Origin of the sequence: Gordonia sp. (in: high G+C Gram-positive bacteria) (assembly GCF_020438995.1) — a bacterium.
GTDB lineage: Bacteria > Actinomycetota > Actinomycetes > Mycobacteriales > Mycobacteriaceae > Gordonia.
Genome location: NZ_JAGQTN010000275.1, coordinates 1 through 57,671, shown reverse-complemented (window position 1 = coordinate 57,671; position 57,671 = coordinate 1). Strand labels below are relative to the sequence as shown.

Genomic DNA, 57,671 nt, shown 5'->3' with positions numbered 1-57,671 from the left:
AGCTCGCCTGGCCCGTACCGGCCGACGTCCGGATCTGGTTCAGGATGCCTTTCATCTCGCCGACGATGGTGCCGATGGAATCAGCCGACGACTGGCTGGCGGCCAGGTCGATGGAAACTCCGTTGGATGAACCGAACTGCATTGTTTCCTCCTCTTGTGTCATAACCGACCTGTTTGCCGATTATGTTGTGCTGTTGGTGAAGTGATGATCGGTCGGCAAGCGTGACCGCTACGCGCCGGCGGAAGGCGACAGGTTCAGCCGGAGGGCGATATCGGGCGCCGCTTGTTGTGCGGCACTGTGCTGTGCGGCACTGCCGGGGTCGTCGTCCGCACCGAAAACGGCCGGAGCGGTCGATCCGGCCTCACCGACGACACGACGCCCGTTGTCCTCACTGACCAGGTAGGCGGCGCCGCCCTGCGTCCCCTCACCCCCACCGCGGCCGGCAGCCCCGGCAGGTGCAGCGACCATCGGCGCGCCGGCACCGTACCCGTTGCCGCCGGCCGGGTTCCGGGCCACCGGCGTGGCGGTCGCCGAGGGTTCGGCGGCGGTGGGCACGGCCGGCCGGTAGGTTCCGGCCGGGGTCTGCGGCGAGGGCGATCCCGTCGGGGTGGCTCCGGCATTGCCGTACGGACCCGCCGACGGAACCCTGTCCGCCGAGGCCGTCCGCACCGCGGGATCGATCTTCTGCGCCGGCACCGGCCGCTCGTTGATGGTCGTGGGCACCGTGGCCACCGGCACACGTGTTGCGGTGGGAACCGTATTCGTGGCTGTCGGGGTGACCGGTGGCGCCAGTTGGGTCGGCAGTTGCCTCACCGCCCCAACGACCGGCGTGACTGTGTCGACCACGGATCCGGCCACCGAGAACGGGTTGATGCCCTTGATACCCGGCACATTGGTCACCTTGATCTTGACGCCGTTGGTGGTCATGTGGGTGGTGGGCCCGAGCAGTTGGGCACGGGTTGCGGTGACCACGGCGATCGCCTGCGAGAGCCCTTCGGCCGCGAAGCCGAGCGCGAGGCCCTGCCCGGCGGGCGTCACGATGATCGGCAGTGTCGCACCGATCTTGCTCACCGTCGCCGCGATGATCCCCTGGATCTGGCTGAGCCCGGTTCCGACGATGGCCGCCGCGGTCTGGATGTCGATCGACATCGTCGTGCCTTGGCGTGACACGGCCGTGGTGTCGGCGGTGACCTTGACGTTCTTGACGACGGCGGCTTCGGAGGCCTGACCGTCCCACACCTGCGCGGCCACCTTCAATGCACCCGACGATGTCGATACCGCGGTGTCGAGCACCCCCGACAACGCTGTGAACAGCTTCGACGGGTCGATGGCGGCGGTCGCCAGGTTGCCGGTGCCGAAGCCGCCGAGCAGGTCGGTGAGCGGTTTGAGCAGCGCGGTCAGGTCGAGCATGGGCAGGTTCGGCAGTCCCGGCAGAGGCGGCACCTCGGGCACCTGGGGCAGAGCGGGCAGCTTCAGGCTGGCCAAGACGTCACCGACCGGCCGATCCAGGATCGGACCGAGTGGTGTCGCGGCGATCATGTCGTTAACCGATACCTCCGAGACCGATCGGTTCACGGCGCCCGTGGCGCCGGACTCCGAACTGAAAGTCACTGCCTGGACGGATGATTCGCTTCCATTACCCGTCCCCGCCCCTGCCGATGACGCGGATGCCGGCGCCGATGTCGCGCGAGGTGCGCCGGCCGTGCTCATACCCGCATCCCGACGGTCCGGGTGATGCCGCTCGCACCGTCGGTGTCCGTGTTCTCGAAGTCCGCGGCCCCACCGATGGCGGCAGCGGCCGTCCCCAGGTGCACCGCGGCCACTTCGCTCACCGATGCCAGGTGGTTGGTCTGCGCACCGATGAACGAGGCCAGGAACTCCTGGCCGATGAGGCCGAACACCGGGATGAGTGCCAGCGTGTTTGCCCCGGCGTTGATGGCGCCGGCACCCGCTATGGCGACTCCCGTGGACGCCGCGCTCGCTCCGTAACCGCGCACCGCATCAGGAATGACAACAGTCGTGCTCACAGATTCCCCCTTCCTACGAACCCGGGTCCACCGCTCGGCACACCCGACGTCGCTCTATTTCCAATTTCATTGATCCACAAGGGAATCCGATCGATGCAGGCGATAGCCACGACACACCCGGCACCCGGATTCACACAGGATGAATCAGCATGTTCCGACAGGAGTACGAACCAACGCCGGATCAGGCGTGATTCGACCAGGACGTCGCGACGCGGTCAGCGAGGACGGCTGCCGAGAAGTTCGGCGAACGACTCGGCGAACTCCTCGGTGACCCGGGCGCGCTGCGCGAACGCCCGCTGAGCCGCCAAAGCCGCTGTGGCAACTACTGTTTCGCCGAGCCGCGCCGCACCGAGACGATCAGCACGCGGCGACAACACGATCTCCCGCACCCCGCCGACACCGTCGACCTCGATGGATACCAGACCATCCGGGGATGTCTCCCGAACCGTGATCGCCCCGAGTCGGTCCGAGAAGTCCTGCATCCGGCTCAGTTGCGCGCGCGCCCGAGCCTCCAATTCGTCCATCCCCCAAGTCATGTGAACGAGTCACCGGCCCGTCGGACGCACAGCGAAGTCGTCATGCTCGCCACGACGTTCGAAGTCGGCGAGCTCGTCGGCCGTCGGCAGCCCCATGGCGCCGATGATGCCGGCATCCACGCCGTCGTCGAGAAGTCTTGCGCGGAGACGGATTCCGGATACCATCGCGGCGCCGCGGCACAGCGCTGTCAATTCTGCGGCCAGGCCGGTCATGTCGCGCCGCATTTCACCCTCGGCGATCTTGACGGACACCGGCAAGCCCTGATGTGTGGCGGTCACGGTGACCGCCCCGCTGCGGGAGCGGACCGTCGTCAATGCGTCGGCGAATCCGCTGGAACAATCGCTCTGCGCCCTGGCCGACCATCTGTCGGTGAATGTTGTGCTTTCCACTCCGAATACCCCCGTATCGTTGCGATGCGCGCCTGGCGGCACCGTCTCAAACATTCGCAGAACTACATCAAATGCGCCGTACTGCAATGATCTTGACTACCGAGCCGACAAAACCGCCGAATGATGATTGTCCGGTTTGTCGTTGCGATGTGCAGATAGTGCCACATCCGTCGAGTGCTGACCATAGGCCCACCTCGGTCCTGTGGATAACCCCGGCGCACTTCCGTCGGCAATTTTGTCAGCATTGCTAACAATCGAAGTTGCCATTCAGGCATTGGTAACAAACGCATAACGGACTGGATGCGGAGTTGTGATCACGGTCGCAGCCCGGCTAGTCTTCAGGCGAAACTCCGGGAAGAAGGCCGGGAGTTCGGCTCGCATGATTGAAAAGAGATTCTCGATGCACAAGACCCGTGGTGGCGGAAGCGACCCCCTCGCTCAGATCCTCAACGTCCTGAACGGCAACGGAACCAACACCGGCTCTTCGGCGGGGCAGACGTCCACCGGCTCGTCCGCCTAGAACACGCACCGGACAAACCGTCTCGCGCGCAGCCGCGGGGCGGTTTTCTGCTGTCCGGAAGGCTTCACGGTACCGATCGACTACGGCGCCGGCTCCCATTCCAGGACCCACACCGTAGGACCATCAGTGAGCGTGTAGCTGCCCACTTCCACAGCACCGAACTTGCGAATATAGGCGTCGGCCAGGTCGCGATCACCGGCCCGGACGACGGCCGACAAGCCACGCCTGCGGCCTTCGGCGATCAGTGGCTGCAGCGCCACCCACAGCACGCCGGAGCGGCGATAGTCCGGTGCCACGGCCGCGAGAACCACACTGGCCACATCCGCGCCGGGTACGGATGCCTGTTCGGCATCGCTGTTCTCCTTGAACCGGGCCATGAACGCATCGTTGCCACCGACAAGTTCACGCCCCTCCTCGACGTGTTCGGGCAGCGGCGGCACTTTCACATGGTCGGGAGCCGTCCACACCACGACCCCGCACAGTTCGCCCGACCCGGTGAACGCGCCGTTCACCCCCGACGTCCGCTTGGGGTTGAGCTCGATCTCGGCAAACCAGCGCGCGAGCCGCGGCGACATGAGATCACCGAACAACCAGTTCAGATGCGGGATATCGGGGATACCCCGCGCCACGATCTCCACCGCCCGCGCCCGCTCCGCGGGATCATCGAGCCTGACGGGGCGCGCCACCATCTCACTGACCGATACAGACATTCAGACCTCCGAAAATCCTTGTGCGGCAGCGATAACGAGCCGTCTCCGGTGACCGCCGCTAAGCAGCCCGCCCACCGCCGGGCGGAACCTCGAGGACCCATACCGTCGACCCGTCACTGAGCTTATAGTTGCCAAGTTCGACCGCGGAGAACAGCCTGACGTACGCGTCGGCGAGGTCTCTGGTGCCGGTCCTGAGCACACCGGGCACATCGCGCCGCAGGCTTTCGGCGATCACCGGTTCGACTGCGGCGCGCAGCACGCCGCGGCGGCGATATTCGGGGGCCACCGTCGCCACCGACACCGAGAGCGCCCCGGGCACCGACCAGGTGCCCACATCGGGTTCCTGACTCTGCCGGTACCTCTCCATGAAGCCGACATCGTGGCCGAAAAGTTCGACCCCCCTCGCAACCAGATCCGGGTCGGGCGCGCACGCCGTGTGGTCCGACGCGGACCACACCACCACCGCGCAGAGTTCGCCCGAGTCGGTAAAGGTGCCGTGCACCCCGTCGGTCCGGGCGGGCGACAACGTGACCTCGGCCAGCCATCGGACGAGCTGTGTGGACATCAGCTCGCCCATCAGCCACTTGAAGTGCGGTATGTCCGCGATGCCCTGGGCAAGGAGTTCGACCGCGCGCGCACGCTCCTGCGGGTCATCGAGCCTGATAGCGCGAGTGGTCAAGTTTTCCGAGGGCCGCACACCGCCTCCATGTCGTCGTCGAACGTGATCTTTGTCTCATCCGGGGTCCCACTGCGCGAGACCCGAATCCATCACAGCAGTTCAGCGGGCCGACGGCACATGTCAGCAACCGTGCTCCAGGAAACCCGACCTGCGATCTTTACTATGCCGTGACTATCTCTTTACCAGTAGATAGCTGGTCATGTTAGGTTAGCCTAGCGCAACCTAAAGTTCGGGTTGCATACGATTCCCACCACCCAGATCGGAGTACAGACATGGGCTACACCGTGGACGAGGTTCTGAACGCCACCATGACCGACGTCGTGCAGGCCGTCGGAGGCAATCTGAGTTCGCAGGGCAGCGGCCAGGGCAGCACCGGATCCTGAGCCGGCAGCTCACTCACACCAATCGGGTCAGCGCCGGACCACCCGGCCTCCCAATTCCCATCCGGATACCCGACGCTCGGGACACCGCACACAATCCAAGGAGAACCACCATGGCAGGCATCGGAGCCGACACCACCGTCAGGGACGTCATCCAGCTGGTCGGCAACAGTATCTTCACCGGACTCGGCAGCACCGACTCCGGCAATACCGGCGGCGGCAACGGCAGCAGCACCGGCTCCTGAGCCCCACAGCCCGGCCCTGTTCGAGCCGTCCCGTACAACACACGGGACGGCTCGTTCGTTGTGTTCGGGGGCTTCGTATTGTTAGAGGGCTATGACAGATTCCGGTCGCGCCACGGCGCACTCCTCGCCCGACGGCACAGCGTCGACACCGCGCCGGCCGCTGTCGACGCTCTTCACCGAGGCGCTCGTTCCTCGGTGGCGGCTCGTCGCCGTGTTCGCGCTGTGCCAACTCGCTGCCACGTTCACCGCACTGGCGCAGCCCGCACTCAACGCCCGCATCGTCGACCACGGGATCATGGCCGGTGATACCGGCCAGATCTACCGCGTCGGCGGCTACATGCTGATCGTCGCGGTGGTCAACCTCGCAGTCTCCCTCGCCGCGGTCTACCTTTCCGCCCACATCTCGGCCTCGATGGCTCGGGACCTGCGGATATCCGTTCGTGATCGGGTCGCCCTGCTCTCGGACGCCGAGGCCTCCCGGTTCGGCATTCCCAGCCTGCTCACCCGCGCCACCGGCGACGTCGTCAATGTCCAGGTGTTGCTGTTCGCAGTGTTGGCGATAGCCGTCACCGCGCCGTTCATGCTGGTGGGTGCCACCGTCCTCTCGTTGATCCAGGGTTGGCGGCTGTCCCCGGTCATCGTCGTCGCCGGCACCATCCTGTCGGTGGGGATCGGCGTGTTCATCCGGCAGCTGATCCCCGCGGCCACACTCATCCAGAAGCGCATCGACAACCTGAATCGGATCGTCCGCGAACAGCTGTCGGGTCAGCGGGTGATCCGGGCATTCAGCCAGGAGCGGACCGAGCTCCGGCGTTACGACGAGGCCAACACCGACCTGTTCACCGTTGCCTTACATATGGGTCGTTGGCAGACCGCGCTGCTGCCCACTGTCACCGTCGTGGCCGGCCTCGCCTCGGTGACGGTGTCCGGGCTGGGCGCCATCTTTGTCGACCGCGGCTGGATGAAGATCGGGCAATTGATGGCCACCAGCGGTTACTTGATGCAGATCCTGATCGCGGTCTCCATGCTTTCTGTAGTTGCAGGAGTGATACCGCGTGCCAGTGCGAGCGCCGCACGCATCATCGAGATCCGCGACACCCAGCCGTCGATCGACCCCGACGGCGGACAGCTCGACGCCGATGGTCTGGCGGCCCTCGGCGTCACCGACCGCGCCCCGCTGATCGAGTTCGACGGTGTCGGCTTCCGGTACGCCGGAGCCGAAGCACCGGCACTCGACGCGATCTCGCTGTCCTTCCGGCCCCAATCGACCACCGGCATCATCGGCGGTACCGCGAGCGGCAAGTCGACGCTGCTGTCGCTGCTGCCCCGGCTCATCGATCCCACCTCGGGCGCCGTTCGCTGGAATGGTGCCGATGCCGCCGATGTCGCACCCGCCGTGCTGCGGTCCCGCATCGCCTACATCTCATCCGGGACGTCGCTGATCACCGGCACCATCGCCGACAATCTGCGCATCGGCAGGGCCGACGCCACCGACGATGAACTGTGGCAGGCACTCGACCTGGCCTCGGCCGGGTTCGTCCGTGAGCGAGACGGCGGCCTGGACGCCAAGGTCAACCCAGGCGGCAGAAACTTCTCCGGCGGTCAGCGCCAGCGGCTCGCGCTCGCCCGGGCGTTGCTGCGCCGCCCCGATGTCTTCGTTCTCGATGAGCCGTTCAGCGCCCTCGACACCGACACCGAGCAGGCGATCATCGGCGCCATCCGCTCGGCCTGCCCCACGTCGTCGATCATCATCGGCACGCAACGGGTCTCGTCGATCCGGCACGCCGACCAGATCGCGGTCATCGACGCGGGCCGGATCGTCGCGGTCGGCACCCATCGCTCGCTGCTGGCCGACTCGACCGTCTACCGCGAACTCGCCGACGCCCAGGCGGTGGCCGGTGTCTGAGAAGACCTCGCCGGACAACTCGACCGGCCTGAGAACCCTCATCTGGCTGCTGGCGCAGATCCGGGTAAGCCGCCCACGCATGGCGGCCGTGTCGGTACTCGCGATTGCGTCCACGATCTGCACCCTGGCCGCCCCTATGGTGCTGGGCCGGGTGACCAACGTCATCGTCGACGGCTCCACCGGGCTGGGCGGCGCGGGCTCGGGGGTGATGGACTGGGATCTGCTGTGGACCCTCGTCGCCGTGGCCGCATCGGTGTACCTGGTCGGCTACGCGTGCTCCCTGTCGCAGGGACTGCTGCTGACGACCACGGTCCAGCAATCGATCGCCCGCCTGCGCGCCAAGGTGTCGGAGCTGATTCCGCGGGTCCCGATCGGTTTCACCGAATCCACCCGGCGCGGCGAGCTGATGGCCAAGGCCACCACTCACATCGACAACGCCACCACGGTACTCGGTCCGGTGTTCGTATCCCTGCCGACCAACCTGCTGACTGCGGTCGTCACCGCTGTCGTGTTGTTCTGGATCTCGCCGCTGCTGGCGGTCATCGTCCTGATTTCCGCTCCGCTCTCGGGTGTCGTCGCGGCGTTCGTGGCCGCCCGGGCCAAGCCGCATCTGCTGAGCCAGTGGAAGGCCACGGCCGCCCTGTCGGGAAGTTTCGAGGAGGAACTGTCCGCGCGGCAGATGATCAGGGCCTACGACGCCGACGACCTGACCCGCGGCCGGTTCACCGCACTCAACGACACACTGTTCGGGTCGATCCGGTCGGCGCAATGGGCGGCCGGCACCCTCTCGCCCGTGTTGATGTTCCTGAACGCGATCGTGTTCCTTCTTCTCGCGGTGGTCGGCGGCATCCAGGTCATCAACGGCCATCTCAGTCTCGGCGCCGCGCAGATCGTGATCGTCTTCGCCACGCAGCTCGCCGGGGCGGTCAAGGAACTGGCGAGCTTCCTGCCTCGCATCCAGTCCGGTGCGGTCTCGGCCGCGCAGGTCCGTGACCTGTTGCTGACGCCCACCGAGACCGACCCTGCCGTCGACGCCACTGAACGCCCGGCCCTGCCCGCCGGTCCGCCGCGGATCGACTTCGACGGCGTCGAGTTCGGCTACGAACCAGGCACGCCGGTCCTACACGAGGTGACCTTCTCCATGCGGCCGGGCACCACCACCGCCATCGTCGGCACCACCGGCTCGGGGAAGACGACGCTCACCAGTCTGTTGCAGTGCTTCTACACACCCGGGTCCGGCAGCATCCGCATCAATGACACCGACGTCACCGAGCTGGGCCGGGCCGGGGTGCGCTCGATGATCGCGGCCGTGGCCCAGGAACCGTGGCTGTTCACCGGCAGCGTCGCCGACAACGTGGCCTACGGTCTCCGGGAAACCGACGGGCAGGACGATGAACGCGAGCTCCGGCTGGCCGAGGCCATCGTCGACAGCCACGTGGGGCAGATCGTGTCGGTGCTTCCCGACGGTCTGGACACCGTGGTCGGGCATGACGGCGGCAATCTGAGCGCCGGTGAACTGCAGCTGGTGACGGTCGCCAGGGCGATCGCGGCCCAACCTCGGATCCTGGTGCTCGATGAGGCGACCAGTTCCGCCGACCCGCGCACCGAGTTGCTGATTCAGCGAGCTTTGCTGAAACTGCGGAGCACGACCACGACGCTGCTGATCACCCACCGCCTCGCCACGGCGGCGCTCGCCGACCAGATTGTTGTCCTGGAGGATGGTCGCGTGGTCGAATGTGGTAGCCATCAGGAGCTGATGGCGGCAGGGGGCAGCTACGCTGAACGTTGCGCACGAGACAGCCAGGCAGATGTCTCGGACGCCGTTTCGCGCCTGCGTGGGCCTCGCCGGGCCAGTTACGACGAAACACCGACACAGGTATTGGGCCGTATCACCACGACGGCCACTTGGGAATAGATGGAGGACTTGTGTTCAACAGGCACATTCGGGGCGGGCGCATCCGGGCCGGGCTGATCGCCTCGGCGGTCACCGCGCTCACTGTGATCGCCTCGTCGGCGACCGGTGTCGCACACGCGGACCCGTCGTCACTGCTGGTCGACGCCGGCTCCAAAACGGACCGGATCACCGACATCATCGTGTACTCCCCCGCGATGAAATCGGATGTTCCGCTCACTGTCATCAAGCCCAAGGACCCGTCCAAGCCGCGCGGTGTGCTCTATCTCCTCAACGGTGCGGGCGGCGGCGAAGATACCGCCAACTGGTTGAACAAGACCGACATCGAAGAGTTCACGGCCAATAAGAACGTGTATGTGGTGGTCCCCAACCGGGGTGCGTTCAGCTACTACACCGACTGGCAGAAGCCCGACCCGCACCTCGGGCTGTACAAGTGGTCGACCTTCCTGGGCAAGGAATTACCCCCGGTCATCGATGCCACTTACAACACCAACGGACGTAACGCGATCGGCGGCATCTCGTCCTCGGCCACCTCGGTGCTCAACCTGTCGATGGAACACAAGGGCCTGTACAAGGCCGTCGGCGCCTACAGCGGATGCGCGCAGACCTCGGACCCCGTCGGGCAGCGGAGTGCGCGGCTGGTGGTGGAAACGCGTGGCAAGGGCGATGCGACCAACATGTGGGGTCCGTACAACGGTCCGGGATGGAAGGCCAACGACCCCGTCCTGCACGCGGCCGGACTCCGGGGCATGCCGCTGTACATCTCCAGCGGTGGTGGAATCCCCGGCAAGTACGACAACCCGCACTACGTCACCAAGACCAAGACACTGGCCGACCAGATCGTGATCGGCGGGGTCCTGGAAGGTGGCTCGATGTACTGCACCCAGAACCTGCTCCGCAGGCTCAAAGAGCTGCGGATCCCCGCGACGGTCGACCTACAGCCGACCGGATCGCATTCCTGGCGCTACTGGCAGGACCAGCTCCACCGCTCGTGGTCGTTCTACGAGCGCCATCTGCGCTGAATCCCCTGCACCGGAGCTCCTCGCCGACACCGTCCGACGAGGGGCTCCGGTCATTTTGCCTGTACACCCGCCGCACCGTGTTGGGCGGTTCGGCACGCTACACCGTGGAAGTCCGTGCCCGGAGTCGTGCTATCGCCGCGGGCATATCGGCCACCTCTTGGCCCAACACCCAAGTGGTCGCGCCACTCGCATCGACATAGCTCCCGGTATCCACACACAGCAATTTCTCGCGATACGCGACAGCCAACTCAGGAACATTCGTCCTGAGCGTCAAGGGGTGGCCGCGCTCCATAGCAACCTCGTACGCGGCGATGGCAAGTGTTCGCAAGATGCCTGAATTGCGTAAGCGCGGTTCGACCACCGCATGGGCGACGTCGATCGCATCAGGGCGGACCGGATGTTGCTCCGCCGTCTTGCGCAGCATCTGGAACCGCCGCGCGATATCAAGGTTCGCTTTCACAAGTTCGGTCAGGAACGACAACTGATCGTCAGTCGTGGTCGGCGCCGGCTGTCCGGGATGATTGAGCACCAACAATCCCACCAGTCGGCCGTCGGTGTCGAATGCCCCTATGCTGCCGCCCTGCCGCACGCATCCGCACTTGCGCTCGGCCGCCCAGCGCAATGCCTCGTCCGACATGGCGTCACCGAAGAGCCAACGGTAGAACGACAGTTCCGCGACCGCGACCGTCACCAGTTCAACGGCCTCCGCAAACTCATCCGGAACCAGCAGACGACAGCGTACGCCGGCGCCGTCCGATCCTGCAATCGCAGACCCGTCTTGCCCGTCGTCAGCTGTCACGATAGCGATGCCTCCATCTCATCTTCAATTGCGCCTTGACCGGTCCTCAGTATTCCACCTCGATCAGCGCCGTAGGCGTGGCAATCGTCCAATCGGTAGTCGTGACCAACCACGTATCCGTGACGGTAAGCGCACGATCAGCTTCGCTAGATGCTGCCTTGATATTCAGTACAGCAATGTGTATCTTCGACACGTGGCTGCCCTGCCGCATCAACCTACTATCACAACGGAGTCATAATATGCCTCAGCGAGATACAGACGCCCTCATCGACGCCGCCGTCGGCCGGGTTATCGACGGAGTCGTCGACGGCCTCATCGGTGCAGTCACCGAGGCCGCCGGAAGCTGACCTTAGCGTCGCTAAATATATACAGCAGACCGGCTTTGGCAGATGCCAGAGCCGGTCTGCTGTTCGTCTTACCCCGCCAGGACAATTGGGCTTTACCACTCAGCCCCCGGAATGTCACCGATTCTGGCTACATTGCGCAATGAATCGGTCCCTAAGAATATACGCGTTTCGCACAGCAGGCGGACCATAACACTTACATAGCTTTGCGTACGAATATCTTCGAGGCCTTGTTTGTTGCTATAGCAGGTACACGAGTTGTTTTGATCGTGCTCCCGATACTCGCCCGCTTTCCTCGGTCCGCGTAGGACGTTGGCTCCACCGCCCGGTTAACGCTGTGCAACATGGCGAGCACATCCGGTGGACATACTGTTGACTGTTCAGTGGACTCCGAACCGTCGCAGCCGGTGTCCGAGCGATAGCAGCCCCGCGACACCTCGCCCGAGCGGCGAGCGGGCTGAACACTCACCGAGGAGTCCCCGTGCCCGGTCCCGACCAGCCCACCACCGTCCTGCCGGCGAAACGACCCAGCGCCCCGGCCCTGCATTCGGTCTCCGACACCCGCATGCGTATCGAGTACCGGACGGTGCACGGCTACCGGCGCGCATTCCGGATCGCCGGCAGCGGGCCTGCTCTGCTGTTGATCCACGGTATCGGCGACAATTCCTCCACCTGGGACGACGTCATCCCGACGCTCGCCCAGCACTACACGGTCATCGCGCCCGACCTGCTGGGGCACGGACTGTCCGACAAGCCGCGCGCCGACTACTCGGTGGCCGCGTTCGCCAACGGCATGCGCGATCTGCTGGTGGTCCTGGGCATTCCCAAGGTCACTGTGGTCGGTCACTCCCTCGGCGGCGGTGTGGCCATGCAGTTCTGCTACCAGTTCCCCCGCTTCGTCGAACGCCTGGTGCTGGTCGCCGCCGGTGGCGTCATGCGCGAGGTCAACCCCGTCCTGCGCCTGGTGACACTGCCCGGAGCCGGTGAGGTGCTCGCGATGCTCCGCATCCCCGGCGTATTGCCCGCGCTGCGATGGGGCATCGACACCCTGGCCGACGTCCCGGGCCTGCCCGGCGTCCCCGCCAACTGGTCGCCGCGCCGGCTCCTGCGAGACCACGACGATCTTCTGCGGGTGGTCGGCGGGCTCGCCGACCCGCACGCGTCGAAGGCGTTCCTGCGTACCCTGCACGCCGTCGTCGACTGGCGCGGCCAGTCGGTCACTATGCTCGACCGCTGCTACCTCACCGAGCGGCTACCGATGATGGTGATGTGGGGTACCGACGACACCGTCATCCCCTACCACCACGCGGTGCTCACCCACACCGCCATCCCGCACTCGGAACTCGTCACCTTCTCCGGCTCCGGTCACTTCCCGTTCCACGACGACCCCGAACGCTTCACCCGCACCCTCATCGACTTCATCGAGCACTCCACGCCACTGGACTTCGATCCGCTCATGTGGCGCGAGCTGATGAGTTCGGGCGGTGCACAGCGCGCCGACCTCGAGGGTGACGAGGAGACCATCGACGAGGTGCTCGAGGCACTTGAGGACGAACGCAGCGCCACCTGACCACCAGCACCGCGTCGGCGACACCTGTAGTCCTTGTACAAGTAGTCACCTATAGGGCACCCTAAGTGACAAGGATAACAATCCGACAACAACTCAATATAGGCATTTACCTCTCCACCATCCCAGACAGTCGAGCGCTATATTCAGAAGCGCAGGTCCAATTCAGTCACCCCCTCATGAACGGAGATCTCGATGAACCGCCCACAGAAAGACGATCCCCCCGTACTCACCTTCGACCAGTTCCTTTCGTTCCTCAGCGCCCTCGGCGGCTTTGCAAACGGGAGCTGACCCACCGAGAGCCGAAGACCGCCCTAGCCGGGTTAGCTTCACAGAGAACCGGATTCGCGTTCGCGAGTCCGGTTCTCTGCTTTCTCGTACACGTTCTCGCAGTTCATGGACCATGCCGTCACGAAACATTAGATGAGCTAATTAAATGACCGGATTCCTACGGTTGAGATAGATTTCAACCATTTGGACGACATCATTTAAAGCGACGTACGAGTATAAGGGTCCCGCAAGAGTCCAAGTCTTTTCACACTGAAGAGTGATGGGGAGACCCTCGATGAGGTGCCCAAAGTATTCGAAGACGAACGCCGCGCCACCCGAGTCAGCCTCCGCAACAACCGCCCGCGGTTCGCACGTCTCGGGTGATCTCATTGCGGGCGGCCAATTCGTCGTCGGCCGGATAGTCGACGCCGACCAGGCACAGTCCGCGTGCTTCGGCCACCGGAACCTGCTGGTTGCGTTCGGTGGCAGCGAGAAGTCCGCGACACCAATCGATGTCACGACGACCGTCGCCGACGCTCGCCACAGCACCGACCAGCGAACGCACCATCGACCAGCAGAACGCATCGGCGCTCACCGACCCGATCAGCACACCGTCGTCGCCGCTGCGCCACGAAAAGCGTTGTAGGTCACGGATGGTCGTAGCGCCCTCACGACGCCGGCAGAACGCGGCGAAGTCGTTGAGCCCCAGCAAGGTGTGCGACGCCGCGTTCATCGCGTCAACGTCCAGGGGGCGGCGCCAGGCGGCGGTGGTACGAGCGACCACCGGCTCGGCACCCCAGCGGGCATCGGTGAGCCGGTACTCGTAGTGGCGCCGCAGCGCCGAGAACCGGGCATCGAAATCGGTGCTCACCCTGGATACGGCCTTGACCCGCACATCGTAGGGCAGCATCTTGCCCAACCGTCCCACGAGCGCCGACGGATCACCCGAGATACTGCGGGTGTCGAGCGCGGATTCGGGGATATCGGTATGGCACACCTGCCCGGTGGCGTGCACGCCCGCGTCGGTGCGGCCGGCGACGGTCAGCCGAACCGGCACGCGCAGGACCGTCGCCAAGGTGTCTTCGAGGACCGCACACACGGTCCGCTGATCGGTCTGCCGCGCCCAGCCCGCGAAGTCCGTGCCGTCGTAACCCACATCGAGCCGCAGACGGACGAACCCGCCGCCACCTGATGAGGTGACGGCGGGTTCGTGGGCAGTGTTGCTGCTCAGTCTTCCGACTCCTGCTGGCTCGGCGGCAGCGAGTAGCCCGCGGCCTCCGCGTCGGCGTCGGTGGCGAACCAGATCTCGGCGATCGTCGAATCGTAGAACCGAGTGCCGGGGCGATGGTAGAGCTTGGAGCTCTCGTTGCCCTTGATCGGGAAACCTTCCGGCTGCGAATCGTCCTCGAGCGGGGCGTGCGAACCGGAGTTCGCGGGCGCATCGGAGGTGTCGAGCAGACCCACCGGAGCGGCGGTCTCGGTCTCAGCTTCGGTGTCTGCCGCTTCGGCGGTCTCGACAACCTCGACCGCGGGAGCCTCGGCGGCCTTCTTGGCCTCGGCTGCCTTCGATGCGGCCGCCCGGTTGGCGCGGCTGGCCTCGGTGGACACGGTCTCACCGGTCACCAGTTCGATCACTGCCATGGGAGCGTTGTCGCCCTTGCGGTTGATCGTCTTGATGATGCGGGTGTAACCACCGTTGCGGTCGGCGAACGACGGACCGATCTCCTCGAACAGCACGTGCACGATGTCCTTGTCACGGATGACCTTGAGGACCTCGCGCCGGTTGGCGAGCTTGCCGTGCTTGGCGTGGGTGATCAGCTTCTCGGCGTACGGACGCAGCCGCTTGGCCTTGGCTTCGGTGGTGGTGATGCGGCCGTGCTCGAAGAGAGCCGTGGCGAGATTCGCCAGGATCGCCTTCTGATGGCTCGCCGACCCGCCGAGGCGGGCACCCTTTGTGGGCTTGGGCATTGCAATCTCCTAGAAGAGACGACTCTCGATCTTCGACGACCGCGAGTCACGGGTTCTGATGGTGAGCTACAGCTCAGAGCTGTCGGCTACAGCTGTTCGGTCTCTGCGAAATCCTCGCCGCCGTCGTCGCTGAACGTGGCGTCGTCCGACCAGGTGCCGGTGGCCGGGTCGTAGCCGGCGACCTGCGACGGGTCGAAGCTGGCCGGGCTGTCCTTGAGCGACAGACCGAGCGTGTGCAGCTTGACCTTCACCTCGTCGATCGACTTCTGCCCGAAGTTGCGGATGTCGAGCAGATCGGACTCGGTGCGGGCAACCAGCTCGCCGACGGTGTGCACACCTTCGCGCTTGAGGCAGTTGTACGACCGGACGGTCAGCTCGAGTTCCTCGATCGGCAGGCTGAACGACTGGATGTGATCTGCCTCGGCCGGCGACGGCCCGATCTCGATGCCCTCGGCCTCCACGTTGAGCTCGCGGGCCAGCCCGAACAGCTCGACGAGGGTCTTGCCCGCCGACGCCAGCGCATCGCGCGCGCTGATCGAGTTCTTGGTCTCGACGTCGAGCACGAGCCGATCGAAGTCGGTGCGCTGCTCGACACGGGTGGCCTCGACCTTGTAGGTGACCTTCAGCACCGGCGAGTAGATCGAGTCAACCGGGATGCGGCCGATCTCGGCACCCGACGCCTTGTTCTGCACCGCGGGCACATAGCCGCGGCCACGCTCGACCACAAGCTCGATCTCGAGCTTGCCCTTGTCGTTGAGGGTGGCGATGTGCAGATCGGGGTTGTGCACGGTGACACCGGCCGGGGGCACGATGTCGGCGCCGGTCACGGTGCCCGGCCCCTGCTTGCGCACGTACATGGTGACCGGCTCGTCCTCCTCGGAGCTGACCACGAGGCCCTTGAGGTTCAGGATGATGTCGGTGACATCCTCCTTCACACCGGGGACGGTGGTGAACTCGTGCAGGACACCGTCGATGCGGATGCTGGTGATGGCGGCACCGGGGATCGACGAGAGCAGGGTACGGCGCAGCGAGTTGCCGAGGGTGTAGCCGAAGCCGGGTTCGAGCGGTTCGATGAAGAACTTCGACCGGTTGTCGGCCACGATCTCCTCGGTGAGGGCAGGTCGCTGTGAGATGAGCATTGAGTGGATTTCTCCTTGTGAAGCCCGCTATATGACTTCGTAGAAGGTTGACCGAACAGCGTGTGCTGTAAGGCTGTAGCTGTCTGAGGACTACTTGGAGTAGAACTCGACGATGAGCTGCTCGGTGATCGGGATATCGATCTGCGCGCGCTCGGGAACGTTGTGCACCAGGATCCGCAGCGTCGACGGAACCACCTGCAGCCAGCCCGGAACCGGACGATCGCCGACGAGCTCCTTGGCGATCTGGAACGGGGTGGTGGCCAGCGACTTCGGCCGGACGTCGACGATGTCGTACTGGCTGACGCGGTAGCTGGGCACGTCGACCTTCACACCGTTGACGGTGAAGTGGCCGTGGCTGACCAGCTGGCGGGCCTGACGACGGGTCCGGGCGATGCCTGCGCGGTACACGACGTTGTCCAGTCGGGTCTCGAGGATGCGCAGCAGCTCGTCACCGGTCTTGCCGGAGCGACGGTTGGCTTCCTCGTAGTACTTGCGGAACTGCTTTTCCAGGATGCCGTAGGTGAAGCGGGCCTTCTGCTTCTCCTGCAGCTGAAGCAGGTATTCGCTCTCCTTGATCCGCGCGCGGCCGTGCTGGCCGGGCGGGTAGGGGCGACGTTCGAACGCCTGATCTCCGCCGATGAGATCGACACGGAGACGACGAGACTTCTTGGTGGCGGGGCCGGTATAACGAGCCATTGTTCTCTAGTTCCTTTCCCGCTTAGACCCGGCGCCGCTTGGGCGGGCGGCAGCCGTTGTGCGGCTGCGGGGTGACATCGGAGATGGTGCCGACTTCGAGGCCGGCGGCCTGCAGCGACCGGATGGCGGTCTCGCGACCCGAACCCGGTCCCTTGACGAACACGTCGACCTTCTTGACGCCGTGCTCCTGCGCCTTGCGGGCGGCGTTCTCGGCGGCGAGCTGCGCGGCGAACGGGGTGCTCTTACGCGAACCCTTGAAGCCGACGTGACCCGACGACGCCCAGCTGATCACGTTGCCGTTGGGGTCGGTGATCGAGACGATGGTGTTGTTGAACGTCGACTTGATGTGTGCGTTGCCGTGCGGGACGTTCTTCTTATCGCGACGGCGTGTGCCCTTCTTGGGGCCTGCAGCGCGTGACTTCGGAGGCATTACTTCTTCTTCCCGGCGATGGTCTTCTTCGGGCCCTTACGAGTGCGGGCATTGGTCTTGGTGCGCTGTCCGCGGACCGGCAGACCACGACGGTGGCGCAGACCCTGGTAGCAGCCGATCTCGATCTTGCGACGGATGTCGGCCTGGACCTCGCGGCGCAGGTCACCCTCGACCTTCACCGAGGCCTCGATGTACTCGCGGAGCTTCGAGATGTCCGCGTCGGTCAGATCCTTGGCGCGCAGGTCGGCGCTGAGGCCGGTGGCTGCGAGGATCTCCTTGGAGGTGGTACGACCAACTCCGTAGATGTATGTGAGTGCGATCTCCAGCCGCTTTTCGCGGGGAAGATCAACACCAGCAACACGTGCCATGTGGCGTGATTCCTTTACTTGTCAGAGGTCTGCTCCCAGTCCGTCCCGCCTGTGCGGACACCGTGTTGTGTCCGTATCGGGCCCCGGCCTCTGAACCGGAGGTGGGCGACGGCCCGTATACCGCCGCTGGTGCTGGGAGGGCTTCACAAAAGTCTGTTCAGCTCTCGTCTTGCGTATTCAGTTGTTGTTCTCAAGCGACCACGAGTGGTGCTGTGATCAGCCCTGACGCTGCTTGTGGCGCAGGTTGTCGCAGATCACCATGACCCGGCCGTTGCGGCGGATCACTTTGCACTTCTCGCAGATCGGCTTGACGCTCGGCTGAACCTTCACGTCTGGAGCTCCTGTGCTGATCGGTGGGTTTACTTGTACCGGTAAACGATTCGGCCACGTCCGAGGTCGTAGGGCGAAAGCTCAACGACCACCCGATCCTCCGGCAGGATGCGGATGTAGTGCTGCCGCATCTTGCCGCTGATGTGGGCGAGGACCTTGTGTCCGTTCTCCAGCTCAATGCGGAACATCGCATTGGGCAGAGGCTCGACAACACGTCCCTCGACCTCGATGGCCCCGTCTTTCTTCGCCATATCCTCCGCGATCCTGGCCTGCGATTGCCCGCAAGCCCGGTTGAATCCTTGTCTATCCGTTACGGTGATGACACTCCGTCACCGGAGGTCATCGTGGTGCACTCCCCGGGCCCTACGCGATCGCCGGAGCAATGACACGCAAAAAACGGGCACGCGACGCGCACCGACGTTCCATGCTACGCCTCCCTGGCAACCAGTCCAAATGCACCGATCCAGGCACGTCGGCAGTGGCAGGCGTCGGACGATTGCCACTGCATCCGCCGGTTGACGGCATCGGCGGCACACCACGGTCGTCACCTGGCAGACTTGGCGCATGCAGCAGTTTCTGGTGCGCACCGCACTGACCGCGTTCACCCTGTGGATCGCCACGTTGATCGTGCCCGGCATCGACTTCATCGGCGGCGACCAGACGTGGGAGAAGATCGGGATCGCCGCGTTCGTGGCGATTATCTTCGGCCTGGTCAACGCGGTGATCAAACCCGTCGTGCAGTTGTTCGCGATCCCGCTGTACATCCTCACCATCGGCCTGATCCACATCGCTATCAACGCGCTGATGCTCGAACTCACGGCCTGGATCACCCGCAACACCACGCACTGGGGCCTGGAGGTGGAGTCCTTCTTCTGGGCCGCGATCCTCGGTGCCATCGTCGTCTCGATCGTCGGTTGGATCCTCGACATCACACTCAAGGAAGACCCGTGGCGCTGAGCCGACCGATGACAGCGATCTGTCCGGAACTCAGGAGCCAGGCCCGTGGCACCTGAGTTCCGGATTGTTGTGTCCGCATCTGCCGAAGGAGCCTCATGACCACGCGTCGCCGTGCCCTCGTTCTGCTTCCGCTTCTGACCGCGGGACTGCTCGCCGGATGTGGCGACGACGGTCCGAGCGGTGGCGAGCCGCGCAAGGTCACGGTCATCGGTACCGGTGAGGCCACCGGCGTCCCCGACACAGTGACCGCTGTGGTCGGCGTCGAAGCCGAAGGTGACGACGTGTCGACGGCGCTGAACGAGGCCAACACCAAGATCAAGGCCGTCACCGACGCCGTCGTCAAAGCCGGCGTCAAGAAGGAGGACGTGCAGACCCAGCAGGTGTCGCTGTCCCCGCGCTACACCCGCCCCGACCCCGGCCAGGCGTCGGGGATCGGCGGTTACACCGCCACCAACACACTCACCATCAAGGTCCGCGACGTCGGCGCGGCCTCGAACGCGCTCACCGCGGCGGTCAATGCCGGTGGCAACAACACCCGCATCAACAGCGTCGGCCTGTCCATCGACGACGACGCCGATCTCCTCAAGCAGGCCCGTACCCGTGCCTTCACCGATGCCCGCACCCGGGCGCAGCAGTACGCATCGCTGGCCAAGGACGATCTCGGTCCGGTGCTGTCCATCGACGAGCAGGTCAGCAGTGCGTCGCCCAAGACGTACGCCCGCGAGAGCGCGGGCGACGCATCGGTGCCCATCTCCCCCGGCGAGCAGACGCTCACCTTCACCGTCACGGTGTCGTTCTCCCTCAAGTAGTTCTGCTTTGCAGTGAGTTAAGAAATATCTGCTGCGACAACCGCTTTGCACGTTCACCCGCGTCGGTGTGACTAATCATCACACCGAATCAAACCATTGGGCACGGCTTCCCGAATTGGCACCCTTGCGCGAGCAACCAATCGACGGAACCCCGCTGTTCCATGACTTCGAAGCGAGTACGTGCCGTGCGCAAGAGCCGGAAAACCCTGTCCGCCGGCCGGTGGGTCCTGACCACACTGGTCGCGATCATCGCGTTGATCCTGACCGCCTGCGGATCCTCCGACGACGGCGAGGTCGATCTCAGCAAAGAACTGCCCACCGAGATCCCCGCCGGAACCAAGATCGTCTGGGCCGATCAGCAGAACAAGTACCAAACCCTGTTGGCCGCATCGGGTCTGGACAAGGACCTCCCCTACAAGCTGGAGTACGCGAACTTCACCGGCGGTCCGGCGGTCCTGGAGGCATTCCGCGCCGGCACCGCCGACGTCGCCGGTGTGGGCGATGTGCCGCCGATACATGCGCAGCTCACCGACCAGAAGGTACCGATCATCCTGGCGCTGCAGACCGGCGTCGACACGTATTCGCTTGCCACCGCACCGAAGTCAAAGGTGCCGACCGCCGCCGACCTGCGCGGCAAGAAGATCGCTTACGCCGAGGGCACGGCCCAGCAGGCCGCGGTGCTACGGGCCATCGACAACGCCGGGCTCAAGGTCAGCGACGTGACGCTGGTCAAACTCAAACTCGCGGAATTCTCCGATGCACTCGGCGCCAATCAAGTGGACATCGCTCCGCTCAATGAGCCCCGGCTGACCCGCTACCTGCGTGACTTCGGACGCGACGGTGCGTCGTTCGTCGATCCCAAGAGCGTCGGCCAGATCAGCGAGGGCCTGTCCTATATCTACGCGCGCGGCGAATCCCTCACCGACACAGCCAAATCCGCCGCACTGCGCCACCTCGAGGGCGTCATCATCAAGGCGTATGACTGGGCCAACAAGAATCCCGCGGCCTGGATCGACGCCTACTATGTCAAGAATCAGAACGTCACCGCCGACGACGGCTGGCGCATCCTGCGCAGCACCGGAACCACCGGTTTCCCCAAACTCGATGACGCCCTGATCGCCCGTCAGCAGGGCACCATCGACGTGCTCGACAAGGCCGGTCAGCTGCCGAAGAAGGTCAAGGCGTCCGACGATTTCGACCTCCGCTTCGCTCCCGTCATCGAGCAGGCCGTATCCGAGACCGGCATCAGCCGCGGATCGGAGAAGATCCAGTGACCACCGCGGCACCGTCGAGGAGACTCGGCAGGCATGCGGCACCGGTGACGACGCCGCAGGTCCGGACCGAATCGTCGGCCGGCTACCCACATCTCGAACACCGTGGCACCGCACCGCGGCGCAGGCTCGGCCCCGGAAAGCCGATTCCCGGCGGCTGGCTGCTAGGACCGGCTGTGCTGGTGTCGATCTGGTTCCTCGGATCGGCCACCGGGTTCATCGATGAACGCACTCTGCCCGCCCCGTGGGTGATCGGGTCGACGGCCGCAGATCTGTGGTCCGACGGACGGTTGCCCGAAAACATCCTGGCCTCACTGAGACTCGCGAGCATCTCGCTGGTGATCGGTGTGGTCGCCGGCCTGGTGATGGCGCTGGCCGCCGGCCTGAGCCGACTCGGTGAGGCGCTGCTCGACGGCCCGGTGCAGATCAAACGCGCGATCCCCACCCTGGCCATCATCCCGCTGGCGATCATGTGGTTCGGCATCGGCGACACGATGAAGATCACCATCATCGCGCTGGCGGTGCTGATCCCGATCTACATCAACACCCACGCCCAGCTGCGGGGTGTCGACCTGCGGCACGTCGAACTCGCTCAGACGGTTGGGCTTTCGCGTCTGGAGTTCATCCGGCGGGTCGCTCTGCCCGGCGCAATTCCCGGCTTCTTCACCGGACTGCGGCTGGCGGTCACCACATCCTGGCTGGCCCTGGTCGTGGTGGAACAGATCAACGCCACCAAGGGCATCGGCTATCTGATGGATCAGGCCCGTACCTACGGGCAACTCGACATCGTCGTCGTCGGGCTCGTCGTGTACGGCGTGTTCGGACTTCTCAGCGACACCCTGGTACGTCTCATCGAACGGAGGGCACTGGTATGGCGCCGGTCATTGGGCAGCTGATCGATTCACCTGAGCTGCAACAGAAATCATCGTCTGCCGAGCCGGTTCTGGTGGCCGACAAGCTCACCCGCCGGTTCGGCGACCGCACGGTCCTCGACGGCATCGACCTGACCATCGGGCGCGGCGAGTTCGTGGCGTTGCTCGGGCGCAGCGGCAGTGGCAAGTCCACGCTGCTACGTGCGGTCGCCGGACTCGACGTCGGCGTCGATGGCACCGGCGATCTGTTCGTCGCCCGCAATTCGTCTGTGGTGTTTCAGGATTCGCGCCTGCTCCCGTGGTCGCGGGTGCTGCCCAACGTCACCCTGGGTCTGTCCGGTCGTGACGCCGCAGAGGCCGGCCGCACCGCGCTCGCCGACGTCGGACTCGCAGGCCGCGAACGGGCCTGGCCCACCGAACTCTCCGGTGGCGAACAGCAACGTGTGGCGCTGGCCAGATCGCTTGTGCGCCAGCCCGAGTTGCTGCTTGCCGACGAGCCGTTCGGAGCGCTCGACGCCCTCACCCGCATCCGCATGCACGGCCTGCTGCGCGAGCTGTGCAGCAAGTACCGGCCCGGCGTGCTGCTGGTCACCCACGACGTCGACGAGGCGATCACCCTCGCCGACCGGGTCCTCGTCCTGGACAACGGCCGCTTCGTCGCCGACCGCAGCCTCGATTCCCTCGGCCCCCGACGCTCCCTGCGCGACCCGGAGTTCGTCGCCCACCGCGAGGCCCTCCTGGCCGCCCTCGGCGTCGACGTCGCAGCGCATTGAGTAACCAGCGATAGGTCACCGGACCCTTCGAGACGCGGTCGGCTCGCAAGCTCGCGCGACAGCTCCTCAGGGATCAAGAATCTCACCGCGCCCAAAAGACACAAGACACACCTTGACCCCGAGGCCCACGCAACAAAGACACAACCACGCACCTTGATCCCTGAGGCCGACGCGACGAAGGAGCAAGGGACGCGTTGGGTCCGGCGACCTTTCGACACCTGACGCATCCACCCCAGAACAGAAGGAACACACCCATGTCCACCCGACAACTCCATCTGAACGCCTTCATCTACCCCGCCGGCCACCACGAGGCCGCGTGGCGGCACCCGCGCAGCCAACCGCACCGTGTCTTCGACGCCGACTACTACCAGGAAATCGGAAAGGCAGCCGAGGCAGCACTTTTCGACGCCGTATTCTTCGCCGACGGCCCGGCCCTGCGCAGCGAGGCCGCCTACAGCACCGCCGGCCGCCTCGAACCGATCACCGTTCTCGGCGCGATCGCCGCGGCCACCGAACGCATCGGGCTGATCGCCACCGCCTCCACCACCTACTACGAGCCATACAACCTGGCGCGCCTGTTCTCGACCCTGGACTTCATTTCCAAGGGCCGGGCGGGCTGGAACATCGTCACCACCTCCACCGATGCCGCGGCCGAAAACTTCGGTCTCACTGCACATCCCGACCCGGTGTCCCGTTACAAGCGGGCGGCCGAGTTCGTCGACACCGCCACCCGGTTGTGGGATTCGTGGGAGGACGATGCCGTTCTCCTGGATCGCGACAACGGCCGCTATGCCGACACCGGCAAGATCCACCGAGCCGAGTTCGTCGGCGAACACCTCACCGTCCGTGGCGCTTTCAACGCGCCACGCTCTCCGCAGGGTTATCCGGTGTTGGTGCAGGCGGGCGCATCCAACGACGGCCGTGCCTTCGCCGCCCGCTACGCCGAGGCCATCTTCACCGCACACCAGTCGCTGTCCAACGCGCAGGCCTTCTACTCAGACATCAAGGCACAGGCAAAGGCATTGGGCCGCAATCCCGATCACATCAAGATCCTGCCCGGCCTGAGCCCCTTCATCGGCGACACCGAAACCGCGGCAAAGGAACTCGAGAACGAGTTCAACGAACTCACCGTACCCGCCTACGGTCTCAACCAGATTCGCGGCCTCGCCGACGTCGACCTGTCGGCCCTGGACCTCGACGCACCGGTCCCCCTCGACGCCTTCGGCGAGGCCGGCAACGTCACCGACAACAAGCGCAGCCGCAAACAGGTGGTCGCCGAGATCGTCGCCAAGGAACGCCCGACGGTCCGCAGGCTCCTGCACCGACTGGCCGGGGCGCGCGGCCACCGCGTATTCGCCGGCACCCCGGAGCAGATCGCCGACACCATCGAAGAATGGTTCACCCAGGGCGCGGCCGACGGTTTCAACGTGATGCCGCCCTACTATCCGGGTGGGCTCACGGACTTCACCGAGCACGTAGTCCCGATCCTGCAGCGCCGCGGCCTGTTCCGCACCGAATACACCGGCACGACGCTGCGCGATCATCTCGGTCTGCCCCGGCCGGAGAACCAGTTCGCGGTCCGGCAGGCGTCAGCGCAGAACGCCAGTTGATCGGCACCGACCACGCCGGTTCCCAGACCCTGACCGTTCATTGCCGTCCACCGCGCGCACGGCCGCGTAGCGGGACTGGCATGCTGGATCGATGCGAGCAGTCGTCCAGCGAGTCAGCCAGGCAAGCGTCACCGTCGACGGCGAAGTGGTCGGAGCCCTGGACATAGGCGCCGACGAACACGGCCTCGTCGTGCTCGTCGGCGTCACCCATGACGACACCGCCGATGATGCCGCGAAGCTGGCCGACAAGATCTGGCGGCTACGTATTCTGCCCGGGCCGGATCGGGAACTGTCCGCGGCCGACGTCGGTGCGCCGATCCTGGTGATCAGCCAGTTCACCCTGTACGCGAACACCGCCAAGGGCCGACGCCCGTCGTGGAACGCCGCCGCCCCCGGACCGATCGCCGAACCCCTCGTCGACGCCGTCGTCGACGCGCTACGGTCGTTCGGGGCCACTGTCGCCACCGGACGCTTCGGCGCCCACATGCACGTGTCGCTGGTCAACGACGGCCCGGTCACCCTCATCCTGGACACCGATCCGCGCTGATACGGCGCTAGCGTAAACCCATGGGCCGTATCACCACCCGACGCCGCGTCACCCGCATCCGGGGTGACGGGCATACCGTGGCGCGCCCCGACACCCTCGCGGTGGAGGAACCACTGGAAATCCGGGTCGGCGGCAAGTCGTTGGTGGTGACAATGCGCACCCCGGGCAACGACGTCGAGCTCGCCGCCGGTTTCCTCGTCTCCGAGGGCGTGCTGACCGGAGCCGACGATCTGGTCACGGCCCGCTACTGTGCCGGAACCGGCGCCGACGGCGCCAACACCTACAACGTCCTCGACATCGTCCTCGCCGCGCACGTGGCTCCCCCCGCCCCCGAACTGGCCCGGAGTTTCACCACCACCAGCGCTTGCGGGGTGTGCGGCAAGGACAGCATCGACGCGATCGCGATCCGGTCGTCGTTCGGTGTCGCCGACGACCCACTGACCATCTCCGTCGCTGCTCTCCTGGAGTTCCCCGCCCGGCTACGCGATCACCAGAGCGTCTTCGACAAGACCGGCGGCCTGCACGCGGCGGCCCTGTTCGACGGCCGCACCGGCGAACTCGTCGTCGTCCGCGAGGATGTGGGTCGGCACAATGCCGTCGACAAGGTGATCGGCTGGGCCCTCACCCAGGGGCTACTGCCGCTGCGCGGTCACATCCTGCAGGTATCCGGGCGGGCGAGTTTCGAACTGGTACAGAAAGCGGTGATGGCAGGAATCCCGATGCTGTCGGCGGTATCCGCCCCATCGTCGCTGGCCGCCGATCTCGCCGACGACTCCGGCCTCACCCTCCTGGGCTTCGTCCGCGGCGACTCCCTCGTCGCCTACACCCGCCCCGACAGACTGTCCGCGAACAACGTTGAGAGCCTCACGTCGCCGGACCCTTCGTGACGAGTCGGCTCGCAAGCTCGCGCGACCCTCCTCAGGGATCAAGATGCCCGGCCGCGACGAACAAACGACCACCTATCCCGACACCAAGGCAACCAAACCTCTTCAACCCCGACACCAAAACAACCAAACCTCTTGATCCCTGAGGCTGAAGCGACGAAGGAGCGAAGGTCACGAAGGGTCCGGTGACAATCCGCGCATGACCGGACCACCGCGAAACGAAGCGCCTACGGCCGCGTGGTGAGAATCCGCGGCCCGTCCCCGGTCACGACAACCGTGTGCTCCCAGTGCGCCGCCCGCGACCCGTCGTCGGTGACGACGGTCCAATCATCGCCGAGTACCGACGTTTCGGTGGTCCCCAACGTGAGCATCGGTTCGATAGCGAGGGTGGAGCCGATCACCAGCAACGGCCCACGATTGGGTTTGCCCTCGTTCGCCAGGAATGGGTCCAGGTGCATTTCGCGGCCGATGCCGTGCCCGCCGTACCCGGAGACGATGCCGAACCCGCGGCCGAACTTCACCTCGGCCGCACGAGTGGCCTTCTCCAAAGCGTGGGAGATGTCGGTGAGCCGGGCACCATCGACCATCGCCGCGATTCCGGCGTCGAGCGTGAGCCGGGTGGCCTCGCTCAGATCCGAATCGGCCTGCGAGATCTCACCGATACCGAAGGTCCAGGCCGAGTCGCCGTGCCAGCCGTCGAGGATGGCGCCGCAGTCGATGGACACGAGGTCGCCGTCGGCGAGGACGGTGTCCTTGGTGGGGATGCCGTGCACCACCACCTCGTTCACGGAGCTGCAGATGGAGCCGGGAAATCCGTGATAGCCCTTGAAAGACGGGACGGCCCCCGCCTCGCGGATCACCGTTTCGGCGATCTCATCGAGGTCGAGGGTCGACATCCCTGGTGTGGCCGCCTCACGCACCGCGACCAGTGCTGCCCCGACGATCGCACCGGCCGCCGCCATCGCGTCGACTTCGGCGGCGGTGCGAAACGGGACCTTCTTCTTTGTCCTGCGCAACACGGCTCAGTTGTCGCCGAGCGCGCCGAGAATCCGCTGATGCACCTCTTGCACGTCTCCGACGGCGTTGATGGCCATGATGTGCCCGGCGTAGTACTCCAGCAGCGGCGCGGTCTCGGTGGCGTACACCGAGAGGCGGTTGCGGATCACTTCCTCGGTGTCATCGGCGCGGCCACGGGCCAGCATCCGCTCGACCACCACGTCGGCGTCGACCTCGAGCGACAGCACCCCGTTGAGGGTCTCGTCGAGGTTGGTGAGGATCTCGACGAGCGCGTCGGCCTGCCCGGTGGACCGGGGAAAACCGTCGAGCAGGAAGCCCTTGACGGCGTCGGGCTCGGCGAGCCGGGCACGCACCATGTCGACGGTGATCTCCGACGGCACGAGGTTGCCTGCGTCGAGGTACTTCTTGGCCTCGATACCCACCGGAGTGCCCTGCGAGATATTGGCGCGGAACAGATCACCGGTGGAGATGTGCGGGATCCCGAGAGCCTCGCTGAGCAGCTCTGCCTGTGTGCCTTTGCCCGCTCCGGGCGGACCGAGAATAACAAGTCTCACTTGAGGAACCCTTCGTACTTCCGTTGCATCAATTGACTGTTGACCTGCTTCATCGTGTCCAATCCGACACCGACCATGATCAGCACCGCGGTGCCGCCGAAGAAGTTCAGTCCGCTGGCCGAACCGCCACTGCTCATGTCGAGGAAGACGTTGGGCAACACGGCGATGATACCGAGGTAGATCGAACCGGGCAGGGTGATTCGGCTCAGCACATAGCCGAGGTAGTCGGCGGTGGGCTGGCCGGGACGGATACCCGGGATGAATCCGCCGTACTTCTTCATGTCGTCGGCACGCTCTTCGGGGTTGAAGGTGACGGCCACGTAGAAGTACGTGAAGAAGATGATCATCGCGAAGTACAGCAGGATGTGCGACCAGCTGGTCGGATCCGTCAGATAGTCGTTCATGAACTTCTTCCAGCCCGACGTGTCGTTGGACCCGGCGGTGAGCTGGAGGATGAGCTGCGGCAGATACAGCAACGACGACGCGAAGATCACCGGGATGACGCCGGCCTGGTTGACCTTGAGCGGCAGATACGTCGACGATCCGCCGTACATCTTGCGGCCCACCATGCGCTTGGCGTATTGCACCGGGATGCGGCGCTGGCCCTGCTCAACGAACACGACACCGGCGATGATGACGAGGGCGGCCACGCACACGAGCGAGAATGCGAGTGCGCCGCGCTGGTCGAGGATGGCTTTGCCCTCGGAGGGGATGCGGGCGGAGATACCGGCGAAGATCAGCAGCGACATGCCGTTGCCGACGCCGCGCTCGGTGATGAGCTCACCCATCCACATGACGACGCAGGCGCCCGCGGTCATGACGAGCACGACGATCGTCAGCGCGAACACCGACTCGTCGCTGAGCACATCACCCTTGCAGCTGTCGGGCAGGAGCTGGCCGCGCGAGGCCAGGGCGACGATGCCCGTGGACTGCAGCAACGCCAGCGCCACCGTCAGGTAGCGGGTGTACTGCGTCATCTTGGCCTGGCCGGACTGGCCTTCTTTGCGCAGCTGCTCGAAACGGGGGATCACGACGGTCAGCAGCTGCACGATGATGCTGGCGGTGATGTACGGCATGATGCCGATCGCGAACACGGCCAACTGCAGCATGGCGCCGCCGGAGAACATGTTGATCAACGCGTAGACCTGATTGTCTCCGGAGTTGATCTGGTCCATGCACTCGTTCACTACTTTGTAGTTCACGCCCGGGGACGGGATGGTGGCGCCGAGGCGGTACAGGATGACGATGCCGATGACGAAGAGGATCTTCTTCCTCAGGTCCGGCGTCCTGAAGGCCGCGACGAGGGGGGAGAGCACTAAGTTCCTCCTAGTCCGGGGTGGTGTCGGCCGAAATGGCCGGGAACGTCTTGTGAAACTCTAACAGTGAGACCGGATTCGCCTCGTCGGCCACCGTGTGACCAGGGAAAATGCCGGGTTGAGGAGATTTCGGCCCGCACGGGGGCCGCACGCGAACCGCAGCGAGCCGCCGAACGAGAGCGGCGTGTGACGCTGCTCTCGTCCGGCGGCTCGTGGGCGTGTCAGAGCTCGGAGACGCTACCACCGGCGGCGGTGATCTTCTCCTTGGCCGCGCCGGTGAACTTGTTGGCGGTGACGTTGACGGCCACCGACAGGTCGCCGTCGCCGAGCACCTTCACCAGCTTGTTCTTGCGAACGGCGCCGGCGGCGACGAGGTCGTCGACGCCGATGGTGCCGCCCTGCGGGAACAGCCGGGCGATGTCGCCGACGTTCACGACCTGGTACTCGACCCGGTTGCGGTTGGTGAAGCCCTTGAGCTTCGGCAGCCGCATGTGGATCGGCATCTGGCCGCCTTCGAACGCGGCGGGCACGTTCTTGCGGGCCTTGGTGCCCTTGGTGCCGCGACCCGCGGTCTTACCCTTGGATCCCTCACCACGACCCACACGGGTCTTCTCGGTCTTCGCACCCTCTGCGGGGCGAAGATGATGGAGCTTGATGGTCATTTGCTTAAACCTCTTCGACTGTCACGAGGTGGCGCACCACGTTGATCAGGCCGCGGTTCTGCGGGGTGTCCTCGCGGGTGACGGTCTTGCGGATACCCTTCAGACCGAGGGTGCGCAGGCTGTCACGCTGGTTCTTCTTGGTACCGATGGTGCCCTTGACCTGGGTGATCTTCAGTTCTGCCATTGGTCTTACGCTCCCTGGCCGGCCCGGGCGCGGAGCATACCGGCCGGTGCCACATCTTCGATCGGGAGGCCACGACGGGCCGCGACCTCTTCGGGACGCTGCAGCATCTTGAGAGCCGCAACGGTGGCGTGGACGACGTTGATCGCGTTGTCGGAGCCGAGGCTCTTGGCGAGAACATCGTGCACACCGGCGCATTCGAGCACGGCACGCACCGCGCCACCGGCGATCACACCGGTACCGGGGCTGGCCGGGCGAAGCATCACGACACCGGCAGCGGCCTCACCCTGGACGGGGTGGGTCACGGTGCCGCCGATCAGCGGGACGCGGAAGAAGTTCTTGCGAGCCTCTTCGACACCCTTCTGGATCGCGGCCGGAACTTCCTTGGCCTTGCCGTAGCCGACGCCGACGAGGCCCTGGCCGTCGCCCACCACCACGAGTGCGGTGAAGGAGAACCGGCGGCCACCCTTGACGACCTTGGACACGCGGTTGATCGCGACGACGCGCTCAAGCTGGTTGCGGTCCTGGTCGCGATCGCGGCCACCGCGGTCACGACGCTCGCCGCGGCCGCGACGCTCGTTGCTGTTGTTGTTGTCGTTTCCGGCGGGTCCGTTTCCGCCGTCACGCTGACGTCCGGGCATCAGAGGTTCCCTCCGGTCACTGTGGTGTTGCTGGTCGAGATGGTCATCAGAAGCTCAGGCCTCCCTCGCGGGCGGCGTCGGCGAGCGCGGCGATCCGGCCGTGGTAGTCCTTGCCACCACGGTCGAACACGACGGCCTCCACACCGGCTGCCTTGGCGCGGGCGGCGATCAGCTCGCCCACCTTGGCCGCGTGTGCCGACTTGTCGCCGTCCACAGCACGCACGTCGGCCTCGATCGAGGACGCGGCGGCAAGGGTCTTGCCGGCGAGGTCGTCGATGAGCTGCACGTGGATGTGGCGGCTGCTGCGCTTGACGGCCAGACGGGGACGCTCGGCGGTGCCGGCGACCTTCTTACGCAGACGGAAATGGCGGTTCGCGGTCGAGGTACGACGGCGAGTCGAGGCGTCCTTGCCGAGCGGCTTGCGATCGATCTTGGTTTCACTCATGGCTTACTTACCCGTCTTTCCGACCTTGCGACGGATCTGCTCACCCTCGTAGCGAATGCCCTTGCCCTTGTACGGGTCGGGGCGACGCAGGCGGCGGATGACCGCCGAGATCTCGCCGACTTTCTGCTTGTCGATACCCGACACCGAGAACTTGGTGGGCGTCTCGACGGCGAAGGTGATGCCTTCGGGAGCCTCGATCGGCACGGGATGGCTGTAACCGAGCGCGAACTCGAGGTCCTTGCCCTTGGCCTGCACGCGGTAGCCGACACCGAAGATTTCCATCTTGTTGGTGTAGCCCTGGGTGACGCCGATGACGAGGTTGTTCACCAGAGACCGGTTGAGGCCGTGCAGGGCACGGCTGCGGCGCTCGTCGTTGGGTCGGGTCACCACAATGTTGCCGTCTTCCTGAGCGACCGCGATGGGCTCGGTGACGGTGTGGGTGAGCTCGCCCTTGGGGCCCTTCACGGTGATGTTCTGGCCGTCGATCGAGACGGTCACACCGGCGGGGATGGCGATGGGATTCTTACCGATACGTGACATATCTTCTAGCCTCCCTTACCAGACGTAGGCGAGGACTTCGCCGCCCACGCCCTGGTTGGCTGCCTGACGATCGGTGAGCAGACCGGACGACGTGGAGATGATGGCCACGCCGAGGCCGCCCAGGACCTTGGGCAGGTTGGTGGACTTCGCGTACACCCGCAGACCCGGCTTGGAGACGCGGCGCAGACCGGCGATACTGCGTTCACGGCTCGGGCCGTACTTGAGGGAGACGACGAGGCTCTTGCCGACCTCTGCATCTTCGGTGCGGAAGTCTGTGATGTAACCCTCGCGCTTGAGGATCTCGGCGATAGCCACCTTGATCTTCGACGACGGAAGGGTGACCTCGTCGTGGTACGCCGAGTTGGCGTTGCGCAGACGTGTCAAAAAGTCTGCGATCGGGTCAGTCATGGTCATGGTTGACCGTCAACCTTTCTCGTAGTGGTTCCCATACAGCGAGGTGGTGCGAACACTCCCCCGGTGGGCCTTCCACGAAGTGGACAGTTGTGCAGGTTCTCCCCGAGAAGATGCCCTTGGCTTTTCGCCGGCACCGTCTCAGGTATGAAGTTGTGGCTCCCGGGGGCACAGTTCACCCAGGCAACCGGTCTAGTGTAGAGAACCCCGGATCAGAACCCAAATCGCCACCGGTCGGTGCCTGCGGCGACTGGTCCAGCAGCTCGAAACGTGGTTGGCCGGGCTGCCACGGCGGAGGCAATAGGCGACGTCTTCGACTGAAAGCCGCCGGAAACGCCCCGGCGAGGTAGCAACCGAGCAGGTGTTTCGCCAAGCCTGCCATCGAGCGCAGTCCACACAGCCAGTGGCTCGCGCGCGCCGCCCGCCGACACCCGACTCGGCTACGCTGGGTTCGTGACAGCAAACCGCGACGAACTGATCCACCTCATCAACGATTTGCCCGATGACCAGGTGGAAGTCTTGCTGCGAGACGCCCGTCGCCTGTCTGAACCCAGTCGGCGGAGAACGTGGCCGCCGAGATTCGTCGGCATGATCACCGACGGCCCGGTCGACGGCTCGACGCCCGAGTACATCGACTCTGTCCTGGCGCGAGGTTTCGGCACCGACCAATGATCGTCTGCGACACCGGCCCACTGGTAGCGCTGACGAATACGCGTGATGCCCACTACTTCGCTGCGAACGCACTGTTCCGGGACCTGCTCATGGCGGGTGAACGGATACTACTGTCACCGATGGTGTTGGCAGAGACGTGCTACTGGCTGAACGAGCACGGCGGCCCCGAAGTAGAAGCGGCCTTTCTGGACTCGGTTGTGGACGGGACGTTCACTGTCGTCGACCTCACCGAGGCCGACGTCGCGCGCATGGTCGAGCTCGTCCGACGCTTCGCCTCATTCCCACTCGGCGGCACCGACGCCTCAGTGGTCGCAGTAGCCGAGCGGTTCGGCGTCCGCGAGATCGCCACATTCGACCGTCGGCACTTCAGTTCGATGGTCCCGAAGTCCGGCGGCCACTTCACGCTATTGCCAGAGTCGCTGTAGCGGCGGCGAGCGCCTTGACGATCTGCGTCGATGACGGCGTGGCGCGGTGCGGCGCCACCGATCCCGATCGGGCGGGGATCGGCGATCACCCCGATCGTAGTGGGGCCGTTTCTCGCTCCGGTGATCGCTGAAGCTGATGTTGCAGCGTCGAGCCAGGAGCTGGCGATGCTGTCGGTGTCCTGACCGTGCTCCGCGCCCGCGGTATCGACGTTCCCGACGCGGTACGTGAGCGCGTACAGAGCTGTGAAGACCTCGAGCAGCTCGAGACGTGGCTGAGCCGCGCCGCCACGGCGCAGACAATCGGCGACGTCTTCGACTGAAAACGCTGGGAGCGCTGCCCTGAGTCCGCGACCACCGACAGGTCGGCCACCCCGGTGAACCGATCGGCTCCCGGGTACTGCTCCCATGATCGCCTGCGCCAGCTCGAACGACGATCGCCCGGCGGAAATGCGCCGACCACTTCCGTCCTGCTACCCGCCGACATCCGAGCACGCCTCGAAAGCCGGGCGGCAGCCAAAGGCGTGAAACCCGCCGAGATCATGCGCCGGGCACTCGTCAAATATCTCGACCGCCACTCGGCCTGAGCAGGCCCACACACCGGCATCCGCGGCCTTCCAGCAGATGAGGCGTGGAACCCGGCTCACCCTCCGCCCGGAAGCCTGCCAGCAACTCGCAAGAGCTGCCATCCTAAGCATCGTCGACGGCGACGGCTCACCCGGCACACGAGGTGCCCGCTCAGCAGGCGCGCGCAAACACCATCCAGGTCGATCAGCAAGCACCGGCAGCTCCGGATGACCGATCATCCGGTCCCCACACGTGTGCAATAGGCGTCCGCATGCGGAGCCACCCGAACCCTTTGCCGCCCAAAGATGTAGCCCAAAGGGCTGAATATCAGGCCGCTACAGTGTCGGTCGCGATCGGCGGTGACTGCCTGGCCGACATCGCGCAGTTGCGTGCCGATCAGGACGTGTTCGGCCCGGTGGCCTCGGATCCGACGGTATCGAGGCTGGTCACCGCGCTGGCTGCTGATGCCGGGCCCGTTGTGGCGGCGATCAACACCGCCCGCGCGCACGCCGGGCACATGCATGGCAGGCGGCCGGGGACGCTGCCCCAGACGCCGACTGCGATCAGGGTGGGCTGTTGGTGGTGGATCTGGATGCGAGTGTGCTGACCGCGCACTCGGAGAAGGAATCGGCGGCGCCAACCTATAAGCGGGGGTTCGGGTTTCATCCGTTGTGTGCGTTCGTTGATCACGGTCCCAGCGGCACTGGCGAGCCGGTGGCGATGATGCTGCGACCCGGCAACGCCGGAGCCAATACCGCCGCCGACCACATCAGGGTCACCGAACAGGTTCTGACCCAAGTACGCACACCGGCCCAGTCGGTGCTGATCCGTACCGATTCAGCCGGCGGCACCCACGAGTTCCTGAACTACCTCACTGGCCGTGGTCTGGGATATTCGGTGGGTTTCGGACTCTCGCATACCGCCGCGCAGGCGATCGGGCGACTCCTGCCGCAGGTGTGGACCCCGGCCTATGACGCCGACGGGACCGAACGCGACGGGGCGTGGGTGGCTGAACTGACCGGCATGCTGGACTTATCGTCCTGGCCTACCGGTATGCGGGTCATCGTGCGGAAAGAAAGGCCCCATCCCGGTGCGCAGCTGCGGTTCACCGACTCCGACGGACTGCGGCTGACCGCATTCGCCACCAACACCACCACAGGGCAGCTGGCGGCGCTGGAGTTGCGCCACCGCCGCCGGGCCCGATGCGAAGACCGCATCCGCTCGGCCAAGGACTGCGGCCTGCGTAACCTGCCGTTGCACCGATTCGATCAGAACCGTATCTGGTGCGTCATCGTCGAGTTGGCCTGCGAGTTACTCGCTTGGACCCAAATGCTCGCCCTGGCACACAGTCCCGCCCGTAGGTGGGAACCCAAAGCGCTACGGCTACGACTGTTTTCGGTCGCGGCCCGCATCACCTGCCACGCCCGGCGACGCCGCCTCAAACTCGCCGCCGGTGCGCCTCACCTACAACTACTCCTGGACGGAATACACACCCTGACAGCACTTCCCACCCCCGACTGAACTACGGCTCACCGTGACCACCAAGCAGGAAGGGCAACGCCTTTCGGGGCCGTGAACCCCGACGCCACCGACGCTCGGACGCCCCCTCCCGGCCCCGGCCCGGAATTCGGTCCTCAGACCACCACCTCGGCCCACTCAACAGGCAACGGTCGCCTCATGAAATTTCGAGGCTAAACCCCACGAATAGCCCTCGGCACCGCATTTATTGTGATGCCGAGGGCTATTCGTGGGGTTTAGGACAAGTGGGTTTAGGACAATGAGTCGACGATAGTAAGGTGGCGAGCCTATGTGGTGGCAGGAGGCGATCCGAGCAGGGAAGGTGCGCCGTGTGTTCGGTGTCGACCATGGCGACCTGGACGCACTGATGGAGATCGACGCCCCCGACAGTCCGATCGTTGTCGGACTCCGTCCGCCTGAATTTGACACCCATGCACGGACCATCGTCGATCTGATCGCCGGGGAACTTCAGAACGCCGTGCTGAATCTGTACCCGACATGGTTGCCGGGATCCGATCTCACGACTGATCGCAGTTCGCTCGGTGTAGCGGCTGCGGTTGCGCTCGCCCGGCGTATGAGCAAACAGACCGCCGCCTACTCACCGTTCGTGGTTGACCTTGCCCGGTCTGCCGCATCGAACACGCAACCGCGATCCGACTACTCGACCGAGGTCCGATTGTCGGGTCTGGCCGATCTGCTTCGGCGTAGCTACGGTCGCGACGAGATCATCATTGTCGTTACGGCGGACAACGAGGTCACCGACTGTGACGCGGCCATCGGTGCCGCCGCCGAGTGGCTGGCACATGCCGGTCGCCTGACGGTATGGCTCATCGGCCACGAGTTCGACCAGCTGACGCGGATACCGCGCATCGATCTGCATCGCATGCGCCGACCCGCGGACCGGTCCACGCGTGCCACGACTGCGATGCAGCCGGGGACAATCACACTCACCCCTATCGCCGGCCGTCCAGCCGCGAACAGCCCGGCCGAGCAACTCCTCGAACGAGCGCTGACCCACGAGACATGGGCGGACGAGCGGGTATGGAACCGCGGCATCGACGGCCTCGACCTCCTGGCCCAGACCATTCGCGTCGACCTCCAGTGGCGGCATGAAAGAGTGGTCGTGGAGATCGACGGCGCCGACCACCGCGCCGCACCGAAGTATGCGGCGGACCGCCTGCGCGACAACCTTCTTCAGATAGCCGGGCACCTGGTGCTGCGCTACACGAACGAACGGGTCCTCGACGACGTGGGAGCCGTCGTGGCCGAACTCCGCGAAGTGGTGCACACCCGGCGGCGGAAAGCAGACCGTTGACTGGGTAATAGCCCTGATAATAAGGAAAGATCACCCTGTGACCACCGATGCACCGTCGCGCGCCGAACGCACCATCCTCTTCGCCTTGATGGCTCATGCGAAGCCCATCCGCAATCCCGATCTGAGTCAGATCTCTCCGGAGATGAAAAAGGAGCGCCGGGACAGACTCAACGATCTGGGCCTCGTCGAGTCGGTACTGGTCAAACGGACCTACGTGCACACGCTGACCGACGCGGGTTGGGCGTGGTGTGCCGCCGAACTCCACTCACCCACGCCGCCGGGCTCGGGAACAGTCGAGAAAGCACTGGCCGCGGTCCTGCGCGGAATCGGCCGTTACCTGCGTGCGACCGACACGCTCCTGTCGGAGGTCTTCGGCGTCGAAGCATCCCCGGAGCAAACAGAAGCACCTGCTGCGGCGGGCCTCTCTTCGCGCGTGCGCGCAGCGTACGACGCGTTGTGTTCGCACCCCGGCGCCTGGGTGCGAGTCGCCGAATTGCGCGCCGCGCTCAACGATGTAGCCCAAGACGAATTCGATGACACCCTGGTCGCCCTGCAGCGCGAACCGGGTGTCCGCCTCGAGCCCAACGAGCAACAGTCGTCACTCACCGACGATGATCGCGCCGCCGCGGTCCGGGTCGGCAACCAACTCTGCCACCTTTTCGCGATCGAGGGCTGAATGGATACCGGGACCCGCCGCGCACTCGAGTCGATCAGGCTGGATTGGGCGACCACCCGCGACGACATCTGGGCGCCGCAGGCCCCGGTGCATGTCGATGGCCTGCACGACTCGGTCATCGACGAAACGCTGCGGTCGTTCGGCGATGCGCAGGTGAGCGGTGCGGCGAGTCCTCTAGGGGTGGTTATCCAGGGTCCGGCAGGATCGGGCAAGACGCACCTTCTCGGCCAGGTCCGCGAACGCGTGCAATACGCGGGCGGCTACTTCTTTCTCGCCAAGCTCCTCGATGGTGAAAAGTTCTGGGAGTCGATTCTCGTCTGTATCACCGAGGACTTGAATCGGCCGTCGCCGACGCATTCCTCCCAGCTGGTCCAGTTGCTCGACAGACTGGGCAGCGACGCCGGAATGTCCCCCGACGACCTGCGGGCGATTGTCGGTGATGCACCGCTGTCTCCGGACATTCTTGAACGTTTCGTCCGTGCCGTCTACCGCAGACACCCCGTGCATCGCCGACGTTCACAGCACATCCTGCGAGCGCTCGTCCTCATTGCCTCGGAGGACTTCGCTCTCCAAGACCTGGGAACGGCTTTTCTCTTCCTCAACCTTGAGGACCTTGACGAGGCGAAGACCTGGGGTATTCAAGTCAGAAGGCTCGGCTACCAGGAGGTCGTGGAGAACATTTCGCGCATTCTGGCGATAGACAATGCCGCAGTGCTCGCAATCGACCAGCTCGACACCCTCATCGTGACCGATCACCACGGCAATGCAAACCAGAGCACCGTCGACAATATCGCCCACGGATTAATGACGCTGCGCGAAACATTCAGCCGCACAACATCAATCGTGTCGTGCCTGTCGGCGGCCTGGAAAATCCTCGAAGACAATGCTCCTCGTGCGGTCGTCGACCGGTTTCGCAAGCTGCCGCCGCTGCAGCGGCCGACATCCACCGGGTTCGGCCGCTGCCTGCTCACCAAACGATTCACCCGGTTCTACGAGGTGTCAGCCTTCACCCCGCCGTATCCGACGTGGCCGGTCAGCGACGCCGCACTGGATGAATCCGTCGACTACACTCCGCGTGCGCTGATGCAGGCCGCGGATCGGCACATCGGGATGTGCTTGCGGTCAGGAACGCTGACCGAGATGACGTCGCTCCGACAAGAGGAGGTGACCGAACCAGAACCGCTTCACGACGATCCAGGACTCACTGCGCTCGACCGTCGGTTCGACGAACTGATCGCGGTGGCCGATCCGGCGGCCGTGTTGGATCCGACCACGGAGGACACCCGCGTTCCAGAACTGTTGATGGCCGGCCTGGCCGCCTGGGTCGATGCGTTGCCGGCCGGCGCCGAGCGCTACCACTGGGACGACAAGCCGGGTAAGAGCCCTAATCTTCATGCGCGGCTGCGTCGCACCATCGACCCCGAGACCGACGCGCAGCAGTCGTGGTCATTTCGTGCGATCGCCTCGGGAAATGCGATTGCGGCACAGACACGTCTGACGAGGGCCTGTACCGCGGCTGGGATTACCAGCCGACTCAACATCCTGGCGATCCTGCGGCAGACTCCGTGGCCCTCCGGGCCGAAAACCGCGGCACTGGTCAACGAGTTCATCGAGCGAGGCGGCGTCGTTCTCTCATGGTCTGCCGATGACATCCGAATCCTGATCGCGTTGCGGGCGCTGCGCGCCGAGCGAGTCGATCGCTTCGGTGAGTGGGTCACATCCCGGCGACCCGCGTCACGCCTGACGTGGCTCGATGCGCTCCTATCCAGCACTGACTCGAATTCAGAACCGGCCGCCGGTTCACCGTCGGTTGAAGTACAAGGAGCGCAAGCGACGACGCGCCTCGAAACCTCGCAAGTCGGCATTTCCGTGGACCCCACGCCCTTGCCGGCTCCTCGACCTGCGCGGACACCGACGCGGTCGAATCGCTTCGTCCTGGGGTCGGTGGTCGGCGCCCTGACCTCGCGTGAGGTCAGTGTCGAGTTGGAGGCGCTGCGCAAGCACACGGTCATTTTTGCCGGATCGGGTTCAGGAAAAACGGTTCTCATCCGGCGGATCATCGAGGAATGTGCCCTGCGCGGCGTGTCGTCGATCGTCCTCGATGTCAACAACGACCTCGCCCGCCTCGGACAGCCATGGCCGCAGGGTTCACGCGAGTGGCCGAACGCCGAGGACGCGGCGACCGCTCGTGACTACATCGCGAACACCGATGTAGCCGTGTTCACCCCGGGAAAGATGTCAGGACGGCCGCTGAGCTTCCAGATGCTTCCGGATTTCACCGGGGTGGTCAACGACCCGGACGAGTTCGGTGCCGCGGTGGCCTCGGCATTGGGCGCGCTGGCACCGCGAGCCCTCGCGATCGGCAAGTCGGCCAAACACAAGCGGCTGCTCGCGACCCTCAAACAGGCCATCGAACATTTCGGCCGCACCGGTGGCGGCACCATCGACACTCTCGTGGATCTGCTCGCCGATCTCCCGGACACGCTGTGCGAATTCTCCGACAGCCCCAAGCTCGGGCGGGAACTCTCGGACAATCTGCGATCCGATCTGATCACCGACCACGTGTACAGCAACGACCCGGTCAATCCGTCGGTCCTGCTGACACCGCCGGCGGGCTACCGCGCGAGGGTTTCGGTGATCAACCTGTCGGGTTTGCCTGATACGAACAAGCGCAACAACTTCATCGCCCAGTTACAAATGGCACTTTTTGCCTGGATCAAGAAGCACCCCGCGGGCAACAAACCGCTCGGCGCAGTACTCGTGATGGACGAGGCCCAGAACTTCGCCCCCTCGGAGCGCACGACGACATGCACCGAAAGCACACTCGCGCTCGCCGCACAGGCGCGAAAGTACGGCCTGGGCCTCGTCTTCGCGACACAAGCCCCAAAAGGTTTGCATTCCAAGATCGCCGGAAACGCGTCGAACCAATTCCTCGGCCGGTTCCAATCACCGGTCCACATCAGTGCGGCCAAGGAACTCGCCGCGGCCAAGAGTTCCGACGTTTCGGACATCGGCCGCCTACAAACAGGCATCTACTACGCGGCGGTCGACGGTGGTTCCTTCGCGAAGATCCAAACCCCTCTGTGCCTGAGCTACCACCCATCGAGCCCGCCTTCGGAGGAGGAGGTCATCGCGATCGCCCGCGCATCGTCAATCCGCCGTTGAACTACCACTGAGTTTGGCCATCCCGCGCATAAACCGCACATTAGATATGACAAACCTGACTCGCCGGACTTCGTGACTTATAACATCCCGGAGCAGGCGCCGAGTCGTCCAACTACCGAGACTTCGGGGGGTATCCACACACGTTATTCAAGATCATTGCGATGACAAGCGTTATGATGGACCCACAGAACACCACGAGCACACCGATAAGCATCGTCGCGACGAATATCAATTCAAACCCCGGGTTCGCAAACTTGGGATCTGTAAACTCATCCCAGAATGCGATTATCGTTGCAGCGGAACAGAATAAGAGTTGGGCAACAATTGGAGAACTGAAACGACCTTTAGGATGACGTCGGCCGTGCACAGCACCAGCAAACCCCATACCTGCGATTGCAACCAGCCAGGCAAGGACCGGAGCACCGGTCCAGTCACCCCATTTCATGACTTGGTCGACCCATTTCATGACCAGAACTGCAGCGACGATATACAACACGACACTGGCAACCTTGCATTTGCGGCGGTATTGAATCAGATCTTGATTCTGTTTCAATACCTTGGCTTCGTCAGCCGCCCTGGCCTTGGCACGCGCTTGGACACGCTCCATTGAAGCCGCCTCGGTATGCTCGGGAGAAACTTTCGGCAATGACGCCGTGCCATTTCGAACATCTTCGAGCAATTTTACCATACCATCACCCTGGCGAAAGAACCGCATGGTTCCCACTCCATTGTTTTCTGGATCAAATCTGTCCGTCCAAGCACCATACTTATCCTGGCGGCGGCTATCGTAGAAGTATGGATCAAAGTCGAACGACTGGATATCCGCATCACTAATCGGAACGCAATCTCCACGTATTTCCGAGTGATCTATTTCTAGCCCAGAAAGTTGCACTTCAGTGCTTATCCAAACTTTCTGTAGATTTCCGCTTTGATTAAGGACTATGTACGTGTCGTCGTGCCCCTCCCGCTCCTTTCTACCACCTTGGAGCGAAAAGCGCCCATTCCAAGTGCGTCGATCGAGAACCCAACACTGCCCTACGAGAACAACCTCCTTCTCTCTACCATGAGAATAGTCGCCGTAGCCGATGGACGGCGTCGGTGGTATGCGAGTCTGCGATGCCGCCATTCTCGCTAAGCCTTCAATCTTTGCCCGGTCGAGTGACGATGAAGCATAGGAACGCGGAAAACCTGACAATTTGCTCAATATCCTCTTCGTATCGATAGGACGCTGGATCCACTTCCACCTAGTTCAGTCCTGATGCCACCCAAAACAGAAGGGCACCACACTTGAACACTCTTCCACTGAAATATGGTCAACAAGAATTAGCACTTTTTCGGAGGCGGGGAAAGATGACGACGCGGATTTCACCCTTTTGGGTGACAGTCCGCAGCAAACGATACGTCATGCACCGACGCCAGGTCCGCCGACCCGGACGCTCCTCGTCCACCGCAACATGTCCGCCGGACACCTCAGCAACGCGGTTGTCGCGTGCAAATGACTCCGGGTGCTTACTTAGCGGCCTGCGCTGCTTCGGCCCCGTTACGTCCCCAAGCATGTTCATCGACGGCTGCATTGAGACGCAGGCACCGGTGTCTGGTGCATCGCCATCGACCACCTCGCCCAGCCGATCTGTCCGGGCACCGCTTCCCGACTGCAGCTCACGGTCAAGTCAGATGCCAATTGGCGGCGATCAATCCGTTCCCTTCCTGCCCACCATCCGCCGAAGACGCGGCGGTGGACATAGCTCGCACATCGGTCGCACCACTCATCCGTTGACACGACATCGCCTCCCACACCCCGCCCGAAGTGACTACGCTGGCTAGCGCTCCTGACGCACACCGACCGGAGGACAGCGAAGACATGGGCGTGATCTCCAAGCTCAAGGGCGAGCTCGTCGACATCATCGAATGGTTCGACGACACTCGCACGACGCTCGCGTGGCGTTTTCCGCGCTACAACAACGAAATCAAGAACGGCGCTCAGCTGATCGTCCGGGAGGGCCAGAAGGCGGTGTTCGTGTACCGCGGCCGGCTCGCGGACACGTTCGGGCCCGGCAACTATGAGCTGACCACCGAGAATCTGCCGATCCTGTCGACGATTCAGGGGTGGAAACACGGGTTCAAGAGCCCGTTCCGGTCCGAGGTGTACTTCATCAACACCCGGCCGGTGACCGAGCTGCGGTGGGGCACACCGAACCCAATCACCATCCGCGACCCTGATTTCAAGATGGTTCAGGTCCGTGCCAACGGCATGTGTGTGGTGCGGGTGGCCGATCCGGCGATCTTCCTGCGGGAGGTGATCGGCACCGACAGCAACGTCAACGTCGATGAGATCTCGGAGTTGTTGCGGCGCATCATCGCGCAGGCGTTCTCGGACATGATCTTGCAGACGGGTGTCGGCGTGATCGACCTGCAGGGCAAGGTCGGTGAGCTGTCGCAGAAGCTGAAGGCGTTCGTCCAGGAACGTGTCGACGACGAGTACGGCCTCGGCATCGAGGACATTCTGCTCAATGTCTCGCTGCCGGATGAGATCACCGCGGCGATGACCCGTGGTGTGGCGCGCGGCGTGGAGGAGCAGGGTTTCCTCAATCAGGTCGACGACATGCAGCGCTATCAGCAGGGCAAGCTCGGCGAGGCAATGGTGGCGGGCGCCAACAATCCGGGCGGAAGTTCGGTGGGCGATTTTCTCGGTGCCGGTATGGGCATGGCGCTCGGCCAGCAGATGGGCGGTGCGGTCGCCGGACCTCGCCAGGCCGGCCCGGCTCCGGCCGCCGCACCACCTCCGTTGCCTACCGCGACGCAGTACCACGTCGAGCAGAACGGGCAGGCCGGTGGACCTTACACGGCCGCTCAGTTGCAGCAGTACATCGCCGGTGGTGCGGTGACGCGGCAGACGCTGGTGTGGGCGGCGAACATGGCCGGGTGGACGGCGGCCGGACAGGTTCCCGAGCTCGCCACGCTGTTCCCGGCGGTTCCGCCGCCGCTGCCTCCTCGGATGCCTCCGGCCTGACCGCGCGCGTTCTTTTCGAGAAGGCTTTTCGAGAGGACTGTCCGATGACCACTCCCCCCACGCCGCCGCCGCTGCCGTCCGACGGCCCGCCGCCGCTGCCGTCCGACGGCCCACCGCCACCGCCGTTCGGCGCACCGCCGCCGTTCCAGTCCGGCGGTCCGTCGCCGTCGCAATCCGGTGGCCCACCACGTCCTCCGTACGGCGCACCGCCTCCGCTACCACCGACTGGTGCCGGTAGCCCGCCGCCGATGCCGCCACGACAAGCAGGCCCGCCGAAGCAGGCCGCATCGATGCCCGCCAACAACTCACGGCCACCGATGGCACCACCGGTGGACCCGCGCGCGGGCCGGGTCGGGCAGCATCATGTCACCGAGGACACCCGCACCTATCCGTGCGCCAATTGCGGCGGAAATCTGGTGTTCGATCCGGCGACCGGGGTGTTGCGCTGCCCGAGTTGCAACAGCACCAGGGAGATCGCCCGGTCCGACGCCCGGGTGGGATTGCACGAACTCCGCGATGCGAAGGTCGCCGCCGCCAACACCCGCGGACTGTTGTCGTCGAACGACCCGGCCGCCTCCGACGAACATCAGGTGGTGTGCCAGAACTGTGGTGGTACAACGGTGTTCACCGGAACGCTGACCGCCACCCGCTGCCCGTACTGTGCATCGCCGATTCAGCGTGACGATATCCAGGACGCTCCCAAGACGCTGCCCGTCGACGGGGTGATCCCGTTCGGTGTCGACGACAAGGTGGCGCGGCAGAACATCGAGAAGTGGATCAATTCCCGCTGGTTCGCGCCGACGGAGTTCAAGAAGTATCGGACCCTCGGCTCGTTTTCGAGCGTGTATTTCTCCTATTTCAGTTACGACACCATCGCCTATACCCGCTATACGGGTCAGCGCGGCGACGACTACACGGTGGAGGTCGGTAGCGGCGACGACCGGCACACCGAAACCCGCACCCGCTGGACCAATGTCCGCGGCGACGTCGTCGATAATTTCAAAGATGTTGCAGCCCTGGCTAATACCGGTGTCGATCCGAAACGTGTCGAGGAGCTCAAGCCGTGGCCGATCGAGACGGCGCGCCCGTTCACCGGCGAATACCTCGCCGGACATCTGGCCCGCACCTACGAGATCGGACCCGAGGAAGGTTTTCAGGTCGCCCGCCGCGAGGAGATCGACGATCGCATCGCCTCCACGGTGCGCCGTGACATCGGCGGTGACAAGCAGCGCATCTCGTCGTCGGAATCGCGGTTCAATCCGCTGCAGTTCCGGTATCTGCTGCTGCCGATCTGGTTGCTGACGGTGGTGTACGACTCCAAACCGTTCCAGGTGTACATCAATGGCGTAACCGGTGAGGTGCAGGGTTCGCGGCCGTACAGCAAGGTCAAGATCATTGCGGCGATCGTCGCCGCCATCATCGCCATAACGGCGATCGTGATACTCGTACAGTCGGTGAGGTAGCGGTGGGAACTCTTGTGATCATTGCCGTTCTGCTGGTGATCGTCGGTGCCGTGGCCGTGGCAGCCGCGCTGATCCTGATGTTGCGCAAGTCTTCTCGCACCCAGCTTCAGCAGTCGGCACAGCTCTACCCGGGCAAGATGATCGAGGCCCCCGACGGCTGGGCGCTCGGGCATTCCCCGGAGGCGCGGCTGTTCCGGCGAATCCGGGACGCGGTCACACCGCTGCACAACGCAACCGGCACCGATATCTCGCTGATCGACGGCCGCGTCCAGATCGAGTTGACCGTCGACGACGTCGCGCAACGTCTGGTCACTTTGAGCACCGTCGACCGGGCGGTGGCGCAGCCGGTGCTCGACCGCGCCGAATGGTGGGTCGCCGCGCTGGAATCGGTGTCGGGCAAGCTGATCCTCGGTCGGCGTCTCGAGGTCGGCGAGTTGGAGCAGGTCACCAAACAGAATCCGTTCTCGTAGATAGCGATGGACGTCGCCGCAAAGCCGGTCACCTCAACCAGCACAGGAGCCAACCGTCAACCCAACTGAATGCCTTACAGTAAACAGATAGAGGCACAGTAGAGAGGATGACACGTGGATCTGGGATTTGCCGATGCGGTGGTGGTGGTCAACGGGGGCACCAAGGGAATGGGCCGGGCAGCAGCAGAAACCGTTGCTGCCGAGGGCGCGAAAGTGGCGCTGCTGGCCCGCGGTGAGCAAGGACTGAACGACACCGCCGCCAGGCTGACCGAACTCGGCGCCCCCGATGTCCTGCCGATTCCCACCGACCTCAACAGCCGAACCGATATCGACGCAGCATTCGCGACCATCGGCGAACGCTGGGGCGTGGTGAACACACTGGTCAACGCCGTCGGTCCCATCGACGTCGGCATCGGCCCCCTCGAGAGCATCGACGACGACAACTGGCATGCCACCTTCGACATCGGCACGCTCAGCGCCGTCAAGTGCGTGGAAGCGGCGCTACCGCTGCTCCGCAAGGCCGAGTGGGCGCGCATCGTGAATGTATCCGCGCATTCGGTGCGTCGTCAGTCCCCCACCCTGATCGCCTACACCGCCGCCAAGGCCGCGCTCACCAGCGTCAGCAAGAATCTCGCGCAGACCCTGGCACCCGAGGGGATCCTGGTCAACACGGTCTCCCCCGGTTCGTTCCTGTCCCAGGGCCTGCGTGACTACCTCTCACGCCTGCCCGACGACCGCCGCCCCGACCTCGATGACCTGTACGCGGTGATGGACGCGATCGACGCCGAGTTCGGGCATCCCGCATTCATCCGCCGGGCCGGTCTCCCGTCCGAGATCGGACCGGTCATCGCATTCGCCGGTTCCCGCACCAACACTTACATGACGGGCGCCGATCTCAATGTCGACGGCGGCTCGGATTTCTGAACCGCAAACTTCTGAACCACCCTGCCGATGGCAAAATTCGGCGTTATGAACCACGCGGCGAACCCCTACCGGACCGCGACGGTCAGGTCGCGTCGAGCGTGACCGACGTCGACCCGAACCCCGACAACGACAACTGCGACCGATCCCGTTGGCACAGCCTAGAATTCAATTCGACGGCACTGCTGGCCGCGGCGCTGATCAACAGCGCCCTGGGCCTGGTGTTCTGGGCGCTGGCGGCCCGCTTCTTCGTCGAGGCCGAGGTGGGCCGCGCGGGTGCGGTCATCAATACCGCGGTCATGTTGTCGACGCTGGCGAATCTGAGTCTCGGTGCGCTGTACGAACGCTTTCTGCCGCTCGCCGGACGCCGCACCGGAGCCCTGCTGATCCGCGGCTACGTCGTCACAGGGCTGTTCGCGTTGCTCCTGGGCGCAGTCTTCATCGCGGTCGGTCCCGCCGACGACCTGTTCGAGTCGACGACGGGTAAGACATTGTTCCCGCTGTGCGTGGCGACGCTCGCGGCGTTCGCCCTGGCCGATTCGGTCCTGGTCGGGCTGCGCGCGGCCCGCTGGGCGGCGGTCAAGAACATCTCCTTCGCCGTCGCGAAACTCGCGATCCTGTGTGCCCTAGGCCTGACCGTCGCAGGTGACCGCGGTTCAGTAGCGGGTCACGCGGCGATCGAGGTGTCGTGGGTGCTCACCGCTGCGGTTGCGGTGCTCGTCGCGCAGACGGTGGTGGTGATGGCGGTGCGCGCCCAGTCCCGCACCGAATCGACGCTGCCGCCGAACGGCGAACTGTGGAGCTACTTCGCGAGCACGTTCAGTATCGCGGCGCTGGCGAGCATCACGCCACTGGTGTTACCGCTGCTGGTGGTGGTGCAGGCCGGGGCCACCGAAACGGCGTATTTCACGGTGTCATGGACCATCGTGTCGGCGATCTTGGTGGCGGTGCTGATGGTGTGCGGGCCGTTCATCGCCGAGACCGCCGCCCATCCGGAGCAACTCGCCACCCTGCTGGGCAGGTTCCTGCGACTGTTCGGCTTGGTCATCGTGGCCGCATCGGCCGCGCTGGCAGTGGGCGGACCAATCGCGCTGTGGCTGGTCAGCCCGAGTTACGCCGAGAACGCGTGGGCGCTGATGCTGTCGGCCGCGCTGGTCCCGATCGCGAGCGCGCCCGGTGTGGTGTTCGCCTGCCTGTGCCGCGTGCATCGGACCATGCTGCCGGCGGTTGCGCTGCAGGTGGTGTCCACCATCGGAGTCATCGCCGGCTGCGCGTGGGTGATCCCGCGGCATGGCATCGCCGGCGTCGGCTGGACCTATGCGGCGGTCGAAACGGCCGGTTCGCTGCTGATCGCGATCCCGCTGTGGCGCCGGCTGCGCATCGATCTGCGCGACCCATCGGCAGCCGATCAAGGCCGCGACATACCCGCGCGGTGAGACACCGTTCGGGCTAACATCGCGTCGATATCTACCCTACGGTTCAGTGTGGATTCATCATGTGAGGTGTGTTGATGTCTCTTGCCGAGTTGCGGGCCGCCCAGGCACTGGACCGGGCGACGGCCGGCCATCGTGTATTTCCGGCCGGCTGCGTCGTCGTCGGCGGTGCCGGGTCGGGTAAGACGACCGCTCTGTCGGAACTGGTGGCCGGAGTCGACGGTCCACTCACCCGGGTATCCGGCACCCTCGGCAGCTTGCGCTACTCGTTCGCCGTCCCGTCCGGCGATGCGCGGGACTCGGCGCGGTGGGCGATATCGGTGCAGTTGCTGACGTCGGGTTCGACGCTCGTCGTCGACGACGCGCACCTGCTCGACGACGAGTCCGCGGCCATCTTGCACGCGCTGATCGTCCACGACAGCATCCCGGCATTTCTCGCATGTAGCACCGAAACACCAGAACGAACCGCTCCCGCGTCGATCTCCGCGCTGTGGAAGGACGGCCATCTGCCGCGCCTGGATCTGGCCGACCTGACCATCGAGGATGCGACCAGCTACGTCCGGCATGCCCTCGGCAGCGTTCCGACCGTCACGGGTGTCGCGCGGCTCCTGCGGTGGGCGGGCGGTACTCCCGCGGCATTCATCGAAGGTGTGGAACTGACCATCGCCCGGGGCTGCTGGCTGGGGATCGGTGAGATCGCCGTATTCCAGTGGGTTCCCGCACTCACCCCGGCGCTCAGAGATCGGTCGTGCGCGGAGTTCGAGGCGCTCCCCGAGCCGGTGCGCAGGGTGGTGTCGGCGCTTTCTGTGGCAACAGTGGCATGTGAATCCTATTGCGATGGAGCCATTCCGATCCAGGCGCTACAGTCGGTGTGTTCGGTAGAGGACCTGCTGGCCGCCGAGCAGACCGGGATTCTCGACGCCGATCAGCATCGGGTGCGCCTGCGCAAACCGTATCTCGCCTCGTACGCCGCCTCGGTGACACCGAGTCTGGCTTCCGCGGAGTGGGCGGCCAAGCTGGCCGACGGATGCCTGGAAACCATCCGCCGAGCCGGTCCCTCGTCGTCACCCGACAAGACCGACCCGATCCTGATTCTGGCGGGCGAACTCACCCTGCAAACCCTGGAACCCGATGTCGAGGTACTCGCGGCCGCCGCCGATGCCGCGCTGCGCAGGGGCGAGCATCATGCCGTGATCCGGCTCGGCAAGGCCTGCCCCACACCTCCGCAGTCCGTCGGCTGGGCCGCCCTGCACGAGGCCGACCTTACGACGGTACGCGAACTGCTCACCTCACCGTCCGGTGCGTGCCAGCCGCTGGCGGCCGTCGCCGGATGCGCGGAGGTGTGGGCGACCCGCGGTCCGGGGGAACTGTGCAGCCTCACCGACACCCCGATTTCCGCGGTCACCGCAGCACTCAGCTCCGACCGGGTGGTGGGTACGTGGGTGGGAATCCTGTACGCCAACGCGTTCGCCGTCGCCGGGAACATCGAGGCGGTGCGTGCGATTCTGGCCGTCGTCAACCCCGACGGGGCAAGCCCCGGCCCGACGGGCAAGGACGCCGTACTCGATCTGTACACCCGCGGCACCCTGGTGGTGGCCCTTCGCCAGTGCGGAAATGTTGCTCGCGCATGCGAACACGCCGACCGGCTGCTCGAAGGCACTCGGACCGCAGCACCCCGGGTCCGTGCCATGGCGGCGCTGGTGGCGGCGGCGACCTATGTCGAATCCGGCCAGTTCGCGCAGGCACGTGCCTGCTTGCACGAAGGTGCGGAGATCTTCGTCGACTCTGTCGGCCACAATCTGTTCACCGGACTGCTCGCCCGTATCGCGGCGATGGAATCCGGAATCGTCGAAATCGAAGTCGCCGAACCGATATCGGCACCACCGGGCCCGACGCTGCCCGACGAGCTGGTACCGGACGAGACGATGCCGGACGAGGCCGCGCTGGCGTCGTTCACCTCGATCGCCGTCATCAGCCAAGCGTGGGTGCTGGTCGCCGGCGATCGGGTCGACGACGCGGTCGAACTGTTGCAGGACTCCGCCCACGATGCGGTCGCGTGCGGTGCGCCCGCGGTGGCGGCCGACTACACCGAGTTGGCCAACAGACTGTGCGCGCCCGACCAGGCATGTGTGCCGACTGCGTTGCGTTTGCTTGCACAGCAACATAATCCGCTCAGCAGGTTCGGTCTGACGGTTCGCTACGCCGATGCCTGGCAGGCCCGCGACGGCGGTGCGCTCAGATCCGTCGCCAGGGACTTCGAGACGGCCGGCAACCTGCCTGCGGCCGCAGATGCCGCCGCGCAGGCCGCGGAGGCCTTCGATGAGGCGCGCGACGGCGCGCGGGCGGGGGCGGCCCGGGCCCATGTCCGCTCGCTGATCTCCCGGATCGGTTCGCTGAGGTCGCCGGCGCAATTGCGCGTCGAGGCCGACGACCGGCTGACCGGACGGGAGCGGCAGATCATCGAATTGGTGGGACAGGGATTGTCCAACAAGGAGATCGCCTACCGGCTCGAGTTGTCGGTACGGACCATCGAGGGACATGTGTTGCGGGTGTGCGCAAAGCTCGGCGTGCGTTCGCGTGGTGAGGCCGCCGACGTGTGGAGCCCCTCGGCGTGAGCAGAGTGTGGCCGCACCTGCCCCGGCCGACGGAATCATCCCTTGTCGCAGGGGCTTTGAAGAAGAGACGGCCGGTGATCGTCGCCGGTCCGGCGGGGATCGGGAAGACGAGCCTGACCCGCGCGGTCGTCGCGTCGTCGGACCGCCCGATCGAGTGGCTGGTCGGATCAGCGTCCACCCGGCAGACTCCCCTGGCCGCGCTGTCGACGCTGATGCCTGTCGACGGTGCGGGCGATGTGATGCGAATCGTCACGAACCTCTCCGAGCGACTCATCGATCGTCGCGCAGTGCTCGCCGTGGAGGATGCCGGACTACTCGATGCGGCGTCGGCAATGGTTGTCGCACAACTTATTCAGTCGGATATCCACGATGGGGTGATCGTGATGTCGCGATCACCGGAACTCGACGGTGCCGAGCCCGCGCTGACGTCGGCATTGTCGGCGGCACGCGCCATGGTGGTACAGCCGACCGCCTTCTCGCACGACGATCTCGCCACCATCATCGGCCAATACCTCGGGGCTCCCATGGATTACGCCGATGTGATGAGATTGCATTCCGCGAGTGGGGGCAATCCGCTATACGCCCGGCACCTCGTCGCCGGTTCGGTCTCGGCGGGTGCGGTGCACCGCTGGGAGGACGGAACAATCAGCATCGCTGAGGGATTCGCGGTGTCGAGAGAATTGGAGGCGGTGGTCGGGTCGGCCATCGACGCCGCCGGGCCGCAGGCAATCGGGCTGCTGGAATTTCTGAGCCTGCTCACCCCATTGCCGGTGTCCGCGGTGGCGGATCTCGGTTTTTCCGATGTAATCGATGACAGTCCGGATATTTGGTGACGGCGTGTGTGCACTACACGACCGCGACCGGTGAGCACGACCGGTCGCTGGCGTTGCTGGACACGTTCGGGAACCGGATTACCCAGCCCGCGCTGCTTGGCGCGATACACGCGATGCGCGCGACGACGATGCTCAACGCCGGTCGCCAGGCCGAGGCATTGTCCAGTGCCCGAGCATGTTTGACCGGCGAATGGAACGGCATGGCGTGGGCGGCGCTGGCCAGGTTCACCGAGGCCGAGGTGTTGCGCAGGCTCGGCGAGACCCGGCGTCCGGTGGTGGTCGGCCACGATGCGTTGCACTTGGCGTCTGTGTCCGGGCCCCTCGTGGGTGTCGGCGCGCTGCGAACTCTCGCACTCACCCACATCGGCGGTGGCGACCTCGACGCGGCAGACGAGGTGGCCGCAAGGTTTGCCGATACCGTTGCATTGCAGTCGATTCCCCGCGCACTGGCGTGTGGGACGATGTCGTCGGCTGCGGTGGCCCGTGGGCACTTCGGCAAGGCGCGGCGCCTTGCCCTCGATTGTCTGCATGCGCTGCCCGCCGACGACCGCAATGGTCTCGGTCGTGGCGTCGCGGCGATGCTCGCGGGTGTCCGGGCGATGCTCGGCGATGTGGACGGCGCACGGTGGGCACAGGAACGCTGCGAGGTGGCAACCCTGCGCAGCGGCGAATGGCCGGATGTGAATCCGATTCTGAGTGACGGTTTCGCGCGTGCCGCCGCCGGCGAGGTGACCATTCCGATCGCACGGTTCCGCGAAGCAGCGCAGATTTCGTTCGCGCACCAACAGGTCGCCGATGGCGTCAACAACCTGTACTGGGCCGTCCGGTTCGGTGATCGGGATGCGGCTGTGGAACTGTGCGAGCCTCGCAGGCGCGGGGAAGGTCCTCTCACCGGACTCATGGTGGCCCACGCCGACGCGCTCCTCGACGCGGATGCCGCCCGGTTGCGTCTGGTCAGCGATAGCTTCGTCGAACTCGGTTACATCCCGTTCGCCGCCGACGCAATTGCCCACGCGATCATTGCGCTACGCAGCGCGGGCTTGCCGCACAAGGCCCGCGAACTCTCGCCGCGCCTGACGTTCCTTCGCAGTCTGGCCGATGACTTCCTGTCCCCCGCCATCCGCGCGGCCGAGCTGAATACAAACCTGTCGCCACGCGAGTTGGAGATCTACGCTATGACGTCCGGGGGCCGCTCCCGCATAGATGTGGCGGACGCACTGGGCATCCGTCCATCGACGGTGACAGCCTACCGATCGCGCGTCCGGGAGCGTCTCAACACCTGGTGACCGGACCCCGCTGTCGCCCGAAGGGTTACATTTTCAGACCTTTACCTGTCCGAAGTACCCCTTCTGACCAGTTTGTACTGCGGACTGAGTAGTACTCCGCACAAACTAGGTAGTCGGGTGAGGTACCGGTAGCCATGTCTACCCTGGGAGCGTTGCTCCAAACGTCTGCAAAGCCTGGAGTATCAGCATGCGAATCTCGCACAAGAACCGTGCCCGCCTCATCGCGGCCGCCGCCGGTGTCAGCCTGTTCCTCAATCCCGGACAGGCCACCGCCGACGACGACACGGGTTCGCAGTCCGGGACGTCCTCACAGAGTGACTCCAGCGGCACGTCCAACTCGTCGTCGGGAGAATCGTCGTCTGGAGAGTCGTCGTCGGGAGAATCGTCGTCGGGAGCGTCGTCACCGACTGCTTCCGGCGGTTCTTCAGCCTCCGGCGGTGCGGACTCGTCCAGCGGTTCTGATAGCTCCAGCGGTTCTGATAGCTCCGGCGGCTCCGACTCTTCCGGTGAGTCCGACTCCTCCGGTGAGTCGGGAACCGACTCCAGCGGTGCGTCCGGAGTCGACTCGTCCGTCGGCAGCGACTCCGGCGAGACCACATCACCGGGCGGTGACGGATCAGGAGGAATACCGGAGGTCGACACGTCCGGGGGTGGCACCGAAACCACCACCAGCGGATCATCGGACGCCGGAAGCGCCTCAGCCGGCACCCAGACCGACATCACCTCCCCGACCAGCAGCAATCCGGACACCAGCACCTATCAGCCCTACGCCTCGACGGCCAACTCTGATTCGGGTGACTCACAGCAGGGATACCAGGGCACCCAAGACACCAGCGACGGCCAATCCTGGACGCCACCCACCGCCCCATCAGCCAACTACACCAGCCCCGATTCGACCAACACCGACCCGACGAACACTAACTCGGCGGGCACTAACTCGGCGGGCACCAACTCGGCGAGCGAGGACTCGGCATCCCGCACCAGCGACACCGACCCATCCGAAAACACCACAGAACCAACCGAATCCACCGAACCACCCAGCAGCCCGCAGCTCCTCAGCTTCTCCGCCCCCAGCATCCCCGATCCCACCGAAACCTCGAATACACCCCAAACCTTCAGCAACGCAACATTTTTCGCAACCACCACAGCAACCCCACAAGGCACCACCACCAACACCGCACCACTGGCCACCCTGCTGACGTTCCTCGGCATCCCCCCCACCGGCGGACCCACCACCACAACCACGCTCACCAGCCCCGCCCCCTGGACCCTGCTCTGGTGGATCCAACGCACCCAATCCCTGGTGAACAACCAAACCCCCAACGCCGCACCCACATTGGCACCCACCACCGACGGCTACACCATCAGCCTGAACGCCACCGACGCCGACGGCGACCCGCTGACCACCACCGTCACCACCCAGGCAACCCACGGCACCGCCACCGTCAACACCGACGGCACCATCAGCTACGTCGCCAACCCCGGCAGCACCGCCGCCGACCAATTCGCGGTCACCATCTCCGACAACGGGCCCCACGTCCACGGCCTTGCCAGCCTGCTGGGTCTACTCACCGGACAAAACCCCCACAACCGCACCGTCACAATCAACGTCCCCGAAAACACCACGGTGCCAACCAATCAGCCCCCGGTCATCGATCCCACACACACCCTGGCGGTCGGTACAGCTGACACGGTCACCGGCGCAGTCATCGTCACCGGGCTCTCGAACATCGTGACCGACCCCGACGGCGACCCCGTCACCTTCACCAGCCTCGACACCAGCATCGACTTCGACACCACCAACCCCGACACCTTCACCTGGACCCCCACCCCCCAAACCCGCCACAACGCAGCCACACCCGGCGCACCCCAAACCACCACCATCATCATCACCGCCGACGACGGCAACAACGGCACCGTCGACATCACCGTCGTCGTCCCGATCGATCCGGTAAACACTGCACCACAAACAGTCCCCGGCCAGTCCGCCACCATCACCAACGTCAACCTCAGCACCGGCCAGATCGACGGCACCATCGCCGGCATCCACACCGACCCCGACGGCGACGCCCTCGTGTACACCACCACGACGCCGGGCGCCACGATTAACTCCGCAGGCGCCTTCACCTACATCCCCGACGCCCAAACCCGCCACAACGCAGCCGCGCCCGGTGGCCCCCAAACCACCACCATCACCGTCACCATCGACGACGGACACGGCGGCACAACGAGTTACAACGTCGAAGTCCCCGTCGTCTCCGACAACGCCAACCCCACCACAGTTCCCGGACAGTCCGCGTCAATCACCAACATCGACACCACCACCGGCCAAGTCGACGGCACCATCGCCGGTGTTCACACCGACCCCGACGACGACACCCTCACCTACGGCACCACCACACCCGGGGCGACCATCAACCCCGACGGCACCTTCACCTGGACCCCCGACGCCCAAACCCGCCACGACGCAGCCGTACCCGGCGCGCCCCAGACCACCGCCATCGCGGTATCGATCGACGACGGACACGGCGGCACAACCACTTACGACATCGAAGTCCCCATCGTCCCGCAGAACGGCAACCCCGCAGTAGTTCCCGGCCAGGCTCCGACAATCGACTACGTCAATCCGGCTACCGGCCAGGTCGTCGGCTCGATCCTCTACACTCTTGCTGATCCCGACGGTGACTTCCTCTCCTACACCACCGCCACACCCGGCGCCACCGTCACACCCTGGGGCACCTTCACCTACACCCCCACCGATGAAGCCCGCCACAATGCAGCCGTCCCGGGTGCCACCCAAACCGCAATCGTCACGATCGCTGCCAACGATGGACACGGTGCCACAGTCAACTACGACGTCGAAGTCCCGATCCTGCCCCAGTACGAGGCGCCGAGTTTCACGGTCTCACAACCGTCAATGTCTGCAGGCGGATCTGGAATCACCGGAACCATCACTGCCAGCGGCAGGCATACCTCAGATACCCCCATATTCACCGTCACCGATGCGACGGTTACGGGCTCAAATACTTTCACGACTGCGAAAGGAGCGACGCTGGTCATCGATCCGGTTGCGGGTACCTATACATACACTCCATCCGTTGCTCAACTTTGGGATGCCTCATACATCGCCGCCACATATGACGACATTCACGAAACCGTCACCATCACCGTCGATGACGGCCACGGTGGCACCTTGAGCGAAACCATCATCGTGCCGATCGACGGTATCGATCTCGTCGGCAAGGCCATCGGCCGCACCCAATACGCTCCTGACGGTACCGCCTATCAGGTAACCTTCACCAGGATCACCTTGCCCTTGCCGACCCCCTACGAGACCTACTATGTCACCACCATCACTACCTCGGGCGCCCTCACCACAACGATGCTGACCGGAGTGCCCGTCGACGGTCCCCAAATCGCCCCCGACAGTACTGCATACCAAACCACCATCACCGGCGACTCGACCACCGGCTACACGACCCAGATCGCCCACATCACACCCACCGGTACCACCACCATCACACTTGCCGGAGAGCCTGTCGGTGGCATCCAGTTCGCTTCCAACGGCACCGCGTACCAAACCAGCCGCACCGGCGACCCCACAACCGGCTACACCACCCACGTCACGAACATCACGTCCGGAACCACAACCACGCTCACCGGATACACCGGCAGCGGCGTCACAATCGGACCCGATGGCACCGTCTACCAAACCACCACTACCGGCTCCATCGACTACATCACCGCCATCACGCCGACCGGCGTAACCACATCTGAACTCACCGGACAGCGTGTCGGTGGCATCCAGTTCGCTTCCAACGGCACCGCGTACCAAACCAGCCGCACCGGCGACTCCACAACCGGCTACACCACCCACGTCACGAACATCACGTCCGGAACCACAACCACGCTCACCCGAGCCCCCTACGGCGATTTCGGCCACTACGGCGGCCTCCGGGTCGCTCCTGACGGCACCGCCTACCAAACCACGTACACGTTCGACACCACCACCGGCTACACCTACTACGTCACCACCATTAGCTCCGCCGGCACCATAACCACCGCCACACTGCCCGGCCGGCCCGCATCCGACGGTGTCCAGATCGCCCCCGACGGTTCCGCCTACCAAACCACGTACGGCACGTACGACCCAACCAGCGGCTACACCACCCACGTCACGCACATCACACCCACCGGCGCCACAACCACCACACTCACCGGAGACGACTACGGCGTCGTTCAGTTCGCTCCCGACGGCACGGCCTACCAAACCACCACTACCGGCAACGACGCGACCGGATACACCACCCACATCACCCACATCACACCCACCGGCACCACCACCACCACCCTCGCCGGAGGGCCTGCCGGTGGCGTCCAGTTCGCTTCCGACGGCACCGCATACCAAATAAGCACTGCTCACGGCGGCCCCTACTATCTCACCACCATCACGACTACCGGCACCACAACGACCATCCCCCTGCCCATACATTTTCCCGAGACACTTCATGGCGGTCTCCAATTTCTACCCGATGGCACGGTGCGACAACTTTTGGATACGAATGGCGGGACCAGAATCATCGTGATCAAACGCGCCGATCCGACTTCAGCGGGATAAGCAGGCACGTCTACGATGGCTACACTTCTTTCATCAATACAGAAGTAGTGAATTCAAGATAGGAGAAAATTCGTGACAAATAATAATCCAGGACCGAATGATCCTAGATTCGACACCGCCCGACTTCTCGCAATATCCACCTTCTTGGTAACAATCGCCATTATCGCTATCTACGGACTCCTGGTCTGGAAGTTCACAACATCAAGCTCACATCCTCCACTTCTGGCAGATCCTGCGCCAACAAAGGCTCCAACCCTCTCGAATGATGGTACTGGTTTCGCACCGCAGTATCGCGGAGCCTACGACCAGAACGCGAGAATCTTCGACCTCATAACACTTACACTTCCACTGTTGACGACCATCTTGGGATTCTACTTTGGAAACAGAATCGGATCAGCAGAAAAGGGTGCAGCCCTTGCTGAGGCCGGACAGCAAGTTGCCGAGATCAAGACAAAGGTACAGGCGGCCGCCGTAGACGGCAATGCTGACGTGGCATCACTCGTCCAGGACCTTGAATCTAGTACTACAGCCGGACTTAGCGATTTTCATGTCGGTGACCTGCGGTTTTGGTGGCAGACCTGCGCTCGGAACTGGTGTCGGCGCCGCCACAGTGACCATTCCAGGAGACGTGTGAGGGTGCGTTCGGTGGTGAGGGCACCAGCTGCGAGTAGTCGCTGAAACTCGTTGATACTCAACCGGATCAGTGACGGGTTGGTCGTTTCGTGGGCGCGTTGCTCGGCGGTGGCGATCGCCAAGATAGCGTGAGCGAGCATGACCAGGATCGTCCAACGGTGCCAGGAAGTCCAGGTACGGACCTGGTGCTGGTCCAGGCCGGTCAGGCCTTTGCTGGACTGGAACGATTCCTCGACCGTCCAGCGTCGGCCGGCGACCTTCACCAACACAGCCAATGGGACCGGGGTAGGGCTGTAGCAGCGGTAGAACGCCAGCTCACCGGTGG

At 64.7% G+C, this 57,671-nt stretch carries 57 protein-coding genes and 2 pseudogenes (1 of these 59 running past the window's edge); 32 read left to right on the top strand and 27 right to left on the bottom strand.

Features of this window, described 5'->3' with window-relative positions; all coding sequences use genetic code 11:
* From KDB67_RS19675 to KDB67_RS19655, 5 genes are all read right to left on the bottom strand, one after another.
* On the bottom strand, positions 1 to 142 hold the beginning of the coding sequence (locus KDB67_RS19675) for a WXG100 family type VII secretion target (protein WP_291019591.1). It extends 194 nt beyond the left edge of the window; 142 of the gene's 336 nt are visible here — the first part of the coding sequence; it begins with the start codon at positions 140 to 142; the stop codon falls past the left edge of the window.
* Between the two features lie 87 nt (positions 143 to 229).
* Positions 230 to 1,540, bottom strand: a complete 1,311-nt coding sequence (locus KDB67_RS19670; protein WP_291019588.1) for a hypothetical protein — start codon at positions 1,538 to 1,540, stop codon at positions 230 to 232.
* Between the two features lie 167 nt (positions 1,541 to 1,707).
* Complete coding sequence (locus tag KDB67_RS19665; protein WP_291019586.1) at positions 1,708 to 2,028, bottom strand: hypothetical protein; 321 nt, start codon at positions 2,026 to 2,028, stop codon at positions 1,708 to 1,710.
* A gap of 215 nt (positions 2,029 to 2,243) precedes the next feature.
* Positions 2,244 to 2,564: a YbaB/EbfC family nucleoid-associated protein gene (locus KDB67_RS19660; RefSeq protein WP_291019584.1), complete on the bottom strand. Its 321-nt coding sequence runs from the start codon at positions 2,562 to 2,564 to the stop codon at positions 2,244 to 2,246.
* A 9-nt stretch (positions 2,565 to 2,573) separates the two neighbouring features.
* On the bottom strand, positions 2,574 to 2,954 hold the full coding sequence (locus KDB67_RS19655) for a hypothetical protein (RefSeq protein ID WP_291019582.1): 381 nt from the start codon (positions 2,952 to 2,954) through the stop codon (positions 2,574 to 2,576).
* 379 nt (positions 2,955 to 3,333) lie between these two features.
* Here KDB67_RS19655 and KDB67_RS19650 point away from each other — a divergent pair, with 379 nt between their 5' ends.
* A complete protein-coding gene (locus tag KDB67_RS19650; RefSeq protein WP_291019578.1) occupies positions 3,334 to 3,474 on the top strand; it encodes a hypothetical protein in 141 nt (46 codons plus the stop codon).
* A gap of 80 nt (positions 3,475 to 3,554) precedes the next feature.
* Here the strand turns inward: KDB67_RS19650 and KDB67_RS19645 are convergent, their stop codons facing one another.
* Both KDB67_RS19645 and KDB67_RS19640 read right to left on the bottom strand, forming a co-directional pair.
* A complete protein-coding gene (locus KDB67_RS19645; RefSeq protein WP_291019577.1) occupies positions 3,555 to 4,184 on the bottom strand; it encodes a hypothetical protein in 630 nt (209 codons plus the stop codon).
* A gap of 58 nt (positions 4,185 to 4,242) precedes the next feature.
* Positions 4,243 to 4,863, bottom strand: a complete 621-nt coding sequence (locus KDB67_RS19640) for a hypothetical protein (RefSeq protein ID WP_291019574.1) — start codon at positions 4,861 to 4,863, stop codon at positions 4,243 to 4,245.
* Between the two features lie 493 nt (positions 4,864 to 5,356).
* Here KDB67_RS19640 and KDB67_RS19635 point away from each other — a divergent pair, with 493 nt between their 5' ends.
* The 4 genes from KDB67_RS19635 to KDB67_RS19620 all read left to right on the top strand — a co-directional run bounded on the left by KDB67_RS19635 (position 5,357) and on the right by KDB67_RS19620 (position 10,328).
* Entirely contained in the window at positions 5,357 to 5,488 is a 132-nt protein-coding gene (locus KDB67_RS19635) for a hypothetical protein (RefSeq protein ID WP_291019571.1), read from the top strand.
* A 91-nt stretch (positions 5,489 to 5,579) separates the two neighbouring features.
* Complete coding sequence (locus KDB67_RS19630) at positions 5,580 to 7,394, top strand: ABC transporter ATP-binding protein (protein WP_291019569.1); 1,815 nt, start codon at positions 5,580 to 5,582, stop codon at positions 7,392 to 7,394.
* Positions 7,387 to 9,309 carry an ABC transporter ATP-binding protein gene (locus tag KDB67_RS19625; RefSeq protein ID WP_291019566.1) on the top strand — a complete coding sequence of 641 codons (1,923 nt, stop codon included), beginning with the start codon at positions 7,387 to 7,389 and terminating at the stop codon, positions 9,307 to 9,309. Before KDB67_RS19630 ends, KDB67_RS19625 begins: the two co-directional genes overlap by 8 nt.
* Positions 9,310 to 9,350: 41 nt before the next feature.
* A complete protein-coding gene (locus KDB67_RS19620) occupies positions 9,351 to 10,328 on the top strand; it encodes an alpha/beta hydrolase family protein (RefSeq protein WP_291019673.1) in 978 nt (325 codons plus the stop codon).
* A gap of 97 nt (positions 10,329 to 10,425) precedes the next feature.
* On the opposite strand, the gene KDB67_RS19615 is transcribed toward KDB67_RS19620, so the two are convergent.
* Positions 10,426 to 11,127, bottom strand: coding sequence for a hypothetical protein (locus tag KDB67_RS19615; RefSeq protein WP_291019563.1), 702 nt, complete (start codon positions 11,125 to 11,127; stop codon positions 10,426 to 10,428).
* Positions 11,128 to 12,036: 909 nt separating this feature from the next.
* Between KDB67_RS19615 and KDB67_RS19610 the strand changes: the two genes are divergently transcribed.
* Positions 12,037 to 13,041: an alpha/beta hydrolase gene (locus KDB67_RS19610; RefSeq protein WP_291019671.1), complete on the top strand. Its 1,005-nt coding sequence runs from the start codon at positions 12,037 to 12,039 to the stop codon at positions 13,039 to 13,041.
* A 607-nt stretch (positions 13,042 to 13,648) separates the two neighbouring features.
* On the opposite strand, the gene truA is transcribed toward KDB67_RS19610, so the two are convergent.
* From truA to infA, 8 genes are all read right to left on the bottom strand, one after another.
* Entirely contained in the window at positions 13,649 to 14,539 is an 891-nt protein-coding gene (gene truA / locus KDB67_RS19605; protein ID WP_324383765.1) for a tRNA pseudouridine(38-40) synthase TruA, read from the bottom strand.
* Complete coding sequence (gene rplQ / locus KDB67_RS19600) at positions 14,536 to 15,276, bottom strand: 50S ribosomal protein L17 (RefSeq protein WP_291019555.1); 741 nt, start codon at positions 15,274 to 15,276, stop codon at positions 14,536 to 14,538. The genes truA and rplQ overlap by 4 nt, the downstream gene beginning before the upstream one ends.
* Positions 15,277 to 15,362: 86 nt before the next feature.
* Entirely contained in the window at positions 15,363 to 16,415 is a 1,053-nt protein-coding gene (locus KDB67_RS19595; RefSeq protein ID WP_291019552.1) for a DNA-directed RNA polymerase subunit alpha, read from the bottom strand.
* A 90-nt stretch (positions 16,416 to 16,505) separates the two neighbouring features.
* Positions 16,506 to 17,111 carry a 30S ribosomal protein S4 gene (gene rpsD, locus KDB67_RS19590; RefSeq protein WP_291019549.1) on the bottom strand — a complete coding sequence of 202 codons (606 nt, stop codon included), beginning with the start codon at positions 17,109 to 17,111 and terminating at the stop codon, positions 16,506 to 16,508.
* 22 nt (positions 17,112 to 17,133) lie between these two features.
* Positions 17,134 to 17,541, bottom strand: coding sequence for a 30S ribosomal protein S11 (gene rpsK, locus KDB67_RS19585; protein ID WP_005187705.1), 408 nt, complete (start codon positions 17,539 to 17,541; stop codon positions 17,134 to 17,136).
* Positions 17,541 to 17,909 carry a 30S ribosomal protein S13 gene (gene rpsM, locus KDB67_RS19580; RefSeq protein WP_005187704.1) on the bottom strand — a complete coding sequence of 123 codons (369 nt, stop codon included), beginning with the start codon at positions 17,907 to 17,909 and terminating at the stop codon, positions 17,541 to 17,543. The genes rpsK and rpsM overlap by 1 nt, the downstream gene beginning before the upstream one ends.
* A gap of 216 nt (positions 17,910 to 18,125) precedes the next feature.
* A complete protein-coding gene (gene rpmJ / locus KDB67_RS19575) occupies positions 18,126 to 18,239 on the bottom strand; it encodes a 50S ribosomal protein L36 (protein ID WP_040515091.1) in 114 nt (37 codons plus the stop codon).
* 29 nt (positions 18,240 to 18,268) lie between these two features.
* A complete protein-coding gene (infA, locus tag KDB67_RS19570) occupies positions 18,269 to 18,490 on the bottom strand; it encodes a translation initiation factor IF-1 (protein ID WP_005187701.1) in 222 nt (73 codons plus the stop codon).
* 313 nt (positions 18,491 to 18,803) lie between these two features.
* On the opposite strand from infA, the gene KDB67_RS19565 reads away from it, so the two are divergent.
* From KDB67_RS19565 to fdhD, 8 genes are all read left to right on the top strand, one after another.
* The gene (locus KDB67_RS19565) at positions 18,804 to 19,196 is read left to right on the top strand and encodes a phage holin family protein (RefSeq protein ID WP_291019542.1); all 393 of its coding nucleotides are present in this window, start codon (positions 18,804 to 18,806) and stop codon (positions 19,194 to 19,196) included.
* 95 nt (positions 19,197 to 19,291) lie between these two features.
* The gene (locus KDB67_RS19560) at positions 19,292 to 20,005 is read left to right on the top strand and encodes an SIMPL domain-containing protein (RefSeq protein WP_291019540.1); all 714 of its coding nucleotides are present in this window, start codon (positions 19,292 to 19,294) and stop codon (positions 20,003 to 20,005) included.
* A gap of 161 nt (positions 20,006 to 20,166) precedes the next feature.
* Positions 20,167 to 21,279, top strand: coding sequence for an ABC transporter substrate-binding protein (locus tag KDB67_RS19555; protein ID WP_291019538.1), 1,113 nt, complete (start codon positions 20,167 to 20,169; stop codon positions 21,277 to 21,279).
* A 44-nt stretch (positions 21,280 to 21,323) separates the two neighbouring features.
* Complete coding sequence (locus KDB67_RS19550) at positions 21,324 to 22,172, top strand: ABC transporter permease (RefSeq protein WP_291019669.1); 849 nt, start codon at positions 21,324 to 21,326, stop codon at positions 22,170 to 22,172.
* The gene (locus tag KDB67_RS19545; protein ID WP_291019535.1) at positions 22,148 to 22,921 is read left to right on the top strand and encodes an ABC transporter ATP-binding protein; all 774 of its coding nucleotides are present in this window, start codon (positions 22,148 to 22,150) and stop codon (positions 22,919 to 22,921) included. Before KDB67_RS19550 ends, KDB67_RS19545 begins: the two co-directional genes overlap by 25 nt.
* 254 nt (positions 22,922 to 23,175) lie before the next feature.
* Positions 23,176 to 24,531 carry an LLM class flavin-dependent oxidoreductase gene (locus KDB67_RS19540; RefSeq protein WP_291019532.1) on the top strand — a complete coding sequence of 452 codons (1,356 nt, stop codon included), beginning with the start codon at positions 23,176 to 23,178 and terminating at the stop codon, positions 24,529 to 24,531.
* Positions 24,532 to 24,622: 91 nt separating this feature from the next.
* Entirely contained in the window at positions 24,623 to 25,078 is a 456-nt protein-coding gene (gene dtd, locus KDB67_RS19535) for a D-aminoacyl-tRNA deacylase (protein WP_291019529.1), read from the top strand.
* A gap of 20 nt (positions 25,079 to 25,098) precedes the next feature.
* Positions 25,099 to 25,965 carry a formate dehydrogenase accessory sulfurtransferase FdhD gene (gene fdhD, locus KDB67_RS19530; RefSeq protein WP_291019526.1) on the top strand — a complete coding sequence of 289 codons (867 nt, stop codon included), beginning with the start codon at positions 25,099 to 25,101 and terminating at the stop codon, positions 25,963 to 25,965.
* 224 nt (positions 25,966 to 26,189) lie between these two features.
* On the opposite strand, the gene map is transcribed toward fdhD, so the two are convergent.
* From map to rpsH, 9 genes are all read right to left on the bottom strand, one after another.
* Positions 26,190 to 26,981, bottom strand: a complete 792-nt coding sequence (gene map, locus KDB67_RS19525; protein WP_291019524.1) for a type I methionyl aminopeptidase — start codon at positions 26,979 to 26,981, stop codon at positions 26,190 to 26,192.
* Positions 26,982 to 26,984: 3 nt separating this feature from the next.
* On the bottom strand, positions 26,985 to 27,533 hold the full coding sequence (locus KDB67_RS19520) for an adenylate kinase (protein WP_291019522.1): 549 nt from the start codon (positions 27,531 to 27,533) through the stop codon (positions 26,985 to 26,987).
* Positions 27,530 to 28,849 (bottom strand): preprotein translocase subunit SecY, encoded by a 1,320-nt coding sequence (gene secY, locus KDB67_RS19515; protein WP_291019518.1) that lies wholly within the window; start codon positions 28,847 to 28,849, stop codon positions 27,530 to 27,532. Before secY ends, KDB67_RS19520 begins: the two co-directional genes overlap by 4 nt.
* 221 nt (positions 28,850 to 29,070) lie before the next feature.
* Positions 29,071 to 29,511, bottom strand: coding sequence for a 50S ribosomal protein L15 (rplO, locus tag KDB67_RS19510; protein ID WP_291019515.1), 441 nt, complete (start codon positions 29,509 to 29,511; stop codon positions 29,071 to 29,073).
* A gap of 4 nt (positions 29,512 to 29,515) precedes the next feature.
* Complete coding sequence (gene rpmD / locus KDB67_RS19505; RefSeq protein ID WP_005187653.1) at positions 29,516 to 29,695, bottom strand: 50S ribosomal protein L30; 180 nt, start codon at positions 29,693 to 29,695, stop codon at positions 29,516 to 29,518.
* Positions 29,696 to 29,700: 5 nt separating this feature from the next.
* Positions 29,701 to 30,333 carry a 30S ribosomal protein S5 gene (gene rpsE / locus KDB67_RS19500; protein WP_291019514.1) on the bottom strand — a complete coding sequence of 211 codons (633 nt, stop codon included), beginning with the start codon at positions 30,331 to 30,333 and terminating at the stop codon, positions 29,701 to 29,703.
* Positions 30,334 to 30,379: 46 nt separating this feature from the next.
* Positions 30,380 to 30,778 carry a 50S ribosomal protein L18 gene (gene rplR, locus KDB67_RS19495; protein WP_291019512.1) on the bottom strand — a complete coding sequence of 133 codons (399 nt, stop codon included), beginning with the start codon at positions 30,776 to 30,778 and terminating at the stop codon, positions 30,380 to 30,382.
* Between the two features lie 3 nt (positions 30,779 to 30,781).
* Entirely contained in the window at positions 30,782 to 31,318 is a 537-nt protein-coding gene (gene rplF, locus KDB67_RS19490) for a 50S ribosomal protein L6 (protein WP_291019510.1), read from the bottom strand.
* A gap of 15 nt (positions 31,319 to 31,333) precedes the next feature.
* Positions 31,334 to 31,732: a 30S ribosomal protein S8 gene (rpsH, locus tag KDB67_RS19485; protein WP_005187635.1), complete on the bottom strand. Its 399-nt coding sequence runs from the start codon at positions 31,730 to 31,732 to the stop codon at positions 31,334 to 31,336.
* A gap of 450 nt (positions 31,733 to 32,182) precedes the next feature.
* Here rpsH and KDB67_RS19480 point away from each other — a divergent pair, with 450 nt between their 5' ends.
* From KDB67_RS19480 to KDB67_RS19440, 9 genes and pseudogenes are all read left to right on the top strand, one after another.
* On the top strand, positions 32,183 to 32,401 hold the full coding sequence (locus KDB67_RS19480; RefSeq protein WP_291019507.1) for a hypothetical protein: 219 nt from the start codon (positions 32,183 to 32,185) through the stop codon (positions 32,399 to 32,401).
* On the top strand, positions 32,398 to 32,826 hold the full coding sequence (locus KDB67_RS19475; RefSeq protein ID WP_291019505.1) for a PIN domain-containing protein: 429 nt from the start codon (positions 32,398 to 32,400) through the stop codon (positions 32,824 to 32,826). The genes KDB67_RS19480 and KDB67_RS19475 overlap by 4 nt, the downstream gene beginning before the upstream one ends.
* Positions 32,827 to 32,856: 30 nt before the next feature.
* Positions 32,857 to 33,009: a hypothetical protein gene (locus tag KDB67_RS19470; RefSeq protein ID WP_291019503.1), complete on the top strand. Its 153-nt coding sequence runs from the start codon at positions 32,857 to 32,859 to the stop codon at positions 33,007 to 33,009.
* A 2-nt stretch (positions 33,010 to 33,011) separates the two neighbouring features.
* The gene (locus KDB67_RS19465) at positions 33,012 to 33,146 is read left to right on the top strand and encodes a hypothetical protein (RefSeq protein WP_291019501.1); all 135 of its coding nucleotides are present in this window, start codon (positions 33,012 to 33,014) and stop codon (positions 33,144 to 33,146) included.
* A gap of 54 nt (positions 33,147 to 33,200) precedes the next feature.
* Positions 33,201 to 33,410: a CopG family transcriptional regulator gene (locus tag KDB67_RS19460; protein WP_291019498.1), complete on the top strand. Its 210-nt coding sequence runs from the start codon at positions 33,201 to 33,203 to the stop codon at positions 33,408 to 33,410.
* A 320-nt stretch (positions 33,411 to 33,730) separates the two neighbouring features.
* Positions 33,731 to 34,911 (top strand): annotated as a pseudogene (locus KDB67_RS19455) (IS1380 family transposase); the annotation flags it as partial.
* A 286-nt stretch (positions 34,912 to 35,197) separates the two neighbouring features.
* Positions 35,198 to 36,223, top strand: coding sequence for a DUF559 domain-containing protein (locus KDB67_RS19450; protein ID WP_291019495.1), 1,026 nt, complete (start codon positions 35,198 to 35,200; stop codon positions 36,221 to 36,223).
* A 37-nt stretch (positions 36,224 to 36,260) separates the two neighbouring features.
* Positions 36,261 to 36,899 carry a hypothetical protein gene (locus tag KDB67_RS19445; RefSeq protein WP_291019493.1) on the top strand — a complete coding sequence of 213 codons (639 nt, stop codon included), beginning with the start codon at positions 36,261 to 36,263 and terminating at the stop codon, positions 36,897 to 36,899.
* Complete coding sequence (locus KDB67_RS19440) at positions 36,900 to 40,064, top strand: AAA family ATPase (protein WP_291019490.1); 3,165 nt, start codon at positions 36,900 to 36,902, stop codon at positions 40,062 to 40,064.
* A 112-nt stretch (positions 40,065 to 40,176) separates the two neighbouring features.
* Here the strand turns inward: KDB67_RS19440 and KDB67_RS19435 are convergent, their stop codons facing one another.
* Complete coding sequence (locus tag KDB67_RS19435) at positions 40,177 to 41,268, bottom strand: hypothetical protein (protein ID WP_291019487.1); 1,092 nt, start codon at positions 41,266 to 41,268, stop codon at positions 40,177 to 40,179.
* Between the two features lie 657 nt (positions 41,269 to 41,925).
* Between KDB67_RS19435 and KDB67_RS19430 the strand changes: the two genes are divergently transcribed.
* From KDB67_RS19430 to KDB67_RS19390, 9 genes are all read left to right on the top strand, one after another.
* Complete coding sequence (locus KDB67_RS19430) at positions 41,926 to 43,074, top strand: SPFH domain-containing protein (protein WP_291019480.1); 1,149 nt, start codon at positions 41,926 to 41,928, stop codon at positions 43,072 to 43,074.
* 44 nt (positions 43,075 to 43,118) lie between these two features.
* Complete coding sequence (locus KDB67_RS19425) at positions 43,119 to 44,537, top strand: hypothetical protein (RefSeq protein ID WP_291019477.1); 1,419 nt, start codon at positions 43,119 to 43,121, stop codon at positions 44,535 to 44,537.
* 14 nt (positions 44,538 to 44,551) lie between these two features.
* Positions 44,552 to 45,007, top strand: a complete 456-nt coding sequence (locus KDB67_RS19420) for a hypothetical protein (protein WP_291019474.1) — start codon at positions 44,552 to 44,554, stop codon at positions 45,005 to 45,007.
* Between the two features lie 114 nt (positions 45,008 to 45,121).
* A complete protein-coding gene (locus KDB67_RS19415; protein ID WP_291019472.1) occupies positions 45,122 to 45,931 on the top strand; it encodes an SDR family oxidoreductase in 810 nt (269 codons plus the stop codon).
* A 98-nt stretch (positions 45,932 to 46,029) separates the two neighbouring features.
* Positions 46,030 to 47,364, top strand: coding sequence for a hypothetical protein (locus KDB67_RS19410; protein WP_291019469.1), 1,335 nt, complete (start codon positions 46,030 to 46,032; stop codon positions 47,362 to 47,364).
* A gap of 74 nt (positions 47,365 to 47,438) precedes the next feature.
* Positions 47,439 to 49,976: a LuxR family transcriptional regulator gene (locus KDB67_RS19405; protein ID WP_291019466.1), complete on the top strand. Its 2,538-nt coding sequence runs from the start codon at positions 47,439 to 47,441 to the stop codon at positions 49,974 to 49,976.
* A 74-nt stretch (positions 49,977 to 50,050) separates the two neighbouring features.
* Positions 50,051 to 50,809, top strand: a complete 759-nt coding sequence (locus tag KDB67_RS19400) for a hypothetical protein (protein WP_291019463.1) — start codon at positions 50,051 to 50,053, stop codon at positions 50,807 to 50,809.
* A gap of 8 nt (positions 50,810 to 50,817) precedes the next feature.
* A complete protein-coding gene (locus KDB67_RS19395; RefSeq protein WP_291019460.1) occupies positions 50,818 to 52,095 on the top strand; it encodes a LuxR C-terminal-related transcriptional regulator in 1,278 nt (425 codons plus the stop codon).
* A 187-nt stretch (positions 52,096 to 52,282) separates the two neighbouring features.
* Entirely contained in the window at positions 52,283 to 56,713 is a 4,431-nt protein-coding gene (locus KDB67_RS19390) for an Ig-like domain-containing protein (RefSeq protein WP_291019456.1), read from the top strand.
* 545 nt (positions 56,714 to 57,258) lie between these two features.
* Here KDB67_RS19390 and KDB67_RS19385 read toward each other — a convergent pair.
* Positions 57,259 to 57,671 (bottom strand): annotated as a pseudogene (locus KDB67_RS19385) (IS701 family transposase); the annotation flags it as partial.

Coding starts and splice junctions, on each gene's coding strand:
- KDB67_RS19430 (WP_291019480.1), top strand. CDS start 41,926: ATGGGCGTGATCTCCAAGCTCAAGGGCGAGCTCGTCGACATCATCGAA.
- KDB67_RS19540 (WP_291019532.1), top strand. CDS start 23,176: ATGTCCACCCGACAACTCCATCTGAACGCCTTCATCTACCCCGCCGGC.
- KDB67_RS19610 (WP_291019671.1), top strand. CDS start 12,037: ATGCGTATCGAGTACCGGACGGTGCACGGCTACCGGCGCGCATTCCGG.
- KDB67_RS19595 (WP_291019552.1), bottom strand. CDS start 16,415: ATGCTCATCTCACAGCGACCTGCCCTCACCGAGGAGATCGTGGCCGAC.
- dtd (WP_291019529.1), top strand. CDS start 24,623: ATGCGAGCAGTCGTCCAGCGAGTCAGCCAGGCAAGCGTCACCGTCGAC.
- KDB67_RS19545 (WP_291019535.1), top strand. CDS start 22,148: ATGGCGCCGGTCATTGGGCAGCTGATCGATTCACCTGAGCTGCAACAG.
- KDB67_RS19635 (WP_291019571.1), top strand. CDS start 5,357: ATGGCAGGCATCGGAGCCGACACCACCGTCAGGGACGTCATCCAGCTG.
- rplO (WP_291019515.1), bottom strand. CDS start 29,511: ATGACCATCAAGCTCCATCATCTTCGCCCCGCAGAGGGTGCGAAGACC.
- rpmD (WP_005187653.1), bottom strand. CDS start 29,695: ATGGCAGAACTGAAGATCACCCAGGTCAAGGGCACCATCGGTACCAAG.
- KDB67_RS19630 (WP_291019569.1), top strand. CDS start 5,580: ATGACAGATTCCGGTCGCGCCACGGCGCACTCCTCGCCCGACGGCACA.
- fdhD (WP_291019526.1), top strand. CDS start 25,099: ATGGGCCGTATCACCACCCGACGCCGCGTCACCCGCATCCGGGGTGAC.
- KDB67_RS19565 (WP_291019542.1), top strand. CDS start 18,804: ATGCAGCAGTTTCTGGTGCGCACCGCACTGACCGCGTTCACCCTGTGG.
- KDB67_RS19555 (WP_291019538.1), top strand. CDS start 20,167: ATGACTTCGAAGCGAGTACGTGCCGTGCGCAAGAGCCGGAAAACCCTG.
- rpsH (WP_005187635.1), bottom strand. CDS start 31,732: ATGACCATGACTGACCCGATCGCAGACTTTTTGACACGTCTGCGCAAC.
- rplQ (WP_291019555.1), bottom strand. CDS start 15,276: ATGCCCAAGCCCACAAAGGGTGCCCGCCTCGGCGGGTCGGCGAGCCAT.
- KDB67_RS19470 (WP_291019503.1), top strand. CDS start 32,857: ATGACGGCGTGGCGCGGTGCGGCGCCACCGATCCCGATCGGGCGGGGA.
- rpsD (WP_291019549.1), bottom strand. CDS start 17,111: ATGGCTCGTTATACCGGCCCCGCCACCAAGAAGTCTCGTCGTCTCCGT.
- rplF (WP_291019510.1), bottom strand. CDS start 31,318: ATGTCACGTATCGGTAAGAATCCCATCGCCATCCCCGCCGGTGTGACC.
- KDB67_RS19650 (WP_291019578.1), top strand. CDS start 3,334: ATGATTGAAAAGAGATTCTCGATGCACAAGACCCGTGGTGGCGGAAGC.
- KDB67_RS19405 (WP_291019466.1), top strand. CDS start 47,439: ATGTCTCTTGCCGAGTTGCGGGCCGCCCAGGCACTGGACCGGGCGACG.
- KDB67_RS19390 (WP_291019456.1), top strand. CDS start 52,283: ATGCGAATCTCGCACAAGAACCGTGCCCGCCTCATCGCGGCCGCCGCC.
- rpsK (WP_005187705.1), bottom strand. CDS start 17,541: ATGCCTCCGAAGTCACGCGCTGCAGGCCCCAAGAAGGGCACACGCCGT.
- KDB67_RS19450 (WP_291019495.1), top strand. CDS start 35,198: ATGTGGTGGCAGGAGGCGATCCGAGCAGGGAAGGTGCGCCGTGTGTTC.
- KDB67_RS19645 (WP_291019577.1), bottom strand. CDS start 4,184: ATGTCTGTATCGGTCAGTGAGATGGTGGCGCGCCCCGTCAGGCTCGAT.
- KDB67_RS19440 (WP_291019490.1), top strand. CDS start 36,900: ATGGATACCGGGACCCGCCGCGCACTCGAGTCGATCAGGCTGGATTGG.
- rpsM (WP_005187704.1), bottom strand. CDS start 17,909: ATGGCACGTGTTGCTGGTGTTGATCTTCCCCGCGAAAAGCGGCTGGAG.
- KDB67_RS19660 (WP_291019584.1), bottom strand. CDS start 2,564: ATGACTTGGGGGATGGACGAATTGGAGGCTCGGGCGCGCGCGCAACTG.
- KDB67_RS19560 (WP_291019540.1), top strand. CDS start 19,292: ATGACCACGCGTCGCCGTGCCCTCGTTCTGCTTCCGCTTCTGACCGCG.
- rplR (WP_291019512.1), bottom strand. CDS start 30,778: ATGAGTGAAACCAAGATCGATCGCAAGCCGCTCGGCAAGGACGCCTCG.
- KDB67_RS19475 (WP_291019505.1), top strand. CDS start 32,398: ATGATCGTCTGCGACACCGGCCCACTGGTAGCGCTGACGAATACGCGT.
- KDB67_RS19670 (WP_291019588.1), bottom strand. CDS start 1,540: ATGATCGCCGCGACACCACTCGGTCCGATCCTGGATCGGCCGGTCGGT.
- KDB67_RS19425 (WP_291019477.1), top strand. CDS start 43,119: ATGACCACTCCCCCCACGCCGCCGCCGCTGCCGTCCGACGGCCCGCCG.
- infA (WP_005187701.1), bottom strand. CDS start 18,490: ATGGCGAAGAAAGACGGGGCCATCGAGGTCGAGGGACGTGTTGTCGAG.
- rpsE (WP_291019514.1), bottom strand. CDS start 30,333: ATGCCCGGACGTCAGCGTGACGGCGGAAACGGACCCGCCGGAAACGAC.